Source organism: Enterobacter sp. Tr-810 (assembly GCF_011752765.1).
Lineage (GTDB): Bacteria > Pseudomonadota > Gammaproteobacteria > Enterobacterales > Enterobacteriaceae > Enterobacter > Enterobacter soli.
The window spans coordinates 340,118-397,788 of the sequence record NZ_VWWW01000002.1; the positions used below are offsets into that span (position 1 = coordinate 340,118).

The 57,671-nt window shown below is 53.7% G+C and carries 52 protein-coding genes (2 of these 52 running past the window's edge); 21 read left to right on the forward strand and 31 right to left on the reverse strand.

Annotated features, from left to right (window positions below; genetic code table 11):
• From rluE to F3J30_RS08240, 8 genes are all read left to right on the forward strand, one after another.
• On the forward strand, positions 1-504 hold the 3' portion of the coding sequence (gene rluE / locus F3J30_RS08205) for a 23S rRNA pseudouridine(2457) synthase RluE (RefSeq protein WP_166716923.1). The gene continues 150 nt to the left of window position 1, outside the view; the window shows 504 of its 654 coding nt (coding positions 151-654); the start codon falls outside the window, past its left edge; the stop codon is at positions 502-504.
• Between the two features lie 10 nt (positions 505-514).
• On the forward strand, positions 515-988 hold the full coding sequence (locus F3J30_RS08210; RefSeq protein ID WP_166716924.1) for an NUDIX hydrolase: 474 nt from the start codon (positions 515-517) through the stop codon (positions 986-988).
• 40 nt (positions 989-1,028) lie between these two features.
• On the forward strand, positions 1,029-2,141 hold the full coding sequence (gene mnmA / locus F3J30_RS08215; protein ID WP_041162214.1) for a tRNA 2-thiouridine(34) synthase MnmA: 1,113 nt from the start codon (positions 1,029-1,031) through the stop codon (positions 2,139-2,141).
• A gap of 28 nt (positions 2,142-2,169) precedes the next feature.
• Positions 2,170-2,799 carry a high frequency lysogenization protein HflD gene (gene hflD, locus F3J30_RS08220; RefSeq protein ID WP_014069825.1) on the forward strand — a complete coding sequence of 210 codons (630 nt, stop codon included), beginning with the start codon at positions 2,170-2,172 and terminating at the stop codon, positions 2,797-2,799.
• Between the two features lie 19 nt (positions 2,800-2,818).
• Positions 2,819-4,189, forward strand: coding sequence for an adenylosuccinate lyase (purB, locus tag F3J30_RS08225; RefSeq protein ID WP_166716925.1), 1,371 nt, complete (start codon positions 2,819-2,821; stop codon positions 4,187-4,189).
• A gap of 125 nt (positions 4,190-4,314) precedes the next feature.
• A complete protein-coding gene (phoP, locus tag F3J30_RS08230) occupies positions 4,315-4,986 on the forward strand; it encodes a two-component system response regulator PhoP (RefSeq protein WP_152084494.1) in 672 nt (223 codons plus the stop codon).
• Positions 4,987-6,450 (forward strand): two-component system sensor histidine kinase PhoQ, encoded by a 1,464-nt coding sequence (gene phoQ, locus F3J30_RS08235; protein ID WP_014069822.1) that lies wholly within the window; start codon positions 4,987-4,989, stop codon positions 6,448-6,450. It begins immediately after the preceding gene.
• Between the two features lie 91 nt (positions 6,451-6,541).
• Positions 6,542-7,663 (forward strand): cupin domain-containing protein, encoded by a 1,122-nt coding sequence (locus tag F3J30_RS08240; protein WP_166716926.1) that lies wholly within the window; start codon positions 6,542-6,544, stop codon positions 7,661-7,663.
• Between the two features lie 66 nt (positions 7,664-7,729).
• On the opposite strand, the gene pepT is transcribed toward F3J30_RS08240, so the two are convergent.
• Positions 7,730-8,953 (reverse strand): peptidase T, encoded by a 1,224-nt coding sequence (pepT, locus tag F3J30_RS08245; RefSeq protein ID WP_166716927.1) that lies wholly within the window; start codon positions 8,951-8,953, stop codon positions 7,730-7,732.
• A gap of 267 nt (positions 8,954-9,220) precedes the next feature.
• On the opposite strand from pepT, the gene potA reads away from it, so the two are divergent.
• Genes potA through potD form a run of 4 tightly spaced genes read left to right on the forward strand, consistent with a single transcriptional unit; the run spans position 9,221 to position 12,999 of the window.
• Positions 9,221-10,339: a spermidine/putrescine ABC transporter ATP-binding protein PotA gene (potA, locus tag F3J30_RS08250; protein WP_166716928.1), complete on the forward strand. Its 1,119-nt coding sequence runs from the start codon at positions 9,221-9,223 to the stop codon at positions 10,337-10,339.
• Positions 10,323-11,180, forward strand: coding sequence for a spermidine/putrescine ABC transporter permease PotB (gene potB / locus F3J30_RS08255; RefSeq protein WP_166716929.1), 858 nt, complete (start codon positions 10,323-10,325; stop codon positions 11,178-11,180). The genes potA and potB overlap by 17 nt, the downstream gene beginning before the upstream one ends.
• The gene (potC, locus tag F3J30_RS08260; RefSeq protein WP_014069817.1) at positions 11,177-11,968 is read left to right on the forward strand and encodes a spermidine/putrescine ABC transporter permease PotC; all 792 of its coding nucleotides are present in this window, start codon (positions 11,177-11,179) and stop codon (positions 11,966-11,968) included. The genes potB and potC overlap by 4 nt, the downstream gene beginning before the upstream one ends.
• Positions 11,965-12,999 (forward strand): spermidine/putrescine ABC transporter substrate-binding protein PotD, encoded by a 1,035-nt coding sequence (gene potD / locus F3J30_RS08265; RefSeq protein ID WP_166716930.1) that lies wholly within the window; start codon positions 11,965-11,967, stop codon positions 12,997-12,999. The genes potC and potD overlap by 4 nt, the downstream gene beginning before the upstream one ends.
• Before the next feature lie 47 nt (positions 13,000-13,046).
• On the opposite strand, the gene F3J30_RS08270 is transcribed toward potD, so the two are convergent.
• On the reverse strand, positions 13,047-14,276 hold the full coding sequence (locus F3J30_RS08270) for an HDOD domain-containing protein (RefSeq protein WP_166716931.1): 1,230 nt from the start codon (positions 14,274-14,276) through the stop codon (positions 13,047-13,049).
• Between the two features lie 238 nt (positions 14,277-14,514).
• Here F3J30_RS08270 and F3J30_RS08275 point away from each other — a divergent pair, with 238 nt between their 5' ends.
• The gene (locus F3J30_RS08275; RefSeq protein WP_166716932.1) at positions 14,515-16,446 is read left to right on the forward strand and encodes a methyl-accepting chemotaxis protein; all 1,932 of its coding nucleotides are present in this window, start codon (positions 14,515-14,517) and stop codon (positions 16,444-16,446) included.
• Positions 16,447-16,505: 59 nt separating this feature from the next.
• On the opposite strand, the gene cobB is transcribed toward F3J30_RS08275, so the two are convergent.
• From cobB to lolC, 5 genes are read right to left on the reverse strand one after another with little or no spacing between them, the layout of a single operon-like run.
• A complete protein-coding gene (gene cobB, locus F3J30_RS08280; protein ID WP_166716933.1) occupies positions 16,506-17,327 on the reverse strand; it encodes a Sir2 family NAD+-dependent deacetylase in 822 nt (273 codons plus the stop codon).
• A 14-nt stretch (positions 17,328-17,341) separates the two neighbouring features.
• Complete coding sequence (gene nagK, locus F3J30_RS08285; RefSeq protein ID WP_166716934.1) at positions 17,342-18,253, reverse strand: N-acetylglucosamine kinase; 912 nt, start codon at positions 18,251-18,253, stop codon at positions 17,342-17,344.
• Between the two features lie 54 nt (positions 18,254-18,307).
• On the reverse strand, positions 18,308-19,552 hold the full coding sequence (gene lolE / locus F3J30_RS08290; RefSeq protein WP_166716935.1) for a lipoprotein-releasing ABC transporter permease subunit LolE: 1,245 nt from the start codon (positions 19,550-19,552) through the stop codon (positions 18,308-18,310).
• Complete coding sequence (gene lolD, locus F3J30_RS08295) at positions 19,552-20,253, reverse strand: lipoprotein-releasing ABC transporter ATP-binding protein LolD (protein ID WP_010429765.1); 702 nt, start codon at positions 20,251-20,253, stop codon at positions 19,552-19,554. Before lolD ends, lolE begins: the two co-directional genes overlap by 1 nt.
• Positions 20,246-21,445, reverse strand: a complete 1,200-nt coding sequence (lolC, locus tag F3J30_RS08300; protein WP_014069810.1) for a lipoprotein-releasing ABC transporter permease subunit LolC — start codon at positions 21,443-21,445, stop codon at positions 20,246-20,248. The genes lolD and lolC overlap by 8 nt, the downstream gene beginning before the upstream one ends.
• Before the next feature lie 257 nt (positions 21,446-21,702).
• Between lolC and F3J30_RS08305 the strand changes: the two genes are divergently transcribed.
• From F3J30_RS08305 to F3J30_RS08315, 3 genes are all read left to right on the forward strand, one after another.
• Positions 21,703-22,776, forward strand: coding sequence for an acyltransferase family protein (locus F3J30_RS08305; RefSeq protein ID WP_166716936.1), 1,074 nt, complete (start codon positions 21,703-21,705; stop codon positions 22,774-22,776).
• A gap of 145 nt (positions 22,777-22,921) precedes the next feature.
• The gene (mfd, locus tag F3J30_RS08310) at positions 22,922-26,368 is read left to right on the forward strand and encodes a transcription-repair coupling factor (protein WP_166716937.1); all 3,447 of its coding nucleotides are present in this window, start codon (positions 22,922-22,924) and stop codon (positions 26,366-26,368) included.
• Between the two features lie 151 nt (positions 26,369-26,519).
• Positions 26,520-27,485 carry a L,D-transpeptidase family protein gene (locus F3J30_RS08315; RefSeq protein ID WP_166716938.1) on the forward strand — a complete coding sequence of 322 codons (966 nt, stop codon included), beginning with the start codon at positions 26,520-26,522 and terminating at the stop codon, positions 27,483-27,485.
• Positions 27,486-27,560: 75 nt separating this feature from the next.
• Here the strand turns inward: F3J30_RS08315 and bhsA are convergent, their stop codons facing one another.
• Complete coding sequence (gene bhsA, locus F3J30_RS08320) at positions 27,561-27,818, reverse strand: multiple stress resistance protein BhsA (protein WP_014069806.1); 258 nt, start codon at positions 27,816-27,818, stop codon at positions 27,561-27,563.
• A 244-nt stretch (positions 27,819-28,062) separates the two neighbouring features.
• Between bhsA and F3J30_RS08325 the strand changes: the two genes are divergently transcribed.
• Positions 28,063-28,698: a TetR/AcrR family transcriptional regulator gene (locus tag F3J30_RS08325; protein ID WP_014069805.1), complete on the forward strand. Its 636-nt coding sequence runs from the start codon at positions 28,063-28,065 to the stop codon at positions 28,696-28,698.
• Between the two features lie 199 nt (positions 28,699-28,897).
• The gene (locus tag F3J30_RS08330) at positions 28,898-31,096 is read left to right on the forward strand and encodes a TonB-dependent siderophore receptor (RefSeq protein ID WP_166716939.1); all 2,199 of its coding nucleotides are present in this window, start codon (positions 28,898-28,900) and stop codon (positions 31,094-31,096) included.
• A gap of 61 nt (positions 31,097-31,157) precedes the next feature.
• Here the strand turns inward: F3J30_RS08330 and F3J30_RS08335 are convergent, their stop codons facing one another.
• The 8 genes from F3J30_RS08335 to hinT form a co-directional block, all read right to left on the reverse strand.
• On the reverse strand, positions 31,158-31,697 hold the full coding sequence (locus F3J30_RS08335; RefSeq protein ID WP_014069803.1) for a glycine zipper 2TM domain-containing protein: 540 nt from the start codon (positions 31,695-31,697) through the stop codon (positions 31,158-31,160).
• A gap of 192 nt (positions 31,698-31,889) precedes the next feature.
• A complete protein-coding gene (locus tag F3J30_RS08340) occupies positions 31,890-33,194 on the reverse strand; it encodes an NAD(P)/FAD-dependent oxidoreductase (RefSeq protein ID WP_014069802.1) in 1,305 nt (434 codons plus the stop codon).
• 236 nt (positions 33,195-33,430) lie between these two features.
• The gene (ycfP, locus tag F3J30_RS08345; protein ID WP_014069801.1) at positions 33,431-33,973 is read right to left on the reverse strand and encodes an alpha/beta hydrolase YcfP; all 543 of its coding nucleotides are present in this window, start codon (positions 33,971-33,973) and stop codon (positions 33,431-33,433) included.
• Between the two features lie 34 nt (positions 33,974-34,007).
• Positions 34,008-35,033, reverse strand: a complete 1,026-nt coding sequence (gene nagZ / locus F3J30_RS08350) for a beta-N-acetylhexosaminidase (RefSeq protein ID WP_166716940.1) — start codon at positions 35,031-35,033, stop codon at positions 34,008-34,010.
• An 11-nt stretch (positions 35,034-35,044) separates the two neighbouring features.
• Positions 35,045-35,869 carry a thiamine kinase gene (gene thiK / locus F3J30_RS08355; protein WP_166716941.1) on the reverse strand — a complete coding sequence of 275 codons (825 nt, stop codon included), beginning with the start codon at positions 35,867-35,869 and terminating at the stop codon, positions 35,045-35,047.
• Positions 35,850-36,494 carry a penicillin-binding protein activator LpoB gene (gene lpoB / locus F3J30_RS08360; RefSeq protein ID WP_088201843.1) on the reverse strand — a complete coding sequence of 215 codons (645 nt, stop codon included), beginning with the start codon at positions 36,492-36,494 and terminating at the stop codon, positions 35,850-35,852. The genes thiK and lpoB overlap by 20 nt, the downstream gene beginning before the upstream one ends.
• 13 nt (positions 36,495-36,507) lie before the next feature.
• Complete coding sequence (locus F3J30_RS08365; RefSeq protein ID WP_014069797.1) at positions 36,508-36,882, reverse strand: YcfL family protein; 375 nt, start codon at positions 36,880-36,882, stop codon at positions 36,508-36,510.
• Position 36,883: 1 nt separating this feature from the next.
• A complete protein-coding gene (gene hinT, locus F3J30_RS08370) occupies positions 36,884-37,243 on the reverse strand; it encodes a purine nucleoside phosphoramidase (protein ID WP_014069796.1) in 360 nt (119 codons plus the stop codon).
• Between the two features lie 354 nt (positions 37,244-37,597).
• On the opposite strand from hinT, the gene fhuE reads away from it, so the two are divergent.
• The gene (gene fhuE, locus F3J30_RS08375) at positions 37,598-39,790 is read left to right on the forward strand and encodes a ferric-rhodotorulic acid/ferric-coprogen receptor FhuE (RefSeq protein WP_041162038.1); all 2,193 of its coding nucleotides are present in this window, start codon (positions 37,598-37,600) and stop codon (positions 39,788-39,790) included.
• A gap of 127 nt (positions 39,791-39,917) precedes the next feature.
• Here the strand turns inward: fhuE and ptsG are convergent, their stop codons facing one another.
• The 14 genes from ptsG to yceD form a co-directional block, all read right to left on the reverse strand.
• Positions 39,918-41,351 (reverse strand): PTS glucose transporter subunit IIBC, encoded by a 1,434-nt coding sequence (gene ptsG, locus F3J30_RS08380; protein ID WP_014069794.1) that lies wholly within the window; start codon positions 41,349-41,351, stop codon positions 39,918-39,920.
• Positions 41,352-41,648: 297 nt separating this feature from the next.
• Positions 41,649-42,443: a metal-dependent hydrolase gene (locus tag F3J30_RS08385; protein WP_166716942.1), complete on the reverse strand. Its 795-nt coding sequence runs from the start codon at positions 42,441-42,443 to the stop codon at positions 41,649-41,651.
• Between the two features lie 10 nt (positions 42,444-42,453).
• Complete coding sequence (holB, locus tag F3J30_RS08390; RefSeq protein WP_014069792.1) at positions 42,454-43,458, reverse strand: DNA polymerase III subunit delta'; 1,005 nt, start codon at positions 43,456-43,458, stop codon at positions 42,454-42,456.
• Entirely contained in the window at positions 43,455-44,096 is a 642-nt protein-coding gene (gene tmk, locus F3J30_RS08395) for a dTMP kinase (protein ID WP_014069791.1), read from the reverse strand. Before tmk ends, holB begins: the two co-directional genes overlap by 4 nt.
• On the reverse strand, positions 44,086-45,108 hold the full coding sequence (gene yceG, locus F3J30_RS08400; RefSeq protein WP_166716943.1) for a cell division protein YceG: 1,023 nt from the start codon (positions 45,106-45,108) through the stop codon (positions 44,086-44,088). The genes tmk and yceG overlap by 11 nt, the downstream gene beginning before the upstream one ends.
• Positions 45,105-45,920 (reverse strand): aminodeoxychorismate lyase, encoded by an 816-nt coding sequence (gene pabC / locus F3J30_RS08405; RefSeq protein WP_166716944.1) that lies wholly within the window; start codon positions 45,918-45,920, stop codon positions 45,105-45,107. The genes yceG and pabC overlap by 4 nt, the downstream gene beginning before the upstream one ends.
• Positions 45,921-46,039: 119 nt before the next feature.
• Complete coding sequence (fabF, locus tag F3J30_RS08410) at positions 46,040-47,281, reverse strand: beta-ketoacyl-ACP synthase II (protein WP_166716945.1); 1,242 nt, start codon at positions 47,279-47,281, stop codon at positions 46,040-46,042.
• 91 nt (positions 47,282-47,372) lie between these two features.
• A complete protein-coding gene (gene acpP / locus F3J30_RS08415; RefSeq protein ID WP_003857954.1) occupies positions 47,373-47,609 on the reverse strand; it encodes an acyl carrier protein in 237 nt (78 codons plus the stop codon).
• A 154-nt stretch (positions 47,610-47,763) separates the two neighbouring features.
• Entirely contained in the window at positions 47,764-48,498 is a 735-nt protein-coding gene (fabG, locus tag F3J30_RS08420) for a 3-oxoacyl-ACP reductase FabG (protein ID WP_014069787.1), read from the reverse strand.
• Between the two features lie 12 nt (positions 48,499-48,510).
• Complete coding sequence (gene fabD, locus F3J30_RS08425) at positions 48,511-49,440, reverse strand: ACP S-malonyltransferase (protein ID WP_166716946.1); 930 nt, start codon at positions 49,438-49,440, stop codon at positions 48,511-48,513.
• Positions 49,441-49,456: 16 nt separating this feature from the next.
• Complete coding sequence (locus F3J30_RS08430) at positions 49,457-50,410, reverse strand: beta-ketoacyl-ACP synthase III (RefSeq protein ID WP_166716947.1); 954 nt, start codon at positions 50,408-50,410, stop codon at positions 49,457-49,459.
• A gap of 6 nt (positions 50,411-50,416) precedes the next feature.
• Entirely contained in the window at positions 50,417-51,451 is a 1,035-nt protein-coding gene (gene plsX / locus F3J30_RS08435; RefSeq protein WP_176408551.1) for a phosphate acyltransferase PlsX, read from the reverse strand.
• Positions 51,452-51,530: 79 nt separating this feature from the next.
• A complete protein-coding gene (rpmF, locus tag F3J30_RS08440; RefSeq protein WP_003857964.1) occupies positions 51,531-51,704 on the reverse strand; it encodes a 50S ribosomal protein L32 in 174 nt (57 codons plus the stop codon).
• A 16-nt stretch (positions 51,705-51,720) separates the two neighbouring features.
• Complete coding sequence (gene yceD / locus F3J30_RS08445) at positions 51,721-52,242, reverse strand: 23S rRNA accumulation protein YceD (RefSeq protein WP_014069783.1); 522 nt, start codon at positions 52,240-52,242, stop codon at positions 51,721-51,723.
• 140 nt (positions 52,243-52,382) lie between these two features.
• On the opposite strand from yceD, the gene F3J30_RS08450 reads away from it, so the two are divergent.
• Positions 52,383-52,967: a nucleoside triphosphate pyrophosphatase gene (locus F3J30_RS08450; RefSeq protein WP_014069782.1), complete on the forward strand. Its 585-nt coding sequence runs from the start codon at positions 52,383-52,385 to the stop codon at positions 52,965-52,967.
• 87 nt (positions 52,968-53,054) lie between these two features.
• Here F3J30_RS08450 and rluC read toward each other — a convergent pair whose 3' ends face one another.
• Entirely contained in the window at positions 53,055-54,002 is a 948-nt protein-coding gene (gene rluC / locus F3J30_RS08455) for a 23S rRNA pseudouridine(955/2504/2580) synthase RluC (RefSeq protein WP_041162037.1), read from the reverse strand.
• A 571-nt stretch (positions 54,003-54,573) separates the two neighbouring features.
• Here rluC and rne point away from each other — a divergent pair.
• On the forward strand, positions 54,574-57,671 hold the 5' portion of the coding sequence (gene rne / locus F3J30_RS08460) for a ribonuclease E (protein ID WP_166716948.1). It continues 19 nt past the right edge of the window; the window shows 3,098 of its 3,117 coding nt (coding positions 1-3,098); the start codon lies at positions 54,574-54,576; its stop codon lies beyond the right edge, outside the window.

Consider the following 57,671-nt stretch of genomic DNA (forward strand, 5'->3'; position numbering starts at 1 on the left):
TTGCCGCAGTTTACCGATGAAGCCGGGCGCAGCACGTTGAAAGACTACATCCCCGTGCAGGGCGTCTACGCCGCCGGGCGTCTGGACCGTGACAGCGAAGGGTTACTGGTGTTAACCAACGACGGCGGGCTTCAGGCGCGCCTGACGCAGCCGGGTAAACGCACGGGTAAAATCTACTTTGTCCAGGTTGAAGGTGAACCTGACGAAGAAACGCTGGCCAGATTACGCACGGGCGTAACCTTAAATGATGGCCCCACCCTGCCCGCGGGTGTTGAGCTTGTGAGCGAGCCGGAGTGGCTCTGGCCGCGCAATCCCCCCATTCGTGAACGTAAAGCCATTCCCACCAGCTGGTTGAAAATCACCCTGTATGAGGGACGTAACCGCCAGGTCCGTCGCATGACGGCCCACGTAGGTTTCCCGACCCTGCGCCTTATTCGTTACGCAATGGGCGACTACACTCTGGACACTCTCGCGAACGGCGAATGGCGGGACGTTGCCCCTTAAAGGAGAAACCATGTTTAAACCTCATGTCACCGTTGCCTGTGTAGTGCACGCCCAGGGTAAATTTCTGGTCGTTGAAGAAACCATCAACGGAAAAGCGCTCTGGAACCAGCCAGCCGGCCATCTTGAAGCGGACGAAACGCTGGTGGAGGCGGCACGCCGCGAGCTGTGGGAAGAGACAGGCATTCATGCAGATCCGCAGCATTTCATTCGTCTGCATCAGTGGATTGCCCCCGATCGCACGCCGTTCCTGCGCTTCTTATTTGCCATTGAGCTTAGCGAAACGTGCGCCACTGAACCGCATGATGACGATATCGATCGTTGCCTGTGGGTCACTGCCGATGAGATCCTGAACGCGCCAAACCTGCGTTCACCGCTGGTTGCTGAGAGCATTCGTTGTTATCAGAACGGAAACCGGCTGCCGCTTGAGATCGTTGGAGAATTTAACTGGCCGTTTACAGAGGGTGTCAATGGTGGGGGCGCGTGATAGAATACGCCGCCTTGAAGTTCAATGTCGTGAGTATTCCATGTCAGATAACAGCCAGAAAAAAGTGATCGTCGGCATGTCCGGCGGTGTCGATTCCTCCGTTTCCGCCTACCTGTTGCAACAACAGGGCTATAAGGTGGAGGGCCTGTTCATGAAGAACTGGGAGGAAGACGATGGCGAGGAATACTGTACAGCCGCAGCGGATCTCGCCGATGCGCAGGCCGTGTGCGATAAGCTCGGCATCGAACTGCATACCGTTAACTTTGCCGCAGAATACTGGGACAACGTATTTGAACTCTTCCTTGAAGAGTACAAAGCCGGCCGTACCCCAAACCCGGATATTCTGTGCAACAAAGAGATCAAATTTAAAGCCTTCCTGGAATTCGCCGCAGAAGATCTGGGCGCAGATTACATTGCGACCGGGCACTACGTGCGTCGCGCAGATGTGAATGGCAAAAGCCAGCTGCTGCGTGGCCTGGATGGCAACAAAGATCAGAGCTACTTCCTTTATACACTCAGCCACGAGCAGATTGCCCAGAGCCTGTTCCCGGTCGGCGAGCTGGAAAAACCAGAAGTGCGTAAAATTGCCGAAGAGCTTGATCTCATCACCGCGAAGAAAAAAGATTCCACCGGCATCTGTTTTATCGGCGAGCGTAAATTCCGTGAGTTCCTCGGTCGCTATCTGCCTGCCCAGCCGGGTAAAATTGTCACCGTTGACGGTGAAGAGATTGGCCAGCATCAGGGCCTGATGTACCACACCCTCGGCCAGCGTAAAGGTCTGGGAATCGGCGGTACCAAAGAAGGTAGCGAAGATCCGTGGTACGTCGTCGACAAAGATGTCGAAAACAATATCCTGATCGTGGCTCAGGGCCATGATCACCCGCGCCTGATGTCCGTTGGCCTTATTGCCCAACAGCTGCACTGGGTGGATCGTGAGCCGGTAACCGGCACGCTGCGTTGCACTGTAAAAACGCGTTACCGTCAGACCGATATTCCTTGCACTGTTACCGCACTGGATGACGATCGCATCGAAGTGCGTTTCGACGAACCTGTTGCTGCCGTCACCCCGGGTCAGTCTGCCGTTTTCTATAGCGGTGAAATTTGCCTGGGTGGTGGGATCATCGAACAGCGCCTGCCGCTGCCCGCTGTTTAACAGCGATTGCACACATAAAGGAGAACGTGTGGCGAAGAATTATTACGACATCACCCTGGCGCTGGCGGGAATTTGCCAGTCGGCCCGTCTGGTGCAACAGCTTGCGCATCAGGGTCATTGCGACGCTGATGCCCTGCACGTTTCACTGAACAGCGTAATTGACCTTAACCCTGGCTCTACGCTGGGTGTTTTCGGTGGCAGTGAAACCAATCTTCGCCTCGGTCTTGAAACGCTGCTCGGCGTTCTTAACGCCAGCAATCGTCAGGGCCTAAACGCGGAACTGACCCGTTACACGTTAAGCCTGATGGTACTGGAACGGAAATTAAATGCAGCCAAAGGGGCTCTGGATACCCTCGGCGACCGCATTGGCGGGTTACAGCGTCAGCTCGATCACTTCGATCTGCAATCTGAAACCCTGCTGAGCGCCATGGCAGGCATCTATGTTGATGTGGTAAGCCCGCTGGGGCCGCGCATCCAGGTCACCGGCTCCCCTGCCGTGTTGCAAAGTCCACAAGTGCAGGCGAAGGTTCGCGCCTCACTGCTGGCTGGTATTCGTGCTGCCGTTCTGTGGCATCAGGTCGGCGGTGGCCGCCTGCAATTAATGTTTTCTCGTAATCGCCTGACAACTCAGGCAAAACAAATTCTTGCTCATTGTTAACCTCCCGGAGTTGCGAATTATGGAATTATCCTCACTGACCGCCGTTTCCCCTGTCGACGGACGCTACGGCGATAAAGTCAGCGCGCTGCGCGGGATCTTCAGCGAATATGGTCTGCTGAAGTTCCGTGTACAGGTTGAAGTACGCTGGCTACAAAAGCTGGCCGCCCAGGCAGCAATCAAGGAAGTTCCTGCTTTTGACGCCCAGGCAAACGATTACCTTGATAAAATCGTTGCTGACTTCAACGAAGAAGATGCCGCGCGCATTAAAACCATCGAACGCACCACCAACCATGACGTGAAAGCGGTTGAGTATTTCCTGAAAGAGAAAGTGGCCGCCGTGCCTGCTCTGCACGCGGTGTCTGAATTCATTCACTTCGCCTGCACATCAGAAGATATCAACAACCTGTCTCACGCGCTGATGCTCTCTACCGCGCGCAAAGACGTGGTTCTGCCTTACTGGCGCAAAATCATCGATGCGGTAAAAGCCCTGACCGTTGAATATCGTGATATTCCGCTGCTTTCCCGTACTCACGGCCAGCCAGCTACCCCATCCACCATGGGTAAAGAGATGGCAAACGTGGCGTACCGTATGGAGCGCCAGTACCGCCAGCTGGAGCAAGTTGAAATTCTGGGTAAAATCAACGGTGCGGTCGGTAACTACAACGCCCACATCGCCGCTTACCCTGAAGTTGACTGGCACCAGTTCAGCGAAGAGTTCGTCACTTCTCTGGGTATTCAGTGGAACCCGTACACGACACAGATTGAGCCGCACGACTACATCGCCGAGCTGTTTGATTGCATCGCGCGTTTCAACACCATTCTGATCGACTTCGATCGTGACGTGTGGGGTTACATCGCACTGAACCACTTCAAGCAGAAAACCATCGCCGGCGAAATCGGCTCTTCCACCATGCCGCATAAAGTGAACCCAATTGACTTCGAAAACTCCGAAGGCAACCTGGGCCTGGCAAACGCCGTACTGCAACATATGGCGAGCAAACTGCCGGTTTCTCGCTGGCAGCGTGACCTGACCGACTCCACCGTTCTGCGTAACCTGGGCGTGGGTATCGGCTATGCGCTGATCGCTTACCAGTCCACCCTGAAGGGCGTGAGCAAACTGGAAGTGAACCGCGACCGTCTGCTGGACGAACTGGATCACAACTGGGAAGTCCTCGCAGAGCCAATCCAGACCGTTATGCGTCGTTACGGCATTGAAAAGCCATACGAAAAACTGAAAGAACTGACCCGCGGTAAGCGCGTTGACGCTGAAGGCATGAAACAGTTTATCGACAGCCTGGCACTGCCGGAAGAAGAGAAGACTCGCCTGAAAGAGATGACCCCGGCGAATTACATCGGTCGCGCCATCACTATGGTTGATGAACTGAAGTAGTCCTCCCTCTACCCTCTTTCCGCCCGGAAAGAGGGTTGCTTTTCCCCGGTTTAATAAATGTTTATCCCCACAACAACATAATCGGCGTTAAACTATTCATACCATTAATTTAGGGAGAAGAGATGATGCGCGTATTGGTTGTTGAGGATAATGCATTGCTACGCCATCACCTGAAAGTACAACTTCAGGAGATGGGACATCAGGTGGACGATGCCGAAGATGCAAAAGAAGCCGATTATTATCTCAATGAACACCTGCCGGATATTGCCATCGTCGATTTAGGATTACCGGATGAAGATGGTCTGTCGCTGATCCGCCGCTGGCGCAGTCATGACGTGTCACTGCCGGTTCTGGTTTTAACCGCCCGTGAAGGCTGGCAGGATAAAGTCGAAGTGCTCAGTGCTGGCGCAGATGACTACGTGACCAAGCCGTTCCATATTGAAGAAGTGGCCGCGCGGATGCAGGCGCTTTTGCGCCGTAACAGCGGGCTGGCATCGCAGGTTATCTCTATTCCACCCTTCCAGGTTGATCTCTCACGCCGTGAATTTTCCATTAATGACGAGGTCATCAAACTCACCGCGTTTGAGTACACCATCATGGAAACGCTGATCCGCAATAGCGGTAAAGTGGTGAGCAAAGATTCGCTGATGCTCCAGCTTTATCCGGATGCCGAGCTGCGTGAGAGCCACACCATTGATGTGCTGATGGGTCGTTTACGTAAGAAAATTCAGGCCCAGTATCCACAGGATGTGATAACCACCGTTCGTGGTCAGGGTTATCTGTTCGAATTACGCTAAATGAAAGGGATACTCCGCCACATTTTACCCCTCTCGCTGCGGGTTCGTTTTCTGCTGGCAACCGCCGCCGTTGTGCTGGTGCTCTCCTTGTCTTATGGCATGGTTGCCCTGGTCGGGTATAGCGTAAGTTTTGATAAAACCACGTTTCGCCTGCTGCGCGGTGAAAGTAATCTGTTTTACACCCTGGCAAAGTGGGAAGATAACCACATCAGCGTGGACATGCCGGAAAACCTGAATCAGCAAAGCCCCACCATGGCACTGATTTACAACGAAAAGGGTAAGTTACTGTGGGCACAGCGTGATGTTCCCTGGCTTGTCCAGCGCATCCGCCCTGAGTGGCTCAAAACCAACGGCTTTCATGAAATTGAAGCCGATCTTAACGCCTCCAGCACCTTGATCCGTAACGATCTCTCCCTTCAGCAGAAACTCGATGAGATCCGTGCAGATGATAACGAAACGGAGATGACCCACTCCGTCGCCATTAACCTGTATCCTGCGACAACCCAGATGCCGCAACTGACTATCGTGGTGATCGACACCATTCCGGTTGAACTGAAACGTTCCTATATGGTGTGGAGCTGGTTCATTTACGTTCTGGCTGCCAACCTGTTGCTGGTCATCCCCCTGCTTTGGCTGGCTGCCTGGTGGAGCCTGCGCCCTATAGAATCGCTGGCGAAAGAGGTGCGTGAACTGGAAGAGCATCACCGTGAGAAGCTCAACCCGGACACCACCCGTGAACTGACAAGCCTGGTGCGCAACCTTAACCGCCTGCTGAAAAGCGAGCGCGAGCGCTACGATAAATACCGCACCACCCTCACTGACCTTACACACAGCCTGAAAACACCGCTCGCCGTGATGCAAAGCACGTTGCGATCAATGCGCAGCGCAAAGCTGAGCGTCGATGACGCCGAGCCGGTGATGCTTGAGCAGATCAGCCGTATTTCCCAGCAAATCGGCTATTACCTGCATCGTGCCAGTATGCGTTCAGGTAGCGCATTGCTAAGCCGTGAACTGCATCCGGTTGCCCCACTGCTGGATAACCTCACCTCCGCGCTGAACAAGGTTTATCAACGCAAAGGGGTGAATATCAGCCTCGATATTTCCCCGGAAATCAGCTTTGTGGGTGAGAAAAATGATTTTATGGAAGTGATGGGGAACCTGCTCGACAACGCGTGCAAATATTGCCTGGAATTTGTTGAGGTGTCTGCCCGACAGACGGAAAACGAACTGCATATTATTGTTGAGGATGACGGCCCGGGAATTCCGCGCAATAAACGTGATGTCGTTTTTGACCGCGGGCAACGTGCCGACACGCTGCGCCCGGGCCAGGGCGTTGGCTTATCCGTCGCGCTGGAGATTGTTGATCAATACGATGGCAAGATTGAAACCGGCGAAAGCTTGCTGGGTGGCGCGCGAATGGAAGTTATTTTTGGTCGTCAACAACCCACATTGAACGATAGTTAATCCGTTATGTGAAAAATGCGAGGATCTCGCACCCAGGCTCTGCTGCTTCCGTTATAATCCGTTTCAGTAAGAGCCTGCGGAATAAAAAAATATGGAATATCACTTAACACTTAACTGGCCCGAATTTATTGAACGCTACTGGCAAAAACGCCCGGTCGTTCTGAAACGCGGGATCAGCAATTTCATCGACCCCATCTCCCCTGATGAGCTGGCCGGCCTGGCAATGGAAAACGAAGTGGACAGCCGCCTGGTCAGTCACCAGGACGGGAAATGGCAAGTCAGCCACGGCCCATTCGAAAGCTACGATCACCTGGGTGAAAACAACTGGTCTTTACTGGTTCAGGCGGTGAACAACTGGCATGAACCTACCGCAGCGTTAATGCGTCCGTTTCGCGCCCTGCCCGACTGGCGAATGGACGATCTGATGATCTCCTTCTCCGTTCCCGGCGGCGGCGTTGGTCCGCATCTGGATCAGTACGACGTGTTTATCATTCAGGGTACCGGTCGCCGCCGCTGGCGCGTCGGTGAGAAAGTGCCGATGAAACAGCACTGCCCGCATCCGGACCTGCTTCAGGTAGATCCATTTGAAGGGATTATCGACGAGGAGCTGGAGCCTGGCGACATTCTCTATATTCCGCCTGGATTCCCGCATGAAGGTTACTCCCTGGAAAACTCCCTGAACTATTCCGTTGGTTTCCGCGCGCCAAGTGGCCGGGAGATGATCAGCGGTTTTGCCGACTACGTGTTGCAGCGTGAGCTGGGCAGCTATCGTTACAGCGACCCGGATGTGCCGGCACGTGAGCATCCCGCCGATATTCTGCCGCAGGAGCTGGATAAGCTGCGCGGGATGATGCTGGATTTGATTAACGAACCTGAACATTTCAGACAATGGTTTGGTGAGTTTATCAGCCAGTCCCGTCACGAGCTGGACGTAGCGCCGCCGGAGCCGCCGTATCAGGCCGACGAGATTTATGATGCGCTGCAACAGGGCGATAAGCTGGTACGCCTCGGAGGATTGCGCGTGCTGCGCATTGGCGAAGATGTTTTCGTTAACGGCGAGAAGCTGGATTCTCCGCACCGCCCGGCGCTTGAATCCATTGCCAGCCACATGGTGCTGACTGCGGATACCTTTGGCGATGCGCTGGAAGACCCGTCATTCCTCGCAATGCTGGCCGCGCTGGTGAACAGCGGGTATTGGTTCTTTGAGGACTGAGTGTTGAAATGTGCCGGGTGGCGGCTTCGCCTTACCCGGCCAACAAAACCTCACACTGCCTTGTGGCTACCGTTTCGCCGTTAACTCCGCGATCCGCACGATCACTTTCACCGCTTTCTCCATGCCTTCCAGCGTCACAAACTCGTGTTTGCCGTGGTAGTTATACCCGCCAGTAAACAGGTTCGGGCACGGCAGCCCCATGAACGAAAGCTGCGAGCCGTCGGTGCCGCCGCGAATTGGTTTCAGCAAAGGCTCAATGTCGCAGTCACGCATCGCCTGCTGGGCGATATCAAGGATATGCGGATGCTCCATCACTTTCTCGCGCATATTGTAATAGCTGTCTTCAATGATCAGCTCAATATAGCAATCAGGATGCAGCCCCTTGCCTACCTTTTTGGCGATCTCCATCATCTTGCGCTTGCGCGCTTCAAAGGCTTTACGATCAAAATCGCGGACGATGTAGTGCATCTGCGCGCTGTCCACGGTGCCTTTGATGCTGGTCAGATGATAGAACCCCTCATAGCCATCGGTCAGCTCCGGGCTCTCTTCTGCCGGGACTTCTGCATGAATGCGAGAGGCCAGCGACAACGCATTCACCATCACCCCTTTTGCAGAGCCTGGATGCACGTTGTTGCCCACAATTTTAATGGTGACCGACGCCGCATTGAAGTTTTCAAACTCCAGTTCGCCAACGCCGCCGCCGTCGACGGTATAGGCCCACTGCGCGTTAAAGGCTTCAACATCAAAATGCTTCGCGCCTTTACCCACCTCTTCATCTGGCGTGAACGCCACGCGGATATCGCCGTGCGGGATATTTTTGCCTTTCAGTACAGCCAGCGCGGTCATGATCTCGGCAACACCGGCTTTGTCATCCGCACCCAGCAGGGTTTTACCGTCGGTGGTGATCAGCGTTTGCCCCAGCAACTGATGCAATACCGGGAACATCACCGGGGAGAGCACTTCGTCGCCAATACCCAGCGCAATATCACCGCCACGATAGTTTTCGACAATCTGCGGATTAACATGCTTACCGCTAAAATCCGGTGAGGTATCGACATGGGAGATAAAGCCGATGGCCGGGATATCTGCGTCGATATTCGCAGGCAGCGTTCCCATCACAGTGCCTTTATCGCTGAGTGTGACGTTGACCAGCCCCAACTCCTCGAGTTGCCCTTTCAGCAGGTTTAATAACTTCCACTGGCCTTCGGTGCTCGGCACCTGCCGGACGCCCGGTTTAGATTGGGTATCCAGCGATACGTACTGTAAAAAACGCTCAAGTAATTTATCCATGCAGTCACCCTCACTTTTTGTGACAACATTATCAATAAGCATCAAAACGCAAATATTGCGTCAGGTCACTTTTATCCCGCAAACGAGAATTTTTTCCGTTTATGCTGAGGTGCGATAATAAATGTAGCTTATGAATCAGTGACAAGGATTGGCGATTACAGTGGTTTGCCGTAGAATGTCCGCCCTCATTACGAGTCACCAAGGTGGTTACACACAAACCCCGCTTCGGAGTGCCACCCGGAGCGTCTATATGGGACAGCGCAAAAATTGAATACACAACCCCGTTCCCTTTCACCGCTGGTGCAACTGGAACGAATTCGTAAAAGCTTTGATGGTAAAGACGTAATTTCCGATCTCAATCTGACCATCAATGACGGTGAGTTTCTTACGCTGCTTGGCCCTTCAGGCTGCGGCAAGACAACCGTACTGCGCCTTATCGCCGGGCTGGAAAATGTCGATAACGGCCACATCCATCTTGAGAACCTCGATATCACGCAGGTTCCTGCCGAAGAACGTCACGTCAATACCGTCTTTCAGAGCTATGCCCTGTTCCCGCACATGACCGTGTTTGAGAACGTGGCGTTTGGCCTGCGGATGCAAAAAACGCCAGCAAACGAGATCCCACCTCGCGTGACCGATGCGCTGAAGATGGTGCAACTGGAAGAGTTTGCCCAGCGTAAACCGCATCAGCTTTCCGGTGGTCAACAGCAGCGCGTCGCCATTGCGCGCGCCGTGGTCAACAAGCCACGCCTGCTGCTACTGGATGAATCCCTCTCAGCGCTGGATTATAAACTGCGCAAACAGATGCAAAACGAGCTGAAAGCACTGCAACGTAAGCTTGGCATCACCTTTGTCTTCGTGACCCACGATCAGGAAGAAGCGCTCACTATGTCAGATCGCATTGTGGTGATGCGGGACGGCAAAATTGAGCAAGACGGCACGCCGCGCGAAATCTACGAAGAGCCGAAAAACCTGTTTGTGGCAAGCTTCATCGGCGAGATCAACATCTTCAACGCAACGGTCATTGAGCGTCTGGACGAACAGCGGGTGCGGGCAAACGTTGAAGGCCGTGAATGTAATATCTACGTGAGCTTTGATGTTCAGTCGGGGCAGAAACTGAATGTCCTGCTGCGTCCGGAAGACTTGCGCGTCGATGAGATCCACCATCAGGCGGATGCCGAAGGCCTTATCGGCTACATCCGCGAACGGAACTACAAAGGGATGACCCTGGAGTCCGTGGTTGAGCTGGAAAACGGCAAAATGGTGATGGTCAGCGAATTCTTTAACGAGGACGACCCTGACTTTGACCACTCCCTAGATCAGAAAATGGTTATTAACTGGGTAGAAAGCTGGGAGGTTGTACTGGCTGATGAAGAACACAAGTAAATTCCAGAATGTGGTGATTGCCACTATCGTCGGTTGGCTTGTGTTGTTTGTCTTTTTACCCAACCTGATGATTATCGCGACCAGCTTCTTAACCCGTGACGATGCCAATTTCGTGTCGCTGGTCTTCACGCTGGACAATTACTCGCGCCTGCTCGACCCGCTCTATTTTGAGGTGCTGCTGCACTCACTCAATATGGCGCTGATCGCGACCGTCGCCTGTCTGGTGTTGGGCTATCCCTTTGCGTGGTTTCTGGCGCGCCTGCCGCAGAAAGTGCGCCCCCTGCTGCTGTTTTTACTGATTGTTCCCTTCTGGACCAACTCATTAATCCGTATTTACGGGCTGAAGTTATTCCTCAGTACTAAAGGGTACATGAATGAATTTCTGCTGTGGCTTGGGGTGATCGATACGCCTGTGCGTATCATGTTTACGCCGGGCGCAGTCATCATTGGCCTGGTGTACATATTGCTGCCGTTTATGGTGATGCCGCTCTACTCCAGCATTGAGAAGCTCGACAAACCGCTGCTGGAAGCCGCGAAGGATCTGGGTGCGGGTAAGCTGCAAACCTTTATCCGCATTATCATTCCGCTGACTATGCCGGGCATTATTGCCGGATGTCTGCTGGTGATGCTGCCAGCCATGGGGCTATTCTACGTTTCCGACCTGATGGGCGGCGCGAAAAACCTGCTCATTGGTAACGTCATTAAGAGCCAGTTCCTGAACATCCGTGACTGGCCGTTCGGCTCTGCCACCAGCATTACCCTCACGCTGGTAATGGGCCTGATGCTGCTGGTGTACTGGCGCGCCGCACGTTTACTGAATAAGAAGGTGGAACTCGAATGATCGGTCGACTGCTTCGCGGCGGTTTTATGACCGCCATTTATGCCTACTTATACATCCCGATTATCATTTTGATCGTGAACTCGTTTAACAGCTCGCGCTTCGGGATCAACTGGCAAGGTTTCACGACCAAATGGTACAGCCTGTTAATGAACAACGACAGCCTGTTGCAGGCGGCTCAGCACTCGCTGACGATGGCTATCGTCTCAGCCACCTTTGCCACGCTGATAGGCTCCCTGACCGCGGTTGCGCTCTATCGCTATCGCTTTCGCGGTAAACCGTTTGTCAGTGGGATGTTGTTTGTGGTGATGATGTCGCCGGATATCGTGATGGCGATTTCACTGCTGGTGCTGTTTATGCTGCTGGGCGTACAGCTGGGGTTCTGGTCGCTGCTGTTTTCCCATATCACCTTCTGCCTGCCGTTTGTGGTGGTCACTGTTTACTCGCGTCTGAAAGGGTTTGACGTCAGGATGCTTGAAGCAGCGAAGGATCTGGGCGCCAGCGAGATAACTATCCTGCGCAAGATCATTCTGCCGCTGGCAATGCCTGCCGTTGCCGCCGGGTGGCTGCTGAGCTTTACCCTGTCGATGGATGACGTTGTGGTCTCCTCTTTCGTGACCGGGCCTGGCTATGAAATTCTGCCATTGAAGATTTACTCGATGGTGAAAGTCGGCGTTTCACCTGAGGTGAATGCGCTGGCGACTATTCTGTTGGTGTTATCGCTGGTTCTGGTTATTGCCAGCCAGCTTGTTGCGCGTGATAAAACAAAATCTCTGGGGACATCGAAATGAAAAAAATGTTTGCCGCTGCGGCGCTGGTGCTGGGTATGAGCGCGGCGCACGCTGATGACAGCAAGACACTCTATTTCTACAACTGGACCGAGTATGTGCCGCCGGGCCTGCTGGAACAGTTCACCAAAGAAACCGGTATCAAGGTTATCTATTCCACCTATGAGTCGAATGAAACCATGTACGCCAAGCTCAAAACGTACAAAGACGGTGCTTACGACCTGGTGGTTCCATCGACCTATTTCGTCGACAAAATGCGTAAAGAGGGCATGATCCAGAAGATCGATAAAACGAAGTTGTCCCACTTCAATAACCTCGATCCGCAGATGCTCAACAAGCCGTTCGACCCGAATAACGACTACTCTATTCCGTATATCTGGGGAGCAACCGCCATTGGGATCAACAGCGATGCCATTGGCCCGAAAACCGTCACCAGCTGGGCAGATCTGTGGAAACCTGAGTATAAAGGCAGCCTGCTGTTGACCGACGATGCGCGTGAAGTGTTCCAGATGGCGCTGCGTAAGCTCGGGTATTCCGGTAACACCACCGATCCGAAAGAGATTGAAGCTGCCTATAACGAGCTGAAAAAACTGATGCCAAATGTGGCGGCATTCAACTCTGATAACCCGGCTAACCCGTATATGGAAGGTGAAGTAAACCTGGGGATGGTCTGGAATGGCTCCGCCTGGGTTGCGCGTCAGGCCGGTACGCCGCTGACGGTGGTCTGGCCAAAAGAAGGCGGGATCTTCTGGATGGACAGCCTCTCTATCCCGTCTAACGCCAAAAACGTTGAAGGTGCCCTTAAGCTTATCAACTTCCTGCTGCGCCCGGACGTGGCAAAACAGGTTGCCGAAACCATCGGTTATCCCACGCCAAACCTGGCAGCGCGTAAACTACTGAGCCCGGAAGTTGCCAACGATAAGTCTCTGTATCCGGATGCCGACACAATCAGTAAAGGCGAATGGCAGAATGATGTTGGCGACGCGAGCCGCATTTACGAAGACTACTACCAGAAGTTAAAAGCTGGCCGCTAACCGGCGTCACGCTCTTCCTCACTCCGTCTGCACGGAGTGAGGAAGGATTAATTAACGGCATTCTCCCCGGCCCAGAGCGTGGCCATGCGCATGGCTTCGATGACCTCCTCCTCTGACAGCCCCAGTGCATTGCATTTTTTTGCTGCATCATTCCACTTCTGCTGCTCATACAAACGACACAGCGACACTATTTCGGCCAATACGCCTTCCTGATGACACAGCGCATTGCTCACACTCTGCGGCACGGCAATCTGTTTCATCAGTTCCGCCATCGGCAGCTCAAGGATGGTATCGAGTAACGAGAACAGGCCGCAGATAAACGCGTTTTCAGCCAGCAGCGGCTCGTCCATTTTCTCTGCCACCAGCTCGCAGAATTTCCCCCGCATCATGCTCAGAGGGTAAAGCTCGTTAACAGTGTCATTGCCTGCGCTGGCCAGCACCACGACCGCCACAAACCGTCTGAGCTGGTTTTCACCAAGGTACATGAGCACTTCGCTCAGGGTTAACTTGCTGAAATTACAGGCACCCGCATATTTAAATGCAGTATGTTTCATATACCGCATGATCTTATAGGACAACGTGAGGTCAGTTTTAATCAGCGACTCAATTATCCTGAAATCGGGTTTATTGCGCCCCACTTCCACCTGAAGCCGGAAAATCGCCAGCTGGTTTTGCGATAAGCGTTTATATTTAATGATCTCCGGGCGGCAATAAAAGTATCCCTGAAATAGGGTAAATCCTGCCTCACGATATTTTTCGAATTCCTCTTTAGTCTCAACTTTTTCAGCGAGATACTTAATATGTGCGGTCAGGCTTTTACGTGGTTGCAAATAATTTTCAATTTGCGCTAAGGTATTATTCCTTACATCAAACTTCAGTATCGAAATATAGGGTAAAAAAGCATCCCATTCCGCCGCAAGGGTAAAATCATCCAGCGCAAAGCGATAACCATTAGCATTCATCTCTTTGACGGCCTGAAGCAACTCCTCTCCGGGCACGGCGTCTTCGAGGATCTCAATGACCACGTTGTCTTTATCCAGCGCTTCCCCGCTGCGGTTGATGACCATGTGTGAGGGGAAATTAATAAACGACGTCAGTGCCCCTGCGATCCGCTGGGACGGAACACATAAAAATTGGTCAGAAATCATCCGGGACGTGGCATATTCCGCCGACACATCCGGGAAACGGTTATTCATCCCATCCCTGAACAACAATTCATACGCAATGGTATTCATGTCCGTATTAAAAATGGGTTGTCTTGCGATAAATGCGTACATATACCGCCCTCCTTATCGGCCTTATTGTTATAAGCATCCTCTTTCTACACGAGTATATCGACCATTATCGAGCGCTATTTTGACTTATGGCACAAATTAATGGTAACCACACTAATTAACAGGATTTAAGGTTTGTAAAATTTAAATTAAATAAACTCTCCGCTATACAGAAAAATGACGATATATCCGATAAATACTTTGTGTCTGCCTGCCAGGCACAACTTTACGGGAGAAGAGAATGAAAAACGCCATGGTCCAGAAGCAAAGAATAAGAGTCAAGACGTTGATGCTGTTATCCATTTTCATCACCGTGACGGTGGGTTTTACGGCAACGATTGGTTTTATGATGTGGCAATGGATGGCTCAGCAGGAACAGCTGGCTAAAAAACACGTCCAGCAAATTGCCCAGGTTCAGTCGTTACAGGTCAGCAAGCAGATGGATTCCGCGCTGGCTGCCGCCCATGATATTGGCAACAGCGCGCTGGCAATACGTGATGCGGGGATCCCCGATCGCCAGGGGCTGAACCAGTTGCTGGTTCATTATCTTGCGGCTCACCCCAATTTTCTGTCCATGTCGATGGCTTTTGAGCCCAACGCTTTTGACGACAAAGATGCCAGCTTTGCCGGTCAGAGCGGTGAGGATCCGGCAGGCCGCTACGCCCGTTACGTTGACCGTGATGCCACAGGTAAGCCGGCTTTACACCTGCTGACCGACTTCGAAACACCGGGTAGCGGCGACTACTATCTGCTACCAAAGCAGCGCCAGAAAGATGTGATCATCGAGCCCTATATCTACCCCTATAACGGCGTGGACGTGATGCTCACCTCGATTGCCGCACCTGTCATGCACAACGGGCAGTTTCTCGGATCGGTGACGTCCGATTTCTCTCTCGCCACGCTGCAAAAAATGATTGGGGCCATTAAACCCTGGAACGGCACGGGCTACGCCCTGCTCCTTTCGGTGGGTAATAACGTGGTCTCCAGCCCTGACAAGGGCGCAGTGGGTAAACCTTATTCCGGCAAAGTGACCGGCAGTGAGGTTTCCCGCGCCGACGACCCGCTGCTGAAAGAAGAGGCGTTTATTACCTGGCAGACGATTAACATCGGCAACAGCCAGACACCGTGGAAGCTGGCCATCGTCACGCCGGTAAGTGAAGTGATGGCCGAGGCGCGCCAGTTTTTGCTGAAAGCCATTATTCTGATGGTATTAAGCATCGTGGTGGTGAGTCTGGTGATGGCGCAGATCTTTACCCGCAAAGTGGATCGTCCGGTTGGCGGAGAGCCTTCTGCGGCCGCAGGGATCGCTCTGGCGGTCGCCAGAGGCGATTTGAACAATGCCATTCCCGTGCGGGCGGGTGATACCAGCAGCATTTTTTACGCGCTTCATACCATGCAGATGCAGCTTAAACGCATCGTCGATAACATCAACGAAGCCAGCCATTCCGTTCATGGCGGTACCAGCGAGATTGCCGCCGGTAATCTCGACCTGGCATCCCGCACCGAGGAACAGGCGGCAGCCATTGTGGAAACCGCGGCCAGCATGGAGGAAATTTCCGTCACGGTGAAAAACAATGCCGACAACGCCCATAAGGCGACGCGTCTCACTGACCAGGCGGCCACCATTGCGGGTCATGGCGAAATGCTGGTGAATGAAGTGGTCGATGTCATCGGCGAGATCGACGAAAGCGCGCGTAAGATTGGTGAGATCAACAGCATCGTGGATGGCATTGCCTTCCAGACCAATATCCTGGCGTTGAATGCTGCCGTGGAAGCCGCTCGTGCAGGCGAACAGGGGCGCGGTTTTGCCGTGGTGGCGGGTGAAGTACGTAATCTTGCCCAGCGCAGCGCCAGTGCCGCCAAAGAAATCTCGCAGCTGATTGCAGAGTCTTCGGGCCGCGTCAGCAAAGGGGTAGAGCTGGTTAACGAAACCGGTGGAATGATGAAACAGATCATTGAAGCCGTTTCACATGTTCATCTGGTGATTAACGAGATTGTCCAGGCGCTGGACGAGCAGAACCGGGGGATTAGCCAGGTCAGCACTGCGGTCAATCAGATGGACAGCACGACCCAGCAGAATGCGTCACTGGTTCAGCAGATCTCTGCGGCGGCCATGTCGCTGGACGAGCAGGCCAAATCGCTGGAGAAGACACTGGCCTTCTTTAATTCATAACCAAAAACAAGGCCGGGTAGCTGTTTGCTTACCCGGCCTTGCCAATACAACATGCGCGGTTACAGCCCTTTCAGCAGCTTATCGACAAACTCCGGTACTACCTGGCTTGCCAGCCCGTAATGCTTCTCTTCAAATTCGCTGCCGACCTGACTCGGTTCCAGATTGAGTTCAACGGTGTGCGCCCCCTGCAACCGGGCTTCATGAACATACCCTGCCGCCGGATAGACATGGCCCGAAGTGCCGATGGCGATAAACACATCCGCCATCGCCAGCGCGTTATAAATATCATCCATTCCCAGCGGCATTTCACCGAACCAGACCACGTGCGGGCGCAGGCGTGACGGGAACTGGCAGCAATGGCAACGGTCATCAGGTTGCACATCGTCCGTCCAGTCGAGCACCTGGCCGCTCCAGGCGCAACGCACCTTCAGCAGTTCGCCGTGCATATGGATGATATTGCGGTTACCGGCGCGCTCGTGCAGGTTGTCGATGTTCTGGGTGACCAGCAGAAAACGGTCGCCCAGCGCCTCTTCCAGCCGGGCCAGCGCCAGATGAGCCGCGTTTGGTGCTACCTCGGGTTGCTGAAGCTGCCGACGGCGCGCGTTATAGAACCCCTGCACTAAATCGGGATCTCTGGCAAAGCCTTCCGGGGTAGCCACATCCTCTACACGGTGCTCTTCCCACAGCCCGTCAGCCGCACGAAACGTGCGAATACCGGACTCGGCAGAGATCCCCGCACCGGTCAGTACCACCACTCTGGGTTTATCCATCGCTTCTGGCATCATCCTGTCTCTGAAAAAGATCCGCTGGCGCAAGCGCTCACGCAAGCGGCGTTTATTTTTACGAAAACGGCTGAGTCGACCCTGGCGACGCGACAGCATAGTAACCTCGTAGACTAATCGGTGAGATGAAGGAAGGCGGCTCCGCGCATTCCTCCTGCGTCCCCGTGGCGCGCACGCTCAATACGCGGCACGCGGGCAACGGGTAATAAATGTCGGGGCAAACGCCCGGACAACTGTTCCGTTATCGCGGTAAAGTTTGATAACCCGCCGCCAATCACCAGCATATCGGGGTCGACGATGGTCAGGATATTCCCCAGACACACCGCCAGCAAATCCAGGTAGCGTTCAACGTGTTCACGCGCCTGTTCATTGCCCTGCTCCCACAGCGTAATGATTTGCGGGGCATCAATTTTCTGATGATAGAAGTGTTCGTATAGCCATGCAAACCCGCCCCCGGAGAGATAGTTCTCGATGCACCCATGCTGGCCACACCCGCATCGCGTCAGCGGAAAATCACGCCCAACGACCTCGAGGGCATCGACTGGCAGGCGAATATGGCCAAACTCACCGGTGATATAACTGCGCCCCGTAATGGGCTTACCGTTAACAACAATTCCCCCGCCAACCCCCGTGCCGAGGATCAGCCCCATCACCAGCGGATATTCCCGGAACTCGTCATCCCAAGCCTCGGAAAGGGCAAAACAGTTGGCATCGTTGTCTAAACGCACGTCGCGCTCAAGGAGAGCGGAAAGGTCAGCACGCAGCGGTTTGCCGCTGGCAGCAGGCACGTTGGCGGCATACAGCGTGCCGTCGTCAGTTTCGGGCATCCCCGGAATACCAATCCCCACAGAGCCTTTCACGCCAAAGCGCGCATCGGCTTGCGCCACCAGCGTGGCAATGGCGGTTAAGAATTCATCGTAGCTTTCGCGTGGGGTGGGAACGCGGGTTTCCCATTGTAGTTTGAGATTTTCATCAAATACGCCCAGCGCAATTTTGGTGCCACCAATATCAAATCCATAATACATAACGCATTCCTCTTTCTGATTTGGCGGCCCGAAAGCCGCTAAATCATGACGAAATTACTGGCCACTTAATACCCTCGCCGGATCAATTCGGCTTGCGCGACGCGCCGGATACCAGCTTGCCAGCAGACTCAGTAAAAGTGCTGTAACCAGCACATAAATAACGTCCAGCCAGTGCAATTCAGACGGCAGGAAGTCAATAAAATAGATATCACCCGACAGGAACTGATGGCCGATAAGTTTTTCGATCAGATTGATAATCGGCGTCAACTGAAGAGAAACCACCACGCCAATCACCACACCACAGAGACTGCCAAACAACCCGGCCAGTAAACCATACCAGACGAAAATGGCGCGAATAAGACCGTCTTTCGCCCCCAGGGTACGCAGCACGGCAATATCACCGCTCTTATCTTTAACCGCCATTACCAGTGTCGAGACGATGTTAAAGCAGGCCACACCAATCACCAGCACCATGGCCAGGTACATAATGGCGCGGATCATCTGAATATCACGGTACATATAGCCGTACGTGCCAATCCAGCTCTTGATGTAGACGTAGTTATTGGTGACCCCACCCGCATCACGGACCAGCTTATTGGCGTTAAAGACGTCATTAACCTTAATGGCAATGCCCGTCACGCTGTCGCCCATGTCCAGATACTGACGCGCATCTTCCATCGGCACCATCGCAAAGCTGTGATCGAGCTGACCACTCAGCTGGAGAATACCCGTTACGTGCAGGCGCACGCGTTTTGGCTGCTGTAATTTATGGTCCGCGCTGGCGTTGGGGATCATGATAGAAACCCAGTCACCCTGCTTCACTTTCAGCGCGTCAGCCACGCCTTTACCCATAATGATTTGCTGCTCGCCGGGCTTAAAGTTTGCCCACGCGCCGTTCTGCACATATTTCGGCAATGCGCTTAAACGCTCTTCCTGCTGCGGGTTTACCCCTTTAACCTGGATGGCACGCAGGTTTACCCCGCTTTCCACCAGCCCGGTGAAGTTGATGTACGGCGCAGCGGCGGCAATGCCCGGCACTTTTTCCACTTTATTGAGCGCATCGCTCCAGTTTGTCCAGGGCTGGTTAACCGGCTCGATTTCGCCGTGAGGCACCACGGCCAGAATGCGGTTGTTAAGCTCACGCTCAAAGCCGTTCATGGCGCTCAGCCCCACAATCAGCACGGCAACACCCAGCGCAATCCCCACGGTGGAAATCACCGAGATAAGGGACACCATGCCGCCGCGACGGCGGCCACGGCTAAAGCGTAAACCGATGAGTAACGATAACGGTGAAGCCATTACTCCGCTCCCATCAGGGTCAGCTCGGCGTTCAGATGACCATCGCGCATCTCAAGCTGACGGCCCATGCGTTTAGCCAGTTGCAGATCGTGGGTCACCACCAGGAATGCCGTTCCCTGCGACGCGTTAAGCTCACCCAGAAGCTGGAAAATGCTGTCCGCGTTACGCGCGTCCAGGTTACCGGTCGGTTCATCTGCCAGCACCAGACGCGGGTTGTTCACCAGCGCACGGGCAATCGCCACACGCTGACGTTCGCCGCCAGACAGCTCAGACGGACGGTGATTACCACGATGCCCAAGCCCCACCGCTTTCAGCATATCGCTGGCGCGGGCGTTAATTTCTGCCGGTTTCTTCTTGCCAATCAGCAGCGGCATCGCCACGTTTTCCAGCGCCGTGAAATCCGGCAGCAGGTGGTGGAACTGATAGATAAAGCCCAGCTCGCGGTTACGCAATTCGGCTTTCGCCGCAGAAGACATTTTGCTCATCGGCTGGCCGGAGAAAATCACGTCGCCTTCGGTCGGCGTATCCAGCCCGCCCAACAGGTGCAGCAAGGTACTTTTACCGGAGCCGGAGCTACCGACAATTGCCATCATTTCGCCTTCACCCACGCTAAAGCTCACATTGTGCAGGACATCAGTCTGTACAGTGCCTTCCTGATAGCGTTTGGACAGGTTGTCGCATTGCAACAGGATCTTATTCATAACGTAAAGCCTCAGCGGGTTGAGTGGCGGCAGCGCGCCATGAAGGATAAAGCGTGGAAAGCAACGCAATGGCCATCGCAGCCAGTGCAATGCCAATCACCTGCAACGGCTCAATCGCGACGGGCAGCGCCGCGCCATCGAGAAGTGCACCGATAATTGGCATTAAATTATTGAGCTGGCTGGCCAGCAATGCGCCCAGCACGGCGCCCAACAGCGCACCGATAATCCCGGCGCTGGCGCCCTGCACCATAAACACGGCCATGATCTGACGCGGCGTTAGCCCCTGGGTTTGCAGAATGGCGACTTCGCCCTGTTTTTCCATCACCATCAACCCAAGCGAGGTGATGATGTTAAACGCGGCCACCGCCACGATCAGGCTCAGCAGCAGCCCCATCATGTTTTTTTCCATGCGCACGGCCTGGAACAGCTCGCCTTTGCGGTCACGCCAGTCCTGCCATTTTGTCCCTTCCGGCAGTTTTTGCTGGCTGAGAACATCGACTTTTAACGGCGCATCAAGCCACAGACGCCAGCCGGTGATGTTGCCCGCCGGATAGCGCATCAGGCGCGACGCATCCTGAATGTTGACCAGCATCTGATAGCCGTCGACTTCGCTGTTGGCAGCAAAGGTACCAATAATGTTGAACAGACGCTGGCTTGGCAGACGCCCCATCGGCGTAAACTGGCTGGCAGACGGCACCATCACACGCAGCTGGTCGCCACGGTTAACGCCAAGCTGCCCGGCAAGCTGTTCACCGAGGATCACGTTGTATTGGCCCGCCACAAGATCGGTTTGCTTCACGTTAACCAGGTACGGCGTGAGCGGATCGTTCTGCGCCGGGTCGATCCCCAGCATCACGCCAACCGCCACGCTGCGGGCGCTTTGCAGCACCACGTCACCGGTGGTAAGTGGCGCAACGCGCGTGACACCCTGCAATTTCGCGGCACTTTCCGGCAGCTGTTGCGGGTTAACGGAACCGTTTGAAGAAGAGAGTACGGCCTGTGGCATCAGCCCCAGGATGTTGTTTTGCAGCTCGCGCTCGAAGCCGTTCATCACGGAGAGAACCGTCACCAGTGCCATCACGCCAAGCGTGATACCAATAGTGGAAAGCCAGGAGACAAAGCGACCGAATCGGTCCGCGGCGCGCCCACGCATGTAACGTAAGCCTATGAAGAGTGCGACAGGTTGGTACATGAAATCCGTCTGTTTGCTGATAGCAGACCCACGAGTATATAAGCGAATCCGTTAAGCGTAAATGACTGAAACCGTAAGCTTTGGTAATCATTTTTCCGAAAAAATCAGATAAATCATAGTGCTACTCTCTGAACGTAGATCCTGCGCCCTCCACCTTTTCCGAAAAACGTACTGATACAGACTGTTACTGATTACATCCCCTGCCCCTTCACCCAGGATAAACGGTTCGTTTATGGCAAAACAGGTACCGTTTCCCGATGAAACAAAAAGCATTATGGATTAACCAGATAAAAGGGCTGTGCATCTGCCTGGTGGTGATTTATCACTCGGTTATCACCTTTTATCCGCATCTCAGCGGGCTACAACATCCTCTCTCCGGGCTTCTCGCCAAATGCTGGGTCTACTTTAACCTTTACCTCGCGCCGTTTCGGATGCCGGTGTTTTTCTTTATTTCAGGCTATTTGATCCGCCGGTATATCGATGAAGTGGGCTGGCGAACCAGCCTCGATAAACGCATCTGGAGCATTGTCTGGGTGCTGGCCCTGTGGGGTGTCCTGCAATGGCAGGCGCTGAGCCACCTGAATGCCTGGCTGGCCCCGGAGCGCGAATTAGCCACCTCATCAAACGCCGCCTACGCAGATTCCGTCCCGGAGTTTATTCTGGCGATGCTCACCGCCAGCACCAGCCTGTGGTATCTGTACGCCCTGGTGGTCTACTTCACGCTGTGTAAGCTGTTAAGCCGCTGGAAACTGCCGGTGCTGGGGCTTCTGGCGCTGGCGAGCATCGCAATAAACTTCCTGCCGCTCCCGTGGTGGGGGATGAACAGTGTGGTGCGCAATATGATCTATTACAGCATGGGCGCGTGGTACGGTGCAGAGCTCATGGCATGGATGAAAGGGCTGTCACTGCGCCGCGTCTGGCTGCCTGTTGTTGCGTTTGCTGCGGTATCCGTCGTGCTGTGGTTTGCCAATGCCCCGCTACTGCTCTCCCTGCTGTCTATCCTGCTTATCATGAAGCTCTTCTACAGCGTCGAACAACGCTACGCCGTGCATCCCAATAATCTGCTCAATGTCATTGGCTCAAACACCATTGCCATTTACACCACGCATCGCATTTTAATCGAGGCATTTAGCCTGTTCCTGATTGGCGAAATGAATGGCGCATCCTGGCCTGTCTGGGCAGAGCTGGCGCTGATCCTCGTCTATCCGTTTGCCAGCCTGTTAATCTGTACACTTTTCGGTCTTGGCGCACGCAAGCTGTCTACCGCGCTGTTTGGCGATCTGTTCTTTTCCCCTCCTGCGCGTCTTTCACCGGCGCCCGCCGCTCGCTAATGTCCACCTCGCCCTGATTCAGGGCGAGTTTACCGCCTGTGCGGTTCCGGTTTGCTTATGCAAAACGATCGAGGATAATAAAGACATTGCGTATCAGTGATATGCCCCAATACTGGGTATACCCATAAGAGACTCTGACATAGCCATGCCTGAACACTACCGTTATTCCTTGCCCGGCAAAGCGGGCGACCAACGCCAGCTGGGTGAACTCACGGGCGCGGCGTGCGCCACGCTGGTGGCAGAAATCGCAGAACGGCATCCCGGCCCGGTGGTTCTTGTTGCCCCGGATATGCAAAATGCATTACGCCTGCATGACGAAATCCGCCAGTTCACCGATAACCTGGTCTTCAGCCTGGCTGACTGGGAAACGCTGCCGTATGACAGCTTCTCCCCGCACCAGGAGATCATCTCCTCACGCCTGTCCACGCTCTATCAGTTGCCGTCCATGCAGCGCGGCGTGCTGATTGTGCCGGTAAACACCCTGATGCAGCGCGTTTGCCCGCACAGCTATTTACATGGTCATGCGCTGGTGATGAAAAAAGGCCAGCGTCTGTCGCGAGATGCCCTGCGTGCGCAGCTTGACAGCGCCGGATACCGCCACGTTGATCAGGTGATGGAGCACGGCGAATACGCCACTCGCGGCGCCTTGTTGGATCTCTACCCGATGGGCAGCGACCAGCCTTACCGTCTGGACTTTTTCGACGACGAAATCGACAGCCTGCGCGTCTTTGATGCCGACACGCAGCGTACGCTGGAAGAAGTTGAATCCATCAACCTGCTGCCTGCTCACGAATTCCCGACCGACAAAACCGCCATCGAGCTGTTCCGCAGCCAGTGGCGCGACAAGTTCGACGTGAAACGCGATGCGGAACATATCTATCAGCAGGTCAGCAAAGGCACCCTGCCTACCGGGATCGAATACTGGCAGCCCCTGTTTTTTAACGAGCCATTGCCTGCGCTGTTCAGCTATTTCCCGGCCAATACGTTGATTGTGAACACCGGGAATATCGACGCCAGCGCCAGCCGTTTTGAAGGTGAAACCCGCGCCCGCTATGAGAGCCGTGGGGTTGACCCGATGCGCCCGTTGCTGCCACCCGAACAGCTGTGGCTGCGTAGCGATGAGTTAAATACAGAACTTAAGCGCTGGCCGCGTGTGCAGCTCAAAACGGACACCCTTGCCGATAAAGCTGCGAACACTAACCTCGCCTTCCAGAAGCTGCCTGATTTGGCCGTACAGGCGCAGCAAAAATCGCCGCTGGATAGCCTGCGCAAGTTCCTTGAGTCCTTTACCGGGCCGGTGATTTTCTCGGTAGAAAGTGAAGGCCGTCGTGAAGCATTAGGCGAGCTGCTCGGTCGCATTAAAGTCGCCCCTAAGCGTATTTTCCGCCTTGATGAAGCCACCGCCAACGGGCGTTACCTGATGATCGGCGCCGCCGAGCACGGTTTTATTGATACGCTCAATAATCTGGCCCTGATTTGCGAAAGCGACCTGCTGGGCGAACGTGTGGCTCGTCGTCGCCAGGATAGCCGCCGCACCATTAACCCGGACACGCTTATCCGCAACCTGGCGGAGTTGCACCCGGGGCAGCCCATTGTTCACCTTGAGCACGGTGTTGGTCGTTATCAGGGGATGACTACCCTTGAAGCGGGCGGTATTAAGGGTGAATACCTGATGCTGACCTACGCCAACGACGCCAAACTTTACGTGCCGGTTTCGTCGCTGCATCTGATTAGCCGTTATGCCGGGGGTGCCGAAGAAAACGCGCCACTGCATAAACTGGGCGGTGATGCCTGGGCCCGCGCGCGCCAGAAAGCCGCCGAAAAAGTGCGTGATGTGGCCGCCGAGTTGCTGGACATTTACGCCCAGCGCGCGGCCAAAGAAGGTTACGCCTTTAAGCATGATAAAGAGCAGTATCAACTGTTCTGCGACAGCTTCCCGTTTGAAACCACGCCGGATCAGGCCCAGGCCATCAATGCGGTGTTGAGCGATATGTGTCAACCGCTGGCGATGGACCGGCTGGTGTGCGGTGACGTGGGCTTTGGTAAAACCGAAGTGGCGATGCGCGCGGCGTTTTTAGCCGTGGAGAACAACAAGCAGGTTGCAGTACTGGTGCCAACCACCCTGCTCGCCCAGCAGCATTATGACAACTTCCGCGATCGCTTCGCCAACTGGCCGGTGCGTGTCGAAATGCTGTCCCGTTTCCGCAGCGCCAAAGAGCAGACACAAATTCTGGAGCAGGCAAGCGAAGGTAAGATCGATATTCTTATCGGCACCCACAAACTGCTGCAAAGCGACGTGAAGTGGAAAGATTTAGGGCTGCTGATTGTCGATGAAGAGCACCGCTTCGGCGTGCGTCATAAAGAGCGTATCAAAGCGATGCGTTCCGATGTCGATATCCTGACCTTAACCGCCACGCCAATTCCGCGAACCCTGAATATGGCGATGAGTGGAATGCGCGATCTGTCGATTATCGCCACACCACCGGCGCGCCGCCTGGCGGTGAAAACCTTCGTACGCGAGTACGATAGCCTGGTGGTACGCGAAGCCATTCTGCGTGAAGTGCTGCGCGGCGGGCAGGTTTACTATCTCTTTAACGATGTCGAAAACATCCAGAAAGCGGCAGATAAACTGGCGGAGCTGGTTCCCGAGGCGCGTATCGCCATCGGGCACGGGCAGATGCGTGAACGCGAGCTGGAACGGGTGATGAACGATTTCCACCACCAGCGTTTTAACGTGCTGGTCTGTACCACCATCATTGAAACTGGTATCGACATCCCAACGGCCAACACCATCATCATCGAACGCGCGGATCACTTTGGTCTGGCGCAGCTGCACCAGCTGCGTGGCCGCGTTGGGCGCTCACACCACCAGGCCTATGCCTGGCTGCTGACGCCGCATCCAAAAGCGATGACCACCGATGCGCAAAAGCGTCTGGAAGCCATCGCCTCACTGGAAGATCTGGGTGCAGGGTTTGCCCTGGCCACCCACGACCTGGAGATCCGCGGTGCCGGTGAACTGCTGGGTGAAGACCAGAGTGGTTCCATGGAAACCATTGGCTTCTCACTGTACATGGAGCTGCTGGAAAACGCCGTTGATGCGCTCAAAGCCGGGCGTGAGCCGTCACTGGAAGATTTGACCAGCCAGCAAACGGAAGTCGAGCTGCGGATGCCGTCCCTGCTGCCGGACGATTTTATCCCGGATGTGAACACCCGCCTGTCGTTCTACAAACGCATAGCCAGTGCGAAAAGCGAAAACGAGCTGGAAGAGATCAAAGTGGAGCTTATTGACCGCTTTGGCCTGCTGCCGGATGCTGCGCGAAACTTGCTGGATATTGCCCGGCTGCGCCAGCAGGCACAGAAACTGGGGATTCGTAAGCTGGAAGGTAATGAAAAAGGTGGCGTGATTGAGTTTGCCGAGAAGAATCACGTCAATCCGATGTGGCTGATTGGTTTACTGCAAAAACAGCCACAGCATTTCCGCCTGGACGGGCCAACGCGCCTGAAGTTCACCCAGGAGCTGGCTGAACGTAAAACCCGCATGGACTGGGTGCGTAACTTTATGCGCCAGCTGGAAGAAAACGCGATCGCCTGACCTGCCTCTCTCCCCGGTGGGATACACGCTGCCGGGGAGACAATTTACAAACTCTTTGCAAACCTCCTGGATTTCCCGACACATCCATTCGCCATAATTATTGTTAACTCTTTAAATAACAATAACCTTATCATTTATATGGATTATGGTGATGATGACCTCTTCGCGTATGACTCGCTGGATAACCTTGTTTGCGCTGGCTGCAACCGTGGCAATAGCGCTTCCAGCCCAGGCTAACACCTTGCCTCTTCCCCCTGCCGGTAGCCGTGTGGTGGGTGAAAACCGCTTTCATGTAGTTGAAAACAATGGCGGTTCACTTGAGGCAATTGCAAAAAAATATAACGTGGGCTTCCTGGCGCTGTTACAGGCTAACCCGGGCGTTGACCCGTATGTGCCTCGCGCCGGTAGCGTGTTAACCATTCCTCTGCAAACGCTGCTGCCTGATGCACCGCGCGAAGGGATTGTGATTAACCTCGCCGAACTGCGGCTTTACTATTACCCGCCGGGTAAAAATGAAGTGACCGTCTACCCTATTGGCATTGGCCAGTTGGGCGGCGACACACTCACGCCAACCATGGTGACCACCGTGTCGGATAAACGCGCCAATCCGACCTGGACGCCGACCGCCAATATTCGCGCACGCTATAAGGCTCAGGGGATAGATTTGCCGGCGGTGGTTCCGGCTGGCCCGGATAACCCGATGGGCCACCATGCGATCCGCCTTGCCGCTTACGGTGGCGTCTATCTTCTGCACGGAACCAATGCTGATTTTGGTATTGGAATGCGCGTCAGTTCCGGCTGTATTCGCCTGCGTGATGACGACATCAAGACCCTGTACAGCGTGATAGCGCCAGGAACAAAAGTGAACATCATCAACACGCCGATCAAGGTGTCTGAGGAGCCTGGCGGTAAACGCCTGGTGGAGATCCATCAGCCATTATCGAAAAACATCGGCGATGATCCGCAAACGCTGCCGATCCCTCTCAATGCAGAGATGTATCGCTTCAAAACCAGCCAGGATACTGACGATGCGGTGATAGGCCGGGCAATGGAGGCGCGCGCGGGGATGCCGGTTGACGTTACACGTCATCAGGATATTCCCCAGCAGACGCTGTAAAAGCGCAATAAAACAAAACGCCCTGCATATGCAGGGCGTTTTTTTGCAGTGGCAAGTATGAGGGTTCTGCAAATCTTATTTATAAATCACCGCAGTACCGTGAAGGGTGTTAGGACCCGTCACAGAGGTAATACGGAAGGATTTAGCACCCATCGCTTCTGCTTTCTGTGCCAGCTGGTCTTCCAGAGAGCCCAGGTTAGTACCTGCTGTTGCAGAGATAGTACCGACTTTATGCTGGTCAGCAGGGGTAGATTGCACTTCAACAGCTGCGAAGCTTGCGAATGACAGAGAACTCAGTACAGCGGCAGCGATCAGGGTTTTTACGTTTTTCATGATTTTTACCTTTAGGCAGATGAATTTGGGGTCGTTAGTTATTTACTTAACGATCGATAGGTAAATCATAAATGTGATCCACGTCACGCGTCAACATCTTTTTATAACGATCGTTATATTAATTTTAATTTCGTTATTTTTCATACCCATATGAATAATTTATTTTTGCTGAATCAGCGCTGGTCGCGGGCGGCGAATATTTTTATAATGGTCATTCAACAAACCAACAGAGGATCCGCGGCAAATGACAACTGATGTAACGAGTTGCGCAAAGAAAAGCCGTGGCCGACCAAAAGTGTTCGACAGGGAAGCGGCGCTCGATAAGGCCATGACACTCTTCTGGCAGCACGGGTATGAAGCCACCTCGCTCTCCGATCTTGTGGAAGCCACAGGCGCCAAAGCACCTACGCTGTATGCGGAATTTACCAATAAAGAGGGGCTGTTCAGGGCAGTTCTGGACAGATACATTTCGCGCTTTGCGGCGAAACACGAAGCGCAGCTTTTCTGTGAAGAAAAAACAGTTGAGCAAGCACTGCGGGACTATTTCACCGCCGTCGCCACCTGCTTTACCAGCAAAGATACGCCGGCAGGCTGCTTTATGATCAACACCTCCGCCACCCTTGCGGCCTCTTCTAAAGAGATTGCCAACACGGTGAAATCGCGCCACGCGATGCAGGAGGAGACGCTGTGTGCGTTTCTGACCGAGCGCCAGCGCCGCGGTGAGCTTCCTGCCCATTGCCATCCGCAGGAGCTGTCGCAATACCTGAGCTGTATTTTGCAGGGTATGTCGATCAGCGCGCGTGAAGGCGCAAGCCTGGAAAAACTGCAAAGTATCACCCACACCACGCTACGTTTGTGGCCAGAACTGCTTAAAGTCTGATACCCCGGGCGGCTTCGCTAGCCGCCCTCTCTTCCCTCATTTTTGTTCCCCGTTGCGCTTATCCTCTTATTTGATGGGTTGATAATGAGATTCTTTATCGGCAGTATTCGCATTTGCATTTTTTACATTTGTTACACAATGCAAAATTGTGGTGTTGACCTGCCTATAAAAAAGAGCGACCGCTCAACAAGGAATGATGATGAAGAAAAGCCTCTGGGTGCTAAATCCTGTATTGCTGGCCATCGCGATGCCGCTTTACGCCGAACAAACCAATGAAGAAAACCTGATTGTCAGTGCCAACCGCAGCCATCGTACCGTGGCAGAAATGGCGCAAACCACATGGATTATCGAAGGACATGAAATTGAACAACAGGTCCAGGGTGGTAAGGAGTTCAAGGATATTCTCGGGCAGCTGATCCCCGGAATGGATGTCAGCAGCCAGGGTCGAACAAACTACGGCATGAACATGCGCGGCCGTGCGATTGTGGTGTTAATTGATGGCGTGCGTCTGAACTCCTCGCGTACCGACAGCCGCCAGCTGGACTCGATTGATCCTTTTAACATCGAACATATTGAAGTTATTTCCGGCTCTACGGCCCTGTACGGTGGCGGCAGTACCGGTGGTCTGATTAACATCGTGACCAAAAAAGGTCAGCCAGAAACGCAGGTTGATCTGGAGCTTGGCAGCAAGACAGGCTTTAACAACAGCAATGACCATGACGAGCGCGTAGCAACCGCCGTTAGCGGGGGGAATGACCATGCGTCGGGCCGCCTCTCAGTCGCTTATCAGCGTTTTGGCGGCTGGTATGATGGCAACGGCGACGCCCTCACCTTCGATAACACCCAGACAGGATTACAACATTCGGATCGTCTGGATGTGATGGGTACAGGCACAATCGACATCAGCGATACCCGCCAGTTGCAGGTGGTAACGCAGTATTACAAAAGCCAGGGCGACGATGATTACGGGCTTTATCTCGATAAAAACATGAGTGCCGTGACCGGAAATGGTACCGCCCGGACCCGTAGCGGGTTCAGTTCCGACCGCATTCCGGGGACAGAACGCCATCTCGTCAGCCTGCAATATTCCGACACCGATTTCTGGGGGCAAGAGCTGGTAGGGCAAATTTACTACCGTGATGAATCCTTGCGTTTTTATCCCTTCCCCACCGTGGATCAAAAAACCAAAACCATCACCAGCTTTGCGGCGTCTGAGCAAAACACCGATCAGTACGGCGCAAAACTGACCCTGAACAGCAAGCCGCTCGACAGCTGGCAGGTAACCTGGGGCATCGATGCCGACCATGAAACATTCGACTCCAACCAGATGTTCTTTGACCTGGCGAAGTCAGTGCCATCAGGCGGGATGAATAACCACTCGGCCTATACCACCGGGCGTTATCCGGGTTACAGCATCACCAACTTCGCCCCATTCCTGCAAAACAGCTATGACATCAATGAGATCTTCACCTTGAGCGGTGGGGTTCGCTATCAATGGACTGAGAATCGCGTTGATGACTTTATCGGTTATTCGCAGCAGCAGGCGATTGCGAATGGCAAGGCCACTTCAGCAGATGCGATCCCGGGCGGTAAAACGGATTACGATAACCTGCTGTTTAACGCCGGCATTCTTGCGCACATTACGGAACGCCAGCAGCTCTGGTTTAACTTCTCTCAGGGTGTTGAGCTGCCGGACCCAGGCAAGTATTACGGGAACGGCGCGTACGCAAAAGCCGATGCACAGGGCCACCTGGCGCTGCTTAAAAGCGTTAACCCAAATGATGCAAAACTTGAAGGGATCAAAGTTGACTCCTATGAGCTGGGCTGGCGCTATACCGGAGATAACCTGCGCACGCAAATTGCGGCCTATTACTCTCTCTCGGACAAATCCATCGACATCAACCGTAGCGACATGACGATTGACGTCAACCCGCAGGAGCGCCGTATCTATGGTGTGGAAGGTGCGGTGGATTACGTTATCCCTGACAGCGTCTGGAGCGTAGGGGGTAATTTCAACATCCTGAAATCAGAGATAAAAACCAACGGTTCATGGGAGAAATGGGATGTGACTCAGGCCTCGCCGTCGAAAGCTACGGCCTATGTAGGCTGGGCGCCTGAACCCTGGTCGCTGCGTGTTCAGACTCAGCAAACCTTTGACCTGACGGACGCCGCAGGCAATGAAATCGAAGGTTATAACACCGTCGATTTCCTCAGCAGTTATCAGCTGCCGCTGGGTAAACTGTCGTTCAGCATCGAAAACCTGCTGGATAAACAGTACACCACCGTCTGGGGCCAGCGTGCACCGTTGCTCTACAGCCCAACGTACGGCAATGCAGCATTGTACGAGTACAAAGGACGCGGTCGTACCTTTGGGCTTAACTATGCTCTGACCTTCTGATTGCCAAAAAAAAGCTCCTCAGCCTGAGCGCTTGAGGAGCTAAATTCAGAGAACGTCTTTTTTACACTTTGTTATTCAGGACCAGCTGACCATTTCCGTCCAGCGGAATTTGGCTGCCCGGGTCTTTATCCATGCGGATTTTGCCCTGCTGATCGCCAATTTTGTACGTCACGTCATAACCCAGCATTTTTTCTGACTTGTCATAGACGGTTTTACAGCGCTGCTGAGTCGTGGTGTAGGTATCGTTATCCTGCATTGCGCCCTGAACCTGGTTACCTGCGTAACCGCCGCCCAGCGCACCAACCACGGTCGCCACATCTTTACCACGACCGCCACCAAACTGATGACCAATCACCCCACCGGCTACCGCACCCAGCACAGAGCCGGCGATACGGTTTTCATCCTGAACCGGACGGCGATGCGTAACGGCTACGTTGCGGCACTCCTGACGCGGCGTTTTTACCGATTCTTTAATAGGGGTAGCAGAAACGACCTGAGCATACTGTGGGCCGCGATCAAGCACGTTGAGACTGGCAACCGCTGCCACACCTAACGCAGCAGCAACACCAATCCCGATACCCGCCAACATTGATTTATTCACGGGACTTCCTCCTTTGTTGCTATTGGTAACAATTCTGCAATTAACGCCAGACTTAGCCAATCAGAAAAAGGATTAAAAATGTGGGGATGTAAGCAGAATAGCCCTGTTTAGGAGAACTCCTAAGAGGCGTACAGGGAATGAACAGCATGATATGCTAAAAATCCCTCCGGGGAGCCCGGAGGGAGAGCAGGATTAGTGCAGTTTAAGGCGAGGACGGATCACGCGGTTGATTCTGCCCACCAGCATCATCAGACCGGTTTTGAAGTAGCCGTGCAGGGCAATCTGATGCATACGGTACAGCGAAATGTACACGAAGCGTGCAATGCGCCCTTCTACCATCATTGAGCCGCGCATCAGGTTACCCATCAGGCTGCCTACGGTCGAGAAGTTAGAGAGCGATACCAGCGAACCGTGGTCTTTATAAACGTACGATTTCATTGGCTTGCCTTTGGTCTGTGCCAGAATATTGTGCAGCACAAGGCTTGCCATCTGGTGCGCAGCCTGAGCACGCGGCGGTACGAAACCACCTTCAGGACGCGCACAGGATGCACAGTCGCCAATCGCGTAGATTTCCGGGTCGCGGGTAGTTTGCAGCGTTGGCTCAGTCACCAGCTGGTTAATTCGGTTCGTTTCCAGACCACCGATATCTTTCATGAAATCTGGCGCTTTAATCCCTGCCGCCCAGACCATCAGATCCGCTTCGATGTATTCGCCATCTTTGGTATGCAGGCCACCTTCATCCGCGCTGGTGACCATCGTCTGGGTCAGTACACGAACGCCCAGTTTGGTTAATTCGCTGTGTGCCGCACCGGAAATACGCGGCGGCAGCGCAGGCAGAATGCGTTCGCCCGCTTCAACCAGCGTCACGTTCAGCGCTTCGTTGGTCAGCCCTTTGTAACCATAGCTGTGCAGCTGTTTTACCGCATTGTGCAGCTCAGCAGACAGCTCAACACCGGTCGCACCACCGCCGACAATCGCGATGTTGACCTTGCCGTTAGCACCCATGTTATTGGTGTACTTCAGGAACAGGTTAAGCATTTCCTGATGGAAACGGCGCGCCTGATGCGGGTTATCCAGGAAGATGCAGTGTTCTTTCACGCCAGGCGTGTTGAAATCGTTGGAGGTACTGCCCAGCGCCATCACCAGCGTGTCATAAGGCAGTTTGCGCTCAGGAACCAGCAACTCGCCTTTTTCATCACGCAGTTCGGCAAGCGTGATGGTTTTGCTTTCACGGTTGATGTCCACCACGGAACCCAGCTGGAACTGGAAGTGGTGATTACGCGCATGTGCCAGATAGCTCAGCGCATCAACACCCTCATCCAGAGAACCGGTTGCCACTTCGTGCAACAGTGGTTTCCACAGGTGACTGTGGTTACGATCGACCAGCGTAATTTTGGCTTTTTTACCGCGACCCAGCTTTTTGCCAAGCTGTGTAGCCAGCTCCAGCCCGCCAGCTCCACCGCCTACAATCACTATCTTTTTCAATGGCGTAGTCAACGTGACCCCCTCAAATTATTAACCAATTGTTAATTAAAAGTTATAAAAATAACCCTTAATTAACAACAGGTTACAGCACTGAAACCATTCAGGTGCATTGAGAATAACACGCCAGGCGCATTGGTCATACCAAAATTGATATGCATCAAGTTTTGATGGCTGATATTTGTACAATTTTAGCAAAAAGAAAGCCCGGCAAGCTTGCGCCGCCGGGCTTGAGAAAACGTCAGATGCCTTTAACCCAGGGTTTTAAAGGCTTTGATGCGTTGCAGATGCGGGGAGATATTTTTGAATTTGTGGGTCTGCTCTTCGTCCCAGACAATTTCATAGTAATGGTGAAGCAGCTCGGCGGCACGGGTGCTGCTGAGGGCTTCATCGTTACGCGACAGGATCACCAGGCAACGATCGCGATTCTTTTCACGAAAGTTGCTGACGCACTTGGTCCCGATATCGGCATACTCTTCCGGGCGGTCAATCTTCCCTTCCATATTTTCATGCGGAAACAGGTTTGGGTTGAACACCACCTGACGGATATCGCACAGGAATCCAATGCGCTCAGCCCAATATCCACCCAGACCTACCCCACAAATCAGCGGTCGATCGTCGACATTAAGCTGCAACATTTTGTCCACTTCTTTGAGCAAATGCTGCATATCATGTTTTGGATGGCGGGTGCTGTAGCTAATCAGCCGTACATCCGGATCGATAAACTGCAATTGCAGCACTTTCTCATGATTACCAGGACTGTTTGAGTCAAAACCGTGTAAATAGATGATCATCGTCTTCTCACCACGCTACGCCTTCCAGGAGGGATTAAAGGCCTGCTTTATGCGCCAGCCAGCGCTCATTCAGCGCCTCAAGCTGAGCATTGACCGTCTTCCAGCGCGCCGAGCCCATCAGCTCCTGACGGCTAAATGAACCTTTATGATACAATTGTGTAACACGCTCAGCATTGATCGGCGACAGGTTATCCAACACACTCACTGCGCCTTTACGATTATTGCAGACCAGGATCATATCGCAACCTGCATCCAGCGATGCCTGTCCGCGTTCAGCATAACTGCCCATAATGGCAGCCCCTTCCATCGACAAATCGTCAGAGAAGATCACGCCGTTAAAGCCTAATTCCTGACGCAGCACGGTTTTCAGCCAGTGGACAGAGCCGCTCGCCGGGCGTGGATCGACATCGCTGTAGATAACATGCGCCGGCATAATGGCATCAAGCTTGTTATCGGTGATAAGCGAGCGGAACACCGACATATCTTTGGCGCGGATCTCCGCTTCAGGACGTGGGTCGCGCGGGGTTTCTTTGTGAGAATCCGCCGTGACCGCCCCGTGGCCCGGGAAGTGCTTACCGGTGGTTTTCATTCCGGCATCGTGCATCCCATCAATAAAACGAGTGGCCATTTCCAGTGCGATGCGCGGATCTTCATGGTATGAACGCTCACCAATAGCAGCGCTAATGTGCCCGACATCCAGCACGGGGGCAAAGCTGATATCAATATCCATCGCAATCATTTCGCTTGCCATCAGCCAGCCGGCGTCCTGCGCCAGCTTGCCACCCTCTTCGGTGCCCAGCAGTGCGGCGAAAGACTGCGCTGCTGGCAGGCGGGTAAAGCCCTCGCGAAAACGCTGCACGCGCCCGCCTTCCTGGTCTACCGCCACCACCAGCTGATTGCGTGACGCCGCGCGAATTTGTCGAACCAGTTCCCGTAGCTGCTCCGGGTCGTGATAGTTGCGGGTAAACAGAATCAGGCCACCGACCAGCGGGTGCGCCAGAATTTCGCGCTCCTCCGCATCCAGCTCAAAGCCTTCGACATCCAACATGACTGGACCCACACGAACCTCTCTTATCCTTTAGTTTGTAACTGGCGCCAGACGTCATCTGCCAGCGCGATAAATTGTTTGTCTGCCGATTGCTGCAAGCGTACTTCAAACCAGCCAGCCATCAGCATCAGTACCCACGGTCGCCAGCGCCAGACCTGGCGCGCAAGCGTCCACGGATCGATGTGTGCTGCTCTGCCGTAGGCCTGAATTAACTGCCCGCGCGCGGCATCATCCGGTGTCCAGACTGCCGCAAGCTCCAGCGCAACGTCTCCGTCACCGGCGTATTCCCAGTCGATCAGTCTGTCGCCCGTGGGCGTGTGGACGATGTTTCCGGCATGAACATCCATATGCAAAGGCGCAAGCCGCAGCGGCTGCGGTTCACCCGTTTTACGCAGCCGCTTGAGCTGCGCCAGCCAAAAAGGCGTGCGCCTGGCGGGCGATGCCTGCTGCCAGTACTGTTCAAGCAAGGGTAAAAGCGTGATGCGCCAGCCCAGACGCCGCTGGCGGTGCAGATGATACAGCATGGCGGCGAGTGTGGGAGTATCCGGTAATCCGGTTTTGATCTCGCCCGCAAGATATTCCACCGCCATCCATCCCTGCATAAAAAACTGCGGTTTCGGCACAAGCTCTGCGGGAAGTCGCGTTAATGCGCGGTACTGTCGACGAAAATGGGAAGCCGGAGCGGAGCCATCATGATGCTGGCGTAACACCAGTCGGTGTTCGCCCCGGGCGATAATGCAACTCGCGCCGCCAAGCCCGGAATGGGCCTGCGGCGCGATAAGGCGATACTGCGGAAAATAACGTTTCAGAACGTCATCACGCGTGCAGTTATTGTTGCGTAACGGCACCTTTACCTGACCAGATAATTTCGCCTGTCTGAACCAGCATCAGCTGCATCTGCAACGCTGGCGTATTCACGTTACCGCTAGCGTTAGAGTAAAGCACATACTGCGCGCCAACGTTACGGGCGATACCAATCGCCTTGCTACGTGAACCGAGACTGTCCTGAGCAGACAGCCCCAGTTGCTGTTTTGCCACCGCGAGCTGCTGTGCAGAAACCAGCGTAAATTTACCGTTATTCGCCAGCGCATTGCGCAGCGTTTCGGTCGCTTCACCTGCATTCAGGGAACCGTTGGTACGGTTGTTCACGCTATCCACCAGCAGCACGCTGCCAGGGGTAACGCCCTGCGCCTGCAACATCTTACCGACCATTGGCTGCATTGCACCGTTCCAGTCGTAATGACGTACGCGCGGTGCTGGCTGTGCCGTTGCATCAGGATGTTCGATTGGGCCAGGCTGCGCCGGGATGGTTGGAACTGAAGGCACGGTTGGCACCGGCTGCGTTGGCTCTACAGGCTGTGCAGTGCCCGGTTTCGCCTCTTCTACAGGAGCAGGTTGTTCCATGCGCGTCATACACCCTGAAAGGAAGAGTGCAAATGCGGTCACGAGCGCAAAACGGCTCATATTTTTAATCAAGGTTCACCCCTTACAAATAAAGATAAAGTCTGACCTTATGTGCACCCAGGTAGTTCGCGCTGCCATACAGCGTGACCGATGACATCGCCGGAATGACTACCGTGCGCGTCGCTTCCAGTGGGTGCATTTCAAGACCTCGTACGTCATACCAGTAGAAACGGTAATGCACCGTGACTGGTTCGTGTCTTTCGTTATAAAGCGAAGAGGACGCAGAAGCCTGAATTTCGCTGATGGTCAGCGAAGGTTGTTCTGCCGTGATACCCGCAGCCAGAACAGAGGACTCCATGACCAGCGTCTGTTCATCACTCACCGGGATCGCGGGACGCGCGCTGCACCCTACCATCACCAGCGTCATTACCAGTGCTGCAAAACGCCCTCTTAGCATGTCAAAGACCTTTATGTGCCAGCATCGGCCCCAGCGGGCGGCCACCCAGCAGATGCATGTGAATATGATAAACTTCCTGCCCGCCATGGCGATTGCAGTTCATGATCAGGCGATAGCCGTCCTGCGCAATGCCTTCCTGCTCAGCAATTTTTGCCGCCACCGTCAGCATACGGCCTAATGCCACTTCGTGCTCGGTTTTCACATCGTTCACGGTCGGAATCAGAATATTGGGAATAATAAGGATGTGTGTCGGCGCCTGAGGTGAAATGTCCCGGAAGGCTGTCACCAGCTCATCCTGATACACGATATCCGACGGAATTTCGCGGCGGATAATTTTACTGAAAATCGTTTCTTCAGCCATGACCTTTTCCTTTTTTGTTTAATCTGGCGTGGTGGGTCTGCCAATAACACACACTGTCTGCATTACTGTGTGACACAACTCAAGAGTATGAGCGAGTTTCTCCTGTCCTTTCAACCTTCTCCCTCGATTTCTTTCCTTGATTGCACGATAGCTGCCTGAAGAGTGAGCGCTCTTGTGCGTTGATATCCTGAAACAATATTTCACTTCCGTTCGAAACATCTGTTTACAGCGTTAATCACAATGCGTATATTTCGCATTTGCATTTTCATGCGCATTTCAAACATAGAAAACGACTTCAGCCCGGCTCCACGGGACTGACGCACACAACTTTCACCATTCATTAAGGGTTTGATGATGTCTTTCATTAATCATACCAGGGATGGGCAACGTCAGCCTGCCACAACACCTTCGTTGCTGGCTGCCTGCATTGCTATGGCATTGATGCCAACCGTAAGTTTCGCCGCTACCACGTCTACTGAAGACACCGTTGTTGTTGATGGCGGTTTTGATAACGCACAGGATCCGTCTGCCGGTCAGGAGCAGGATTACAGCGTTAAAACCACCACCACCGGTACAAAGCTGCTGTTAGTGCCGCGCGATATTCCGCAATCCGTCAGTGTGATCAGCCAGCAACGCATGGCTGACCAGAATCTGCAATCCATCGGGCAGGTATTGACCAACACCACCGGGGTGACCGCGCAGGTTCAGGACAGCGACCGCTCTGTATTTTACTCCCGTGGTTTCTTCGTGAGTAACTATGCCTACGATGACCTGCCAACCTCCATCAGTGAAGTGTGGAACTTTGGCGATACGGCGGCCGACACCGCCATTTACGATCGTATTGAAGTGGTGCGTGGTGCCACGGGCCTGATGTCCGGCACGGGTAACCCGGCCGCTTACGTCAACATGGTGCGTAAACATGCTGACAGCAATGAATTCAAGGGCAACGTATCGGCCAGCTATGGCAGCTGGGATAAACAGCGCTATGTGCTCGATTTACAGGCTCCGCTGGTTGAGTCCGGTAAAGTCCGTGGGCGGTTGATCACTGGTTATCAGGACAACGACAGCTTTGTCGATAACTATCACTACCGTAAGAAATTCCTGTACGGTGTGGTGGATGCCGATGTCACCGACAGCACCACCCTCTCTCTGGGATATGAATACCAGGAGAGCAAGACTGAAGATCCTACCTGGGGCGGCCTGCCAACCTGGTACAGCGACGGCAGCAAAACGCATTACAACCATAGCCAGACCGTTGCGCCAGACTGGGCGTATTCAGACAAAGACAACACCCGCATTTTCGCCAACCTGACCCAACGTTTCGACAACGGCTGGGAAGCGCACATCAACGGGATGCACGCGGAAACCAACTTCGATACCAAGCTGATGTACATGTACGGCTACCCGGATAAAGACACAGGATCCGGTCTGGTCGGTTACGGGGGCTGGAACCGGGGCGAGCGTAAACAGGATGCGGTGGATGCCTTCCTGCGCGGTGATTTCGATCTCTTCGGTCGCCAGCACGAAATGATGTTTGGCGGTAGCTTCAGCCGTCAGCGCAACCACTACGACAACTCAATGCCGGATACCCTTTACGGTATGGTTGATGTGGGTGATTTCAAAAACTGGAACGGTAATATTGCCGACCCCCAGTGGACGCCGTGGAAGCTCTACAGCCAGGACGATATTCGTCAGTCCTCAGCGTATACCTCTGCCCGCTTCTCGCTGGCCGATCCGCTGCACCTGATCCTGGGCGCACGTTACACCAACTACAACATTCGCTATAACCCGGCAGGCTCCCCGGACACCCGTCTGGAAAGCACCAAAGACGACGTGACGCCGTACGCGGGTCTGGTCTATGACATCAACGAAGACTGGTCAACGTACATCAGCTATACCTCTATCTTCCAGCCGCAGGACAAGCGTGACGCCAATGGCCGCTACCTTGATCCGACAACGGGCAAAAGTTACGAGGCGGGCGTGAAGGCAGACTGGTTTAATACCCGCCTGACGACCTCTCTGGCCATCTTCCGTATTGAGCAGGATAACGTTGCTAACAATACCTACACCTATATGCCAAGCGGTGAGTCGATTTATGAATCACTGGATGGCGTGGTGAGTAAAGGGATTGAGTTTGAGCTGAACGGTGCCCTGACCGATAACTGGCAGCTAACCTTTGGTGCGACCCGCTTTATCGCCGAAGATAAGAACGGGAATGCCGTAAGCTCTGACCAGCCGCGAACCACCATGAAGCTCTTTACCCGTTATCAGTTGCCGATGCTGCCAGAACTGGCTGTGGGTGGCGGTGTTAACTGGCAAAACAAGGTCTGGACGGATGTTGATGGCGGTCCTGCCGGTCGTTCCCGCGCTGAACAAGGCAGCTACGCGCTGGTGAATCTGTTCAGCCGCTACCAGGTGACCAAAGACTTTGCCGTACAGGCGAACGTGAATAACCTGTTCGACAAAGATTATTACGACTATGCCGGATCTTATCTCGTGTACGGTGCGCCGCTTAACTTCTCGGTGAGCGCGAGCTACGATTTCTAAGAGAGTATCAACAACAAAGGGAGCCAGATGGCTCCCTTTTTTTGTGCCCGCTTTGCCACCCGGCATCCCGGCGCACAAGCAATAAAAAAGGCAGCCAGTCGGCTGCCTTAGTCTCCCCAGTCACAACTTAGTTGCTGCGGATGTATTCATCCATTTCGGTTTTCAGGTTATCGGATTTAGTACCGAAGATTGCCTGAACACCGGAACCTGCAACAACAACGCCCGCTGCGCCAAGTTTTTTCAGACCAGGCTGGTCTACTTTCGCTACGTCAGCAACGCTCACACGCAGACGAGTGATACACGCGTCCAGGTTAGTGATGTTTTCTTTGCCGCCGAACGCTGCAACCAGGGCCGGAGCCATTTCGCTGGTTGCTGCTGCTTTGCTGTCTTCAGACGCATCTTCACGACCTGGAGTTTTCAGGTCCAGTGCTTTGATAAGCACACGGAAGATGGTGTAGTAAACAACCGCGTAGCACGCACCCACGATTGGGAACAGCCACAGTTTGCTGCTGTTACCAGACAGAACGATAAAGTCGATCAGGCCGTGAGAGAAGGACGTACCGTCACGCATACCCAGCAGGATACAGATTGGGAACGCCAGACCAGCCAGTACCGCGTGAATGATGTACAGGATCGGCGCAACGAACATGAAGGAGAACTCGATCGGCTCGGTGATACCGGTCAGGAACGAGGTCAACGCTGCGGAGATCATGATACCGCCCACTTTTGCACGGTTCTCTGGTTTAGCAGAGTGCCAGATTGCAATCGCAGCAGCCGGCAGGCCGTACATTTTGAACAGGAAGCCACCAGACAGTTTGCCCGCAGTTGGGTCACCTGCCATGTAACGTGGGATATCACCGTGGAACACCTGACCTGCTGCGTTGGTGAATTCACCAATCTGCATCTGGAATGGAACGTTCCAGATGTGGTGCAGACCAAATGGTACCAGGCAGCGCTCGATGAAGCCGTAGATACCGAATGCCACAACCGGGTTCTGGTAAGCAGCCCACTGAGAGAAGGTCTGGATTGCAGAGCCGATCGGTGGCCAGATGAAGGACAGGATCACGCCAGTGAAAATCGCTGCCAGACCAGAAATGATCGGAACGAAGCGCTTGCCCGCGAAGAAGCCCAGATACTCAGGCAGCTTGATGCGATAGAAGCGGTTGAACATATACGCTGCAATCGCACCGGAGATGATCCCGCCGAGAACACCGGTATCAGCCAGGTGTTTCGCTGCGATCTCTTCAGCAGGTAAATGCAGAACCAGTGGTGCCACCACAGCCATGGTTTTCACCATGATGCCGTAGGCAACAACTGCGGCCAGCGCAGATACACCATCGTTATTGGTGAAGCCCAGAGCAACACCGATAGCGAAGATCAGCGGCATGTTAGCAAAAACAGAGCCGCCTGCTTCGGCCATCACGTGGGAAACTACGGCTGGCAGCCAGCTGAAGTTAGCAGAACCGACACCCAGCAGGATACCTGCGATAGGCAGTACGGATACTGGCAGCATCAGCGATTTACCGACCTTTTGCAGGTTAGCAAATGCATTCTTAAACATAATTGAGAGTGCTCCTGAGTATTTGTGCTTTTTTTACGCTTTCACGCATTGGCCCGGGGGGAGTACCGCGCCGTGGACAGGACATCTAAGCGCCCTTTATTTATTACACAGAGTAAAATAAATCCCTCTGAGTTTGTTTGACGGCTATCACGTTTCAGCTCAAGGCGGACCAAAAACTTTCAGTTTTTTACAAAAAGCATGTCTGGATGTGTCTAAATACACCGTCACCGCCCCAAATGAGGCGGTGAACTTTACTCGCTTTATTTATTAATTACGAGCCTAAAAAAAACAGGTGTATCAAACAGATTGCAGGCGGGCGGGGGCGATGTGGAACAGGTTTGCGAAGTTTTCCGTCGTGACGCGAGCCAGCTCATCAATGCTGACACCCTTCAGAACGGCCATATACTCAGCCACATCTCTCGTCATGGCAGGTTGATTCTCTTTGCCGCGGTGCGGCACCGGTGCCAGATAAGGAGAATCTGTTTCCACCAGAATGCGATCGAGAGGGACATAACGCGCAGCGTCACGGAGCTGCTCTGCGTTACGAAACGTCACGATCCCAGAAAACGAGATATAAAAACCTAAATCAAGCAGCTTACCCGCCGTTTCTCTGTCTTCTGTGAAACAGTGTAGTACGCCACCACAATCCGTCACATTTTCTTCCCGGAGGATTGCCAGCGTATCGGCTCGCGCATCACGGGTATGCACGATGACGGGCTTGTTCAGCTCACGGCCAATGCGGATGTGGTTACGGAAAGACTCCTGCTGGCGGGGTTTCGTTTCAGGGGTGTAGAAATAGTCCAGCCCCGTTTCACCCATCGCGACAACCCCCTCTTCCGCCGCCAGACGGCGTAAGTCCTCAACGTCATATTCTTCATCCTGATTCAGCGGATGCACGCCACAGGAAAAAACAACGTTATCGCGAACGCCTACCAGCTCGCGCATGGTGCGATAGCCCGGCAGCGTGGTTGCCACTGCCAGGCAGAATTTCACATCGCGGGCGGCGGCTTTCGCCAGCACATCATCCACGTTTTTATGCAGGGATTGGTAATCCAGGCCATCAAGATGGCAGTGTGAGTCGACTAAAAACATAATGTCTCTCTCAGAGATGGGAAACAGGCAGCGGAGTGCCTGGTTGCAGGTAATGTTCGATACGCAGTAACTGGTCCGTTAGTAAAAGCTCGCGATTAAGACCGGTCACCGTTAAGAGTTGTTCACGGCTCTGGCAGACATCATGAAGGATAGCACGCAGCATATTGCCCGACAGACGGTTGGCCAGCGTATTGATAAGCCCCCAGACATCCACGTTGGACAGCAGTGTTGCACCCTGCTGACACTTCAGCGCATCCAGCAGCATTGACGCCAGCCAGTGCAAGCGCTCAGCGGCCTGGTCATGGTTCAGGACAGCCAGCAAGCTCAGCCAGTCGCGGCTATCCAGCGCTGACGCCACGGCACGGCAGAGCGCCTCACGCTGCGACCAGCTTTCGGGTTGCAGCAATGCCAGCGCAGCTGCTGGTGCACCGCTACACAAGCGCAATGCGGTGAGCGCGGCCTCTTGTGACGCCGTCACTTCACGTTCAAGCCAGCTTAACGCCCAGTTTTCTTGCGGTACAGCGAGGTGATGAAGACGGCAGCGACTACGCAATGTCGCCAGCAATCGCCCCGGTTCACGGCATGACATAAAGAACCAGGTCTTCTCCGGGGGCTCTTCAAGCGTTTTCAACAGAGCGTTCGCCGCCGCCTCGGTGAGTAACGCCGCATCTTTCAGCCAGACCACTTTTGCCCCGCCCAGTCGCGCATGCTCGTACAGTTTTTCACTGACCTCACGCACGGCATCAATACCGAGGGTGGTTTTGCCTTTTTCTGGCTCAAGGGTGTAGTAGTCAGGATGGGTGCCTGCCTGCATCAGCTGGCAGCCCCGGCATTTACCGCAGCTTTTGTGCCCTTCTGGCTGCTGGCACATCAGAAAACGGGCGATCGCGTAAATCAGTGCATCATCACCCATGCCCGGCAACGCCTGAATCAGTAACGCATGATGCCCCCGACCGGCCTGATAGCTGTTAATCAGCTGCTCAAAGTGTGGGCGCAACCATGGATACCATTTCATGCCTGCTGCTCCTGTACCCACTGAGTCACGGTTTCACGGATTGAGCGCGCCACGTCATCGAGTGACTGGGTAGCATCAATGGTGCGAATGGAACTGTCCTGCCCGGCAAGCTCAAGATAGCGCGCGCGAGTACGATTGAAGAAATCCAGCGACTCCTGTTCAATGCGATCCAGCTCGCCACGCGCACGGGCGCGTTTCAGGCCCACTTCCGGAGTGACATCCAGATAGAGCGTCAGGTCCGGGCGGAAGTTACCCAACACCGCATCACGCAGCGTGGCTAACATCGTCTGATCGATACCCCGGCCACCGCCCTGATAAGCCTGAGTCGAGAGGTCGTGGCGATCGCCTATCACCCATTTGCCTTCAGCCAGTGCGGGCTTGATAACGGTTTCAACCAGTTGAACGCGCGCGGCATAAAACATCAGAACTTCGGCTTTATCAGTGATGATTTCGTCACCCACGGATTTGATATCCAGCACCAGGCTTCGCAGTTTTTCCGCCAGCTGCGTGCCGCCCGGCTCGCGGGTGAACACCATCTCCCCGATACCCAGCGTTTTGAGTGTATCCACCACCAGATTGCGCGCGGTTGTTTTACCTGCGCCTTCCAGCCCCTCAATAACAATGTATTTACTGCGCATTTTTTTCCTTAAGTGCCTTCAGATAGTCCTGAACAGAGCGATTGTGGCTGGCAAGGTTGGTATTAAAGGTATGCCCGCCTTTTCCATCAGCCACAAAATAGAGATAAGGTGTTTTTGCCGGATGAGCCGCCGCGTTAAGCGAGGCTTCGCTCGGTGTGGCAATCGGGCCTGGCGGTAATCCGCTAATCACGTAGGTATTATACGCGGTCGGCGTTTCCAGGTCTTTTCTTGATATCTTACCAGTGTAATTCTCACCCATGCCGTAAATCACCGTAGGATCGGTTTGCAGCCGCATCCCGATGCGCAGTCGGTTGATAAACACCGATGCCACCTGGTCACGCTCCGCGGCAACCGCGGTCTCTTTTTCGATGATAGAGGCCATGGTCACGAACTGGTTCTGATCTTTATACGGCAGCCCATCGATACGCCCATCCCAGGCAGCATCAACGGCGGTAACCATCTTTTTGTGCGCGCGCTTCAGGATGGCCACATCGGTGGTCCCGGCGGTATACATCCAGGTATCCGGCCAAAACCAGCCTTCAACCCATTCAGGGTGTTCGAGTTTCAGTACCTCAGCCACCGTCTGGTAGCTATCATCTTTCAGGGTATGTTTGATGTAAGGCGCATCGCGCAGCTGTTTGAGGTAGTCACTCAGGCGCATCCCCTCAACAAAGCGCAGCGGGAATTGTGCCTCTTTACCGCTTTCCAGTAATTGCAGCATTTCTCTGACCGTCATGCCTGGCATCAGGCGATACGTGCCTGCTTTAAAATGCGACAGGTCTGGCTCAACGCGCAGCAGCCACTGGAAAACCCTTGGACGGTTAATCACTTTATCGCCATAAAGCTGTTCGCCGAGCGCCAGACGTCCGGTTCCTGCTTTAAGGGTAAATATGGTTTCTTCTTTAATCAGAATCTTACTGTCCGCCAGTTGACGAACCTTCCACACTCCGGCTCCGCCAGCAACTGCCAGCACAGCAACCAGGAGCAGGATAAAGCGCAACATTTTCTTCATGACGTTCTGGTTTGCTCACATAACGGGGCTAAATAATGATACAGCTCGCGCGATGCCCAGCTTTGCTGGCCGCAGGCGCGAACAGGTACAACTGGCATCAGTGCATTACAGACAACGACTTCATCTGCCGCTAACAGCGCATCCTCAGTTGCGTTAACTTCGACAACGCGAAAACCAGAGTGTGCCAGCTGCTGCATACAAAACTGGCGCATAATGCCATTTACGCCAGCCTGATCAAGTTTCGGCGTGAAGACATCACTGCCCTGCCGCCAGAATAAATTAGCCGCACAGCATTCAGTAATGAACCCTTCACTGTCAAGAACCAGCGCCTCGTCGGCGTCTGACTGCTCAAGATGAGCACGGATCAGAACCTGCTCAAGACGATTCAGGTGTTTTATTCCGGCAAGCGCAGGGTTTCGCCCAAGACGTACCGGGCTTAATTGAAGCGTGATGCCATCCTGACGCCAGCGGGCATAATGTGCAGGATAAGCTGAAACGCTGAGGATCCGTGTCGGATGCTGGCAGCTCGCGCCGCTGTAGCCCCGGCCACCGCTGCCACGGCTGATGATCACTTTCAGCACGCCACTGGCGTGCCCTACCCCCAGCTGAACCATCTCGCCTGCCAGGGTGTCCCATGCGGTGAACGGGATAAGCAGTTTTTCACAGGCGTCCTGTAACCGGCGGATATGCTCTGCAAGAAAACAGATCTCGCCCTGATGAATGCGCGCCGTGGTAAAGCAGCCGTCGCCAAACTGAGTCGCCCTGTCGCTTGCAGGAAGTGTGTCCTGCTCAAGGCCATTGATTAGAAACATGCTGGCTCCTTATGCGTGGTCGTACAGTCTGGCAAGGTGAATAAAATCGGACAAGGGGATAAAACCGAATAAAAAAGGTCCGACAAGCGGACCTTTTTATCGCCATCTGGCAGTCAGGCTCAGACTTTTTTAAAGATCAGGGAACCGTTAGTACCACCAAAGCCGAAGGAGTTACACAGCGTATACTCCATGCCACTAACCTGACGCGCTTCGTGCGGTACGAAGTCCAGATCGCAACCTTCATCCGGGTTATCCAGGTTGATGGTTGGCGGAACAGCCTGATCGCGCAGCGCAAGGATAGAGTAGATAGATTCTACTGCACCCGCTGCACCCAACAGGTGACCGGTCATGGATTTCGTCGAGCTCACCATTACGCGGCTGGCGGATTCACCGAAGATAGACTTAACAGCCTGTGCTTCTGCTTTATCGCCAGCAGGTGTAGAGGTACCGTGGGCATTGACGTAGCCAATCTCAGCTGGAGTGATACCCGCATCGCGGATGGCGTTAGCCATCGCCAGCGCGGCACCAGCACCATCTTCCGGTGGTGACGTCATGTGATAAGCATCGCTGCTCATACCAAAGCCAACGATTTCAGCATAGATTTTGGCGCCACGTTTTTTCGCGTGTTCGTACTCTTCCAGCACGATCATCCCGGCACCGTCACCCAGCACAAAACCATCACGGTCTTTATCCCACGGACGGCTCGCCGCCTGAGGATTTTCGTTACGGGTAGACAGCGCACGCGCTGCACCAAAACCACCAACACCCAGTGGGGTACTGGCTTTTTCAGCACCGCCCGCTACCATCGCATCGGCATCACCATAGGCGATAATGCGCGCAGCCTGACCGATGTTATGCACACCAGAGGTACAGGCGGTAGCAATGGAAATGCTTGGGCCACGGAGCCCGAACATAATGGTCAGGTGACCTGCCACCATGTTAACAATCGTTGACGGAACGAAGAATGGGCTAATCTTACGCGGGCCACCGTTCATCAGAGATGTGTGGTTTTCCTCGATTAGGCCAAGACCGCCAATCCCGGAGCCAATAGCGGCACCAATGCGGGTTGCGTTCTCTTCCGTAATGACAAGGCCAGAATCCTGCATGGCCTGAACGCCAGCGACAATTCCATATTGAATGAAGGCATCCATCTTGCGCTGTTCTTTACGCGAGATGATCTCTTCACAGTTAAAATCCTTTACTAAGCCAGCAAATTTCGTTGCATAGGCGCTAGTATCGAAATGGTCGATTAGGCTGATGCCGCTCTGACCGGCAAGGAGAGCTTTCCAGGTGGACTCTACGGTATTGCCGACAGGAGACAACATGCCAAGTCCGGTCACAACTACACGACGCTTAGACACGTTTGTCCTCCAGGGAGGGATAAAAAAAGGGATTCGTGGGACTAAAAAAGATAAAACTCAGGCGGTCGAATGACCGCCTGGAGATGTTCACTTACGCCTGGTGACCGTTGATGTAATCAATGGCAGCCTGAACGGTGGTGATTTTCTCAGCTTCTTCGTCCGGAATCTCAGTATCAAACTCTTCTTCCAGAGCCATTACCAGCTCAACGGTGTCAAGAGAATCTGCGCCCAGGTCTTCAACGAAGGAAGCGGAGTTCACAACTTCTTCCTGCTTAACGCCCAGCTGTTCGCCGATAATTTTCTTAACGCGTTCTTCGATAGTGCTCATACTCTTAAATTTCCTATCAAAACTCGCTTTCGCGATGGTTTTCGTAGTGTATAAAATGTTGAAAAATTTGCAACTAAATCCCGGCAGGTCTTACCACGATTTTACGTTATTTTGAGGCCATTTGCCCTAATAACGCAAATATTTTCGATCGTGATTAAACCATATACATCCCGCCGTTGACGTGGAGGGTCTCACCAGTGATGTAACCCGCTTCGTCAGAGGCTAAAAATGCAACCGCACTGGCAATTTCTTTAGGGTCGCCAAGACGGCCCGCAGGAACTGCTGCCAGTGTACCCGCACGCTGATCATCGGTCAGCGCACGCGTCATGTCCGTTTCAATAAAGCCCGGAGCAACAACGTTTACAGTAATACCGCGGGACGCAACTTCACGTGCCAGCGACTTACTGAAACCGATCAGGCCTGCTTTCGCCGCAGCGTAGTTAGCCTGACCAGCATTTCCCATGGTACCAACCACAGAACCAACAGTGATAATACGACCATGACGCTTTTTCATCATAGCGCGCATTACCGCTTTTGACAGACGGAATACAGATGACAGGTTGGTTTCGATAATATCGTTCCACTCATCATCTTTCATTCGCATCAGCAGGTTGTCGCGAGTGATCCCGGCATTATTTACCAGAATATCCACTTCGCCAAACTCTGCGCGAATATTTTCCAGAACAGATTCGATAGATGCCGGTTCGGTCACATTCAGTACCAGACCTTTACCATTTTCACCCAGATATTCGCTGATGGCTTTAGCGCCATTCTCGCTGGTTGCTGTACCAATCACTTTCGCGCCACGCGCAACCAGTGTTTCAGCAATTGCGCGCCCGATACCGCGGCTTGCGCCGGTGACCAGTGCGATTTTTCCTTCAAAACTCATGGTATTCCTCTTTTATTGCGAGAGTGCCGCTGACATCGCTTCCGGCTCGTTAATCGCCGAGGCAGTCAGGGTGTCAACAATACGTTTTGTCAGACCGGTGAGGACCTTACCAGGACCGACTTCATACAGATGCTCAACGCCCTGTGACGCCATAAACTCAACGGTTTTGGTCCACTGTACTGGACTATAAAGCTGACGAACCAGCGCATTACGGATAGCGTCCGGCGCCGTTTCGCATTTCACATCGACGTTGTTTACAACGGAAATCGTCGGTGCGTTAAAGGTAATTTTTTCCAGCTCAACCGCCAGTTTGTCGGCAGCTGGCTTCATCAGCGCACAGTGAGACGGCACGCTAACTGGCAGTGGCAGAGCACGTTTCGCGCCCGCAGCTTTACAGGCAGCACCCGCACGTTCAACCGCTTCTTTATGACCGGCGATAACCACCTGGCCTAGCGAGTTGAAGTTGACCGGAGAAACAACCTGGCCTTCTGCTGACTCTTCACATGCTTTAGCGATAGACGCATCATCAAGACCGATAATCGCAGACATACCGCCTGTGCCTTCTGGTACAGCTTCCTGCATGAACTTACCGCGCAGTTCAACCAGACGTACGGCATCAGCAAATGCGATCACACCTGCACAGACCAGCGCAGAGTATTCACCCAGGCTGTGACCTGCGAGCAGCGCTGGCGCTTTACCGCCCTGCTGCTGCCAGACACGCCACAGCGCGACAGACGCGGTCAGCAGTGCTGGCTGCGTCTGCCAGGTTTTGTTCAATTCTTCAGCAGGCCCCTGCTGAGTCAACGCCCACAGATCATAACCCAGTGCATCAGAAGCTTCACGGAAAGTCTCTTCGATTACCGGATAGTTTGCTGCCATTTCAGACAACATCCCAACGGTTTGAGAACCCTGTCCTGGGAACACAAAAGCAAATTGCGTCATCTTTTTAATCCTTATACTAGAAACGAACCAGCGCGGAACCCCAGGTGAACCCACCACCAAAGGCTTCAAGCAAGACCAACTGGCCCCGTTTGATTCGTCCATCGCGTACCGCTTCATCAAATGCGCAAGGTACCGACGCCGCAGAGGTGTTGCCGTGACGATCCAGGGTCACGACAACGTTATCCATCGACATGCCCAGCTTTTTCGCTGTTGCGCTGATAATGCGCAGGTTCGCCTGATGCGGAACCAGCCAGTCGAGCGCGGAGCGTTCAAGATTGTTCGCTTCCAGCGTTTCATCGACAATGTGAGCCAGTTCGGTCACTGCCACTTTGAACACTTCATTACCCGCCATGGTCAGGTAGATGGAGTTATCCGGGTTAACGCGATCCGCGTTAGGCAGGGTTAACAGCTCGCCGTAGCTACCGTCAGCATGTAAATGTGTGGAGATGATACCCGGTTCTTCGGACTGCCCAAGCAGTACCGCGCCCGCACCATCGCCAAAAATAATGATGGTCCCGCGATCTTCCGGGTTGCAGGTACGTGCCAGCACGTCAGCGCCGATAACCAGCGCGTGCTTTACAGCACCGGATTTAACATATTGATCGGCGATGCTCAGTGCATAGGTAAAACCTGCACAGGCTGCGGCAACATCAAACGCCGGGCAACCTTTAATGCCCAGCATGTTTTGAATCTGACATGCGGCACTTGGGAAGGCGTGCGTCGCGGACGTCGTTGCTACCACGATCAAACCAATCTGTTCTTTATCAATGCCAGCCATTTCAAGCGCACGTTGTGCAGCTTCATAGCCCATAGTGGCAACGGTTTCGTCTGGCGCGGCAATACGACGTTCACGGATACCTGTGCGCGAGACAATCCACTCGTCAGACGTATCTACCATTTTTTCCAGATCGGCGTTGGTTCGCACTTGTTTTGGCAGGTAGCTGCCGGTACCTATAATCTTCGTATACATGTACGCTCAGTCACTTTTAGCTAATACAGATTCCAGGCGAGCGGCAATCCGCTGTGGGACTTGTCGCTGCACCGCCTGCACTGCCTGTTCAATCGCGACGGAAAAAGCTCGCTGATTGGCCGCACCGTGACTCTTAATCACAATACCGCGCAATCCTAACAGACAGGCGCCATTATACTGGTCGGGGTTGAGGTGACTGAATCGCCGCGTCAGGCTTTTTTGTAACCAACGCTTCAATAAAATCAGCCACCAGGACCTTTTTTTTCCTTCGCCCTGCGATTTGAGCAGCGAAAGGAACATTCGAACGACCCCTTCCATGGTTTTTAACGTTACGTTACCGGTGAACCCATCGCACACCAGCACATCGGTTTTGCCGGTGAGCAACTCATTGGCTTCGAGATAACCAATATAGTTGATAGAAGGCACCTGTTTTAACAATTCCGCGGCTTCGCGAATGTTATCCAGACCTTTTGTCTCTTCTTCACCAATATTCAGTAACGCAACACGGGGATTGTTGATCCCGACAACTTCTTCTGCCAGCACCGATCCCATGACGGCAAACTGAGCCAGCATTGTACTATCACAATCAACGTTAGCGCCCAGATCCAGCACCACCGTTTTGCCCTTTTGCTGATGCGGTAACACCGTCACCAGCGCCGGACGCTCAATGCCCTCTATCGGCTTGAGCAATAATTTCGACAGCCCCATCAGCGCACCGGTATTCCCGGCACTGACGCAAGCCTGAGCTCGCCCTTCTTTTACCAGCTCCAGCGCCATTCGCATAGAGCTGCCACGGCTATTGCGAATAGCCTGCGATGGCCGGGCATCACTGGCAATAACTGACTGCGCAGGAATAATCTGCAGACGCGAACGTTGTTCGAAGTCAGCTTTTGCAAGTAATGGCGTGATTGTGTCGGGATTACCGACTAAAAGAAGTGTGAGTTGCGAATTAGAATTCAGTGCCTGCAATGCAGCAGGCACTGTCACAGAAGGGCCAAAATCGCCCCCCATGACATCTAACGCCAGGGTTAGACGTGTCAAGGTGTCGTCACTGCCTGGTTTGGTGTTTCCCCAGTTGCCTGGGGAAATCCTCACTAAGCTTCATCACGCTTGCGCGTAATTACTTAGTGATTACCTTGCGGCCACGGTAGAAACCGTCAGCAGTGATGTGGTGACGCAGGTGTTTCTCACCAGAAGTCTTGTCTACAGACAGGCTGGTAACTGCGGTCAGCGCGTCATGGGAACGACGCATGCCACGTTTGGAACGGGTTGGTTTATTCTGTTGTACGGCCATGGACCTTACTCCTCAATTACTTACGCTTTAAGCTGGCTAATACGGCAAATGGGTTTGGTTTTTGCGCTTCATCAGGCAGTTCCCCAAAGACCATGTCCGCCTCGGACACTTCACAGTGTTCAGAATCATGCACCGGAACAACTGGCAAGGAGAGGATGATTTCATCTTCAACCAGAGCCAGAAGATCGATTTCACCGAATTCGTTAACCTCAATCGGCTCATACGCTTCCGGGAGTGCTTCAGCCTGTTCGTCAGAACGAACGGGACTAAAACAATACGTTGTGTGAACATGCTGTACAAACGGTTTCCCGCAACGCTGACACGCGAGCGTTACCGTCACCTTTGCATCACCGGTTAAAACGGCAAGGCGCTGGTTATCGATAGCGAACGACATGGAGCATTCAACATCACTGTCCACACTGACTACGGATTCGGCAATACGCTCTGCCTGATCGGAAGAATAGATTCCTTCGTAATCGAGGCGTTTCTGAGCCGTACGAACCGGATCAAGAGTCAGGGGTAATTTTACCTTTTGCATAGGGCGCGCATATTAACTTTGTAACGTCATATAGTCAAAGAAAAAGGCAACCAGGGCTGCCTTTTGCCAATTATTCGCACACATTGCGGCCTGTAGTTTAAAATGGCTGGCATCGATACGCTATATCTGGTGATAAAAATATGCCAAATCTCGTTCTCGCCTCCACTTCCCCCTACCGTCGAATGTTGCTGGAAAAACTCGGTATCCCGTTCGAATGTGCCGCACCGGCCGTTGACGAAACCCCACAATCAGGTGAGTCACCACGGCATCTGGTCACACGTCTGGCGCAGGAAAAAGCCCAGTCTCTGGCTGCTCGTTACCCTGCCCATTTGATTATAGGCTCCGATCAGGTTTGCGTACTTGATGGTGTCATCACCGGGAAACCGCATACCGAAGAGAATGCCATCCAGCAGTTGATGAGCGCACGCGGCAATATCGTTACCTTTTATACGGGCCTGGCGCTGTATAACTCGGCCTCAGGCCATCTGCAAACCGAATGCGAGCCTTTCGATGTGCACTTCCGCCATCTCAGCGAGCAAGAGATTGTGGATTACGTACGTAAAGAACGGCCGCTGAACTGTGCAGGCAGTTTTAAAAGTGAAGGGTTGGGAATTGCGTTGTTCGAAAGACTGGAAGGCCGCGACCCTAACACGCTGGTCGGTTTGCCGTTGATTGCGCTTTGCCAGATGTTGCGGCGTGAGGCGTTAAATCCGCTGAGTGCGTGATTTAACCTTCGCGGCCTGATGCCCTCTCCCACAGGGAGAGGGTGCAAACATTAAAAACGACAACTTCGTTGCCGTTTTACTTCTACCTTAACCGCGCAGAACTTTCAGGCAGCGTTTCAGCTGTTCGTCCAGCGGCGCTTCAACACGCATCACCTCACCCGTCCCCGGATGGGTAAATTTCAGCGCAGCGGCATGAAGGAACAGGCGCGATAACCCGGTGCCTGCCAGCTGTTTGTCGAACTCCCTGTCGCCGTAACGGTCGTCAAATGCGATAGGATGCCCGGCATATTGTGTATGTACGCGGATCTGGTGCGTACGGCCCGTTACCGGGCTACAGCGCACCAGCGTGGCAAACTCAAAACGCTCTTCGACTTTAAAACGCGTCTCAGACGGTTTGCCTTCCTGGTTAACGCGCACAATGCGCTCGCCGCTTTGCAGGATATTTTTCAGCAACGGTGCCTGAACCACTTTCATATGGGACTGCCACTGACCACGCACCAGCGCCAGGTAATCCTTCTGCATTCCTTTATCACGCAACTGCTCGTGCAGGGAACGTAACGCAGAGCGTTTTTTCGCTACCAGCAACACGCCAGAGGTATCACGGTCGAGGCGATGCACCAGCTCAAGGAAACGCGCTTCAGGCCGCAAGGCACGCAGGCCTTCAATTACGCCAAAACTCAGACCACTGCCGCCGTGTACCGCCGTGCCCGATGGCTTGTTCAGCACCAGGATGTGATCGTCTTCATATAAAATCACATCGCTAAGGGCCGCGACTTTTTGCAATTTTGGTGAAACCGCCTCTTCTTCACGCTCGGCTACACGTACCGGTGGAATACGGACTTCATCGCCCGCTTCGAGTTTATATTCAGGTTTCACGCGTTTTTTGTTCACCCGCACCTCGCCCTTACGCAAGATGCGATAAATCATACTCTTTGGTACGCCTTTCAGTTGGGTACGCAAAAAGTTATCGATACGTTGCCCCGCTTCATCATCGGTGATGGCAACCATTTTTACGGCTGGAGTCTCTGTTTTCATGGTTGGCGATTCTAAATATCGTCACGCATTAGCGCCACTCATTTTTCTATGCTTATATTTACTTTTATCCGGCACGCTTTCTTCGTGCGCAATCGATTTGGTGGATATTAGACCAATCGCTTCGCTGAAGTGGAGAAACTGTGAGTAACCGGGTGATAATTGGTAAAAGTCATCTTGCTATAACCCGGCGAGCAGTGGAATAATGAAGCCGTTTTCCGTGTTAAATCCTGGTTAAGTAAGGATACTGACGGAATGACCAATTTTGTCTGACCGATCATCCACGCAGCAATGGCGTAAGACGTATTGATCTTTCAGGCAGTTAGCGGGCTGCGGGTTGCAGTACTTCCCGGTATAAGGATTGTTCTCTGGAGAGTTTTACCCAGGCAATTCCCCTGATAATTGCGCTGTGTTTCCGTATGAAATACAGGCAACCGACACTCTGCGCCTCTTAAGCGAGCGACAACCGTGAGGTTGGCGACGTGAATAGTCACGAGGCCATCGGTTCATACCCCGGAAAGCGTCACCTTGCCCGCAGCTTTGTCGTCAATGTAAGAATAATGAGTAAGTTACGATGAAAAGAATGTTAATCAACGCAACTCAGCAAGAAGAGTTGCGTGTCGCCCTTGTGGATGGGCAGCGCCTGTACGATCTGGATATCGAAAGTCCTGGACACGAACAGAAAAAAGCGAACATTTACAAAGGCAAAATCACCCGCATTGAACCAAGCCTTGAAGCTGCATTCGTCGATTACGGCGCTGAGCGTCACGGTTTCCTTCCTCTTAAAGAAATTGCTCGCGAATACTTCCCTGCCAACTATAACTCCCACGGTCGCCCGAACATTAAAGATGTGCTGCGCGAAGGTCAGGAAGTTATTGTTCAGATTGATAAAGAAGAACGCGGCAATAAAGGCGCTGCGCTGACCACCTTTATCAGCCTGGCAGGAAGCTATCTGGTACTGATGCCAAACAACCCGCGTGCGGGTGGTATCTCTCGCCGTATCGAAGGCGACGACCGTACCGAGCTGAAAGAAGCGCTGGCAAGCCTTCAGCTGCCGGATGGCATGGGACTTATCGTTCGTACCGCAGGCGTGGGCAAATCTGCCGAAGCATTGCAGTGGGACTTAAGCTTCCGTCTGAAGCACTGGGAAGCTATCCAGAAAGCAGCTGAAAGCCGCCCTGCTCCATTCCTGATCCACCAGGAAAGTAACGTCATCGTGCGTGCTTTCCGTGACTATCTGCGTCAGGACATCGGCGAAATTCTGATTGATAACCCGAAAGTGCTTGAGCTGGCTCGCCAGCACATCGCCGCACTGGGTCGCCCGGATTTCACCAGCAAAATCAAACTGTACACCGGTGAAATCCCGCTGTTCAGCCATTATCAGATTGAATCCCAGATCGAGTCCGCCTTCCAGCGTGAAGTGCGCCTGCCATCCGGCGGTTCTATCGTTATCGATACCACTGAAGCTCTGACCGCAATCGACATCAACTCCGCACGTGCAACACGCGGTGGCGATATCGAAGAAACGGCCTTCAACACCAACCTTGAAGCAGCCGATGAAATCGCCCGCCAGTTGCGCCTGCGCGACCTGGGTGGCCTGATTGTTATCGACTTCATCGACATGACCCCTGTACGCCACCAGCGCGCGGTTGAAAACCGTCTGCGTGAAGCGGTACGTCAGGACCGTGCGCGTATCCAGATTAGCCATATCTCTCGTTTTGGTCTGCTGGAGATGTCACGTCAGCGTCTGAGCCCATCACTGGGTGAGTCCAGCCATCACGTTTGCCCACGCTGTTCTGGTACAGGTACCGTTCGTGACAACGAATCACTGTCTCTGTCGATTCTGCGCCTGATTGAAGAAGAAGCGCTGAAAGAGAACACCAAAGAAGTCCACGCCATTGTTCCGGTGCCGATTGCCTCTTATCTGCTGAACGAAAAACGTGCCGCAGTCAGTGCAATCGAAGCGCGTCAGGGCGGCGTACGCTGCATCATCGTGCCAAACGACCAGATGCAGACCCCGCACTACCACGTGCTGCGCGTCCGCAAAGGCGAAGAAACCTCGACCCTGAGCTACCTGCTGCCTAAGCTGCATGAAGAAGAGATGGCCCTGCCATCTGATGAAGAGCCTGCCGAGCGTAAACTGCCTGAGCAGCCTGCATTAGCGACCTTCATCATGCCGGAAGCACCACCGGAAGCCGCACTGGAAAAACCAGCTGCGAAACCTGCGGTTCAAAAACCGGCACCAGAAGCGGTGAAAGCACAGCCAGAACAGCCAGGTCTTCTGAGCCGTTTCTTCGGCGCACTGAAAAAGATGTTCGCTGGCGAAGAAGCACAGCCAGAACAGCCACAGGAAGCACCGAAAGAGGCGAAGCCAGAGCGTCAGCAGGATCGTCGTAAACGTCAGAACAACCGTCGCGATCGCAATGACCGTAACGATCGTAGCGATCGTAACGAGCGCCGTGATAACCGTTCCGACAACAACGAAGGCCGTGAACAACGCGAAGACAACCGCCGCAACCGTCGTGAGAAGCAACAGCAAAACGTTGAAGATCGCGAAATTCGCCAACAGGCGGGCGATGAGTCTGAGAAGAGCAAACAGCGCGACGAGCAGCAGCCTCGCCGTGAGCGCAATCGTCGCCGTAACGACGACAAGCGTCAGGCTCAGCAGGAAGTTAAAAACCTGAACCGCGAAGCGCCTGTTGAACAGCAGGAGACCGAGCAGGAAGAACGTACTCAGGTTATGCCTCGCCGCAAACAGCGTCAGCTGGCTCAGAAAGTTCGTTTCGTGTCAGAGCAAACGGAAGAGACCGCAATTGTCGCTGCTGAAACCGTCGCTGAAATCGCGCCGAACACCCAACTGGCTAAAGTAGACCTGCCAGCCGTGGTCGACAACAGCGCAGAGCAGGATGAAAACGGTGAAGGCCGTGATAACGCAGGGATGCCACGTCGCTCCCGTCGTTCTCCGCGTCACCTGCGCGTAAGCGGCCAGCGTCGTCGTCGTTATCGTGACGAGCGTTATCCAGGCCAGTCGCCAATGCCGTTAGCCGTAGCCTGTGCTTCCCCGGAAATGGCCTCTGGTAAAGTCTGGATCCGCTATCCGGTTGCACGTCCAGAGCAGCTGGTTGAAGAAACGGTTGTGGCTGAAGAGATCGTGGCTCCAGTAGAAGCCGTGCAGGAAGTGGTAACAGAAGCCGCAACCGTTGTTGAGCCTCAGGCTGTTGAGAGTGCTCCTCATGCCGTTGCCGTGGAAACAACCCATCCAGAAGTGATTGCTGCGCCAGTTGCTGACGCTGTACACATCATCGCGGAAGAAGACACTGTGGTTGCTGAGCAGGTAGCAGAAGAAGTTGAACCTACCACACCGGTTGAAGAGATCGTTGAAGCTGTCGCTGAAGACGTGGTGGCCGAAGCACCCGTTGCCGTTGAGGTTAACGCTGAACCTGCACCTGTTGTTGCCGAAGCCATCGCGCCAGAAGTGAAGCCTGAACCGGTTGTCGAAGCGGCTGCCCGTGCTCACGTTGCCACTGCGCCAATGACGCGTGCGCCAGCGCCAGAGTACGTGCCAGAAGCACCTCGCCAGAGCGACTGGGTTCGTCCGAACTTTAACTTCGACGGCAAAGGCTCTGCCGGTGGTCACAGTGCAACGCACCAGGCGACTGCACCGGCTACCCG

What these genes read in the sequence shown, in the direction of transcription:
- F3J30_RS08210 (WP_166716924.1), top strand. Translation starts at nt 515, where the DNA reads ATGTTTAAACCTCATGTCACCGTTGCCTGTGTAGTGCACGCCCAGGGT.
- mnmA (WP_041162214.1), top strand. Translation starts at nt 1,029, where the DNA reads ATGTCAGATAACAGCCAGAAAAAAGTGATCGTCGGCATGTCCGGCGGT.
- purB (WP_166716925.1), top strand. Translation starts at nt 2,819, where the DNA reads ATGGAATTATCCTCACTGACCGCCGTTTCCCCTGTCGACGGACGCTAC.
- phoP (WP_152084494.1), top strand. Translation starts at nt 4,315, where the DNA reads ATGCGCGTATTGGTTGTTGAGGATAATGCATTGCTACGCCATCACCTG.
- phoQ (WP_014069822.1), top strand. Translation starts at nt 4,987, where the DNA reads ATGAAAGGGATACTCCGCCACATTTTACCCCTCTCGCTGCGGGTTCGT.
- F3J30_RS08240 (WP_166716926.1), top strand. Translation starts at nt 6,542, where the DNA reads ATGGAATATCACTTAACACTTAACTGGCCCGAATTTATTGAACGCTAC.
- pepT (WP_166716927.1), bottom strand. Translation starts at nt 8,953, where the DNA reads ATGGATAAATTACTTGAGCGTTTTTTACAGTACGTATCGCTGGATACC.
- potB (WP_166716929.1), top strand. Translation starts at nt 10,323, where the DNA reads ATGAAGAACACAAGTAAATTCCAGAATGTGGTGATTGCCACTATCGTC.
- potC (WP_014069817.1), top strand. Translation starts at nt 11,177, where the DNA reads ATGATCGGTCGACTGCTTCGCGGCGGTTTTATGACCGCCATTTATGCC.
- potD (WP_166716930.1), top strand. Translation starts at nt 11,965, where the DNA reads ATGAAAAAAATGTTTGCCGCTGCGGCGCTGGTGCTGGGTATGAGCGCG.
- F3J30_RS08270 (WP_166716931.1), bottom strand. Translation starts at nt 14,276, where the DNA reads ATGTACGCATTTATCGCAAGACAACCCATTTTTAATACGGACATGAAT.
- F3J30_RS08275 (WP_166716932.1), top strand. Translation starts at nt 14,515, where the DNA reads ATGAAAAACGCCATGGTCCAGAAGCAAAGAATAAGAGTCAAGACGTTG.
- cobB (WP_166716933.1), bottom strand. Translation starts at nt 17,327, where the DNA reads ATGCTGTCGCGTCGCCAGGGTCGACTCAGCCGTTTTCGTAAAAATAAA.
- nagK (WP_166716934.1), bottom strand. Translation starts at nt 18,253, where the DNA reads ATGTATTATGGATTTGATATTGGTGGCACCAAAATTGCGCTGGGCGTA.
- lolE (WP_166716935.1), bottom strand. Translation starts at nt 19,552, where the DNA reads ATGGCTTCACCGTTATCGTTACTCATCGGTTTACGCTTTAGCCGTGGC.
- lolD (WP_010429765.1), bottom strand. Translation starts at nt 20,253, where the DNA reads ATGAATAAGATCCTGTTGCAATGCGACAACCTGTCCAAACGCTATCAG.
- lolC (WP_014069810.1), bottom strand. Translation starts at nt 21,445, where the DNA reads ATGTACCAACCTGTCGCACTCTTCATAGGCTTACGTTACATGCGTGGG.
- F3J30_RS08305 (WP_166716936.1), top strand. Translation starts at nt 21,703, where the DNA reads ATGAAACAAAAAGCATTATGGATTAACCAGATAAAAGGGCTGTGCATC.
- mfd (WP_166716937.1), top strand. Translation starts at nt 22,922, where the DNA reads ATGCCTGAACACTACCGTTATTCCTTGCCCGGCAAAGCGGGCGACCAA.
- F3J30_RS08315 (WP_166716938.1), top strand. Translation starts at nt 26,520, where the DNA reads ATGATGACCTCTTCGCGTATGACTCGCTGGATAACCTTGTTTGCGCTG.
- bhsA (WP_014069806.1), bottom strand. Translation starts at nt 27,818, where the DNA reads ATGAAAAACGTAAAAACCCTGATCGCTGCCGCTGTACTGAGTTCTCTG.
- F3J30_RS08325 (WP_014069805.1), top strand. Translation starts at nt 28,063, where the DNA reads ATGACAACTGATGTAACGAGTTGCGCAAAGAAAAGCCGTGGCCGACCA.
- F3J30_RS08330 (WP_166716939.1), top strand. Translation starts at nt 28,898, where the DNA reads ATGAAGAAAAGCCTCTGGGTGCTAAATCCTGTATTGCTGGCCATCGCG.
- ycfP (WP_014069801.1), bottom strand. Translation starts at nt 33,973, where the DNA reads ATGATCATCTATTTACACGGTTTTGACTCAAACAGTCCTGGTAATCAT.
- F3J30_RS08365 (WP_014069797.1), bottom strand. Translation starts at nt 36,882, where the DNA reads ATGCTAAGAGGGCGTTTTGCAGCACTGGTAATGACGCTGGTGATGGTA.
- hinT (WP_014069796.1), bottom strand. Translation starts at nt 37,243, where the DNA reads ATGGCTGAAGAAACGATTTTCAGTAAAATTATCCGCCGCGAAATTCCG.
- fhuE (WP_041162038.1), top strand. Translation starts at nt 37,598, where the DNA reads ATGTCTTTCATTAATCATACCAGGGATGGGCAACGTCAGCCTGCCACA.
- ptsG (WP_014069794.1), bottom strand. Translation starts at nt 41,351, where the DNA reads ATGTTTAAGAATGCATTTGCTAACCTGCAAAAGGTCGGTAAATCGCTG.
- F3J30_RS08385 (WP_166716942.1), bottom strand. Translation starts at nt 42,443, where the DNA reads ATGTTTTTAGTCGACTCACACTGCCATCTTGATGGCCTGGATTACCAA.
- holB (WP_014069792.1), bottom strand. Translation starts at nt 43,458, where the DNA reads ATGAAATGGTATCCATGGTTGCGCCCACACTTTGAGCAGCTGATTAAC.
- tmk (WP_014069791.1), bottom strand. Translation starts at nt 44,096, where the DNA reads ATGCGCAGTAAATACATTGTTATTGAGGGGCTGGAAGGCGCAGGTAAA.
- yceG (WP_166716943.1), bottom strand. Translation starts at nt 45,108, where the DNA reads ATGAAGAAAATGTTGCGCTTTATCCTGCTCCTGGTTGCTGTGCTGGCA.
- pabC (WP_166716944.1), bottom strand. Translation starts at nt 45,920, where the DNA reads ATGTTTCTAATCAATGGCCTTGAGCAGGACACACTTCCTGCAAGCGAC.
- acpP (WP_003857954.1), bottom strand. Translation starts at nt 47,609, where the DNA reads ATGAGCACTATCGAAGAACGCGTTAAGAAAATTATCGGCGAACAGCTG.
- fabG (WP_014069787.1), bottom strand. Translation starts at nt 48,498, where the DNA reads ATGAGTTTTGAAGGAAAAATCGCACTGGTCACCGGCGCAAGCCGCGGT.
- fabD (WP_166716946.1), bottom strand. Translation starts at nt 49,440, where the DNA reads ATGACGCAATTTGCTTTTGTGTTCCCAGGACAGGGTTCTCAAACCGTT.
- F3J30_RS08430 (WP_166716947.1), bottom strand. Translation starts at nt 50,410, where the DNA reads ATGTATACGAAGATTATAGGTACCGGCAGCTACCTGCCAAAACAAGTG.
- rpmF (WP_003857964.1), bottom strand. Translation starts at nt 51,704, where the DNA reads ATGGCCGTACAACAGAATAAACCAACCCGTTCCAAACGTGGCATGCGT.
- yceD (WP_014069783.1), bottom strand. Translation starts at nt 52,242, where the DNA reads ATGCAAAAGGTAAAATTACCCCTGACTCTTGATCCGGTTCGTACGGCT.
- F3J30_RS08450 (WP_014069782.1), top strand. Translation starts at nt 52,383, where the DNA reads ATGCCAAATCTCGTTCTCGCCTCCACTTCCCCCTACCGTCGAATGTTG.
- rluC (WP_041162037.1), bottom strand. Translation starts at nt 54,002, where the DNA reads ATGAAAACAGAGACTCCAGCCGTAAAAATGGTTGCCATCACCGATGAT.